Source organism: Segatella copri, from assembly GCF_026015295.1.
GTDB lineage: Bacteria > Bacteroidota > Bacteroidia > Bacteroidales > Bacteroidaceae > Prevotella > Prevotella copri_C.
In genome coordinates, this window is record NZ_JAPDUW010000001.1 from 3,168,186 (window position 1) to 3,225,856 (window position 57,671).

Below are 57,671 nucleotides of genomic sequence, written 5' to 3' on the forward strand. Positions count from 1 at the left end.
AGTACATCCGTGAGTCCGCCTTGAACGGCGAGGTGGTCAGCGGACACAATGCAGAGACGGTAGCCATCGCCAAGAACCTCATTGGCATGGCGAACAACCTCAACCAACTTACCAAGCTGTCGCATCAGAGAGGTTTCCATGAAACCCATGTATATGTGGTGGACTTGTTGAGAAGATTGAAAGCAATCCTTGGCGAGTATCGCCAAGCAAGTTATAAACCGAAGCCAAGCAGTATGGGCAGAAAGGAGGATACCACATGATAGGCAAGCTAAAGAAGGGCAGCTCATTTGGTGGTTGCATCCGCTATGTTACAGGCAAGGACGAGGCGAAAATCATCGTCTCGGATGGTGTGTTACTCGGCACGAATGCCGAGATGACGCAAAGTTTCGAGCTACAGAGGCAGCTAAATCCAAGGATTAAGAAGCCTGTGGGACACATTGCATTGAGCTTCAAACCCGAGGACAAGCCACGTTTGACGGATGAGTTCATGGCTAAGATAGCCCTTGAATACATGCAGATGATGGGCATCACCGATACCCAATTCATCATCGTAAGGCATCACAATACGGACAATCCACATTGTCATATCGTGTATAACCGCATCAATAACGAGGGCAAACTCATATCAGACAGGAATGATTACAGGCGTAATGAGCAAGTTACCAAGGTCCTAAAATCCAAATATGGGCTGACTTACGGAACGGATAAGAGCAAGACTAATACTCGCAAGTTACGCAATGCTGAGCGTGCCAAATACGAGATTCACAATGCCGTCAAGGATGCCTTGAAAGGCGCTGATAGTTGGCAGAAATTCAAGAATGAACTTGCAAAGCGAGGTGTTCTCTTGGAGTTTGTCTATAAGGACAAGGAGCGAACCAAGGTTCAAGGCATCCGTTTCTGCAAGGATGGATATAGCTTCAAGGGTACGCAGATTTGCAGAGAATGCAGCTTTGGCAAGTTGGATGCAAGACTTGGCACAGAGTATAATCGTGTATCGCCAAGAGCCGAATCTATGCAGGGAGGACAACTAAGTTGTCACCAAGTAGAACAGACTCAACCAACGGCAGAACATACCCAAGACCCTTGGAGTGGTATTTCTTCCATCGGCTTGTTCGCTCCGTCTAATGCCCAAACTTATGAGCCATTCCCAGAGGATGAATCCGCCAAGAAGAAAAAGAGAAAACGCAGAAAGGGCTTCAGCCTTTGATGCAAGTTACAAACTTAAAATTAGAATCGAACATGAAAGAAGAACTATTGGAAGCCATCTACGGCACAGTTGAGAGATTGGAGCAGAAAGTCGATGAACTTTCTGTCTCCACAAAGAACGCAGGAGTGGAAACCGTTCCTGCAAGTAATGATATAACCAAGTTGGATAAGTCAATCAATGCGATGTTTATCAAAGAAGAGGAAGTCAGAGGTAAAATATCCAAATTAAGAGATGCCATTATCGTTTTTGCTGACCTTATTAAGGTTGAACTTGGCAAAAATGAGCAGCGAAGCAAGTTCTTGGTTGATGCAGTCAAGCAGATGATACAAGGGAATGATGTTTCCTCAAAGGCATTACAAGATAAACTTGAAGTGATGAACAAATCACCTCAAAAGAAGGTTGTAACCCATCGCTTCGAGCCAACCTCAAAGAATGTTCTTCTTTTCATTGGCGGCTTGGCTCTATCTCTCGTTCTCTCCATTTGGGGCAACCTCACCCAATGGCGAGAGCACCAAGATTGGGAGGAGGCAGACTTGAAGTATAGAGCTTTGAAGATGGTTCTGTCTGCTGATGACCCAAACATCTTATATATAGAGAAGCACTTCTCTGTAAACAGAGACGAAAATGTCATAGACTATGTCAAAAATCGTGTTGCAGCTTACGAAGATTCTGTTCTCAAATACAATGAAATGGTACGGATGGCTGCATACAAAGACAGTGTAGCTAATGAACTTCGCAGAGAGTCTAATAGCATAAAACGTACTATTAAAAATTACCAATAATTTTTATCCAATACCCCAATGAGATGGAATTTACATTCAAATCCATTTCATTGGGACATATAATTAAAACTGTTTATTTGTTTCTAATAACATATTCAAATTCATCAAAATTCTCATATCCTAATTCTATTAAGACTTGGCGACTGTGTTTCCTGTCATCTTCGGTGTTGAACTTGGGGATTATGGGGAGACGAAGGATGATCTTGTCTTTATGTTTGGCATGAGTGTTGAGCCAGACAAGGTTGTCGATAACTTGCCGGTTGGGCTTACCAGTGTAGGCTTGATAGATGGCAGGATTCATGTCCTTGATGTCGATGATAAAGGAGTCAATGTATGGGGTGACTTTCTCCAAGTGATGGCGAGGTACGTTTAGACTCGTCTCCATCGTAAAGTGCCATCCCTCTGGGCATAGTTCACAAAACTCCTTTATGAATGAACTCCACAGAAGCGGTTCTCCTCCGCCAAAACAGATGCCGCCTCCTGTAGCTAAGAAGTAGAGGTTGTCCATCTCCACGTTCGCCATCAGCAGTTCTGTATCCACCTCCTGCCATACGCCGTCAGCATCAAGGCATTGGGGATTGAGACAGTACTTGCAATGAAGAGGACAACCATGAAATGCTACGAGCGTAGTAACCCCCTCACCGTCAATTGTAAGGCGATGACGGTCGATACAGATAAGTGGAGCTGTATTCATCTTATTCAGGTCTGAAATTTACAGAAACAACATATTTCATTTTCACAGCTTTGCCATTTTGTTTTGCAGGATTCCATTTTGGCATACTTTTCACAACCCTAATGGCTTCCTTGTCAAGTTCAGGGCTAATGCTTCTAATTACCTTTATATCACTCAAACTTCCGTCCTCGTTTACAATAAAGACAACATGAACTCTGCCCATAGCAGCACCTTCCCTACAAATTTCTGGATAGCGTAGATTATCCTTGATGTATTTCATCAATGCAGCCATACCACCTGGGAATGAAGGCATCTCCTCTACAACACCAAATATATTGCTGTTTTCTATGGAGTCTGTATCAACAGCTGATTGCATTAAAGCGGTATTGCCTTTTTTTGATTTCTTGGATGTGGTACCTTTCCTATCATTTGAAGTTCGCTCTTTTGTTATTTCCATTCGAGGATTTCTTGGAATCTCTCCTAATTTTCTATTTTCTTCTTCTGCATATTTAGCCTCATCACTAAACAAGGGTAGCTTGTAGGCATTTGCTGTAATGAAGTTGAAAATAATATTTTTGACCTTATATAGAATTTGTTTCCAGTTCATATTTTGAATACTCCCAGAGGCGAGCATTAAATATTTTCTATTTGGCTCAAAATCTATATCACAAGCCCAATCATCATCAGATTCATCATAAAATTTTGAACCTGTCAAATAAATGCAATATCCTTCTTCAGATTCAAAAAGTCCAAAATTGAACGCGACAATATCAGATGGCAATATTGTCTCATCATTGATTTGCTGAATCCAATGTCTTATTTCCTCTTCCATATAATCACTCCCCTCCACAATACACAGGCATAAATTCCAACCCTAAATCAAGCTTATTTTTTCGTATGCTTTTACGAACTTCATCAGATACGATGATATCATTTATAGCTGGCTGTGAATTAAAGACCTTTAAATCTTTTACCTTATTATAGTCAAGCTTCAATTTTATAACAGAATCTGTCCCTTCAACATATAAAGTATTTTTAGTATCTATGACATCAAAAATCTTTTTAAAATGCATAATATAGTACGTTTGTTCGCCATATATTTCACTTATAGCTCTAACCGGTAAAAATTCAACGTCATTACTAATACCTATAAAAGACTGCAATAAGTCTTTCAAATCTTGATTAACCATATTGGCTCCACCTACACATAACTGAAATGGTCTATAAATTCCGTCTTTTAATTCAACAACAAGAGACTCCCAATTTTTGACTTCTTGTCCATCGACCGCTATAGGATATGGCCAACTTTTAGGAGAATATAGCACTCCTCCTTTTTTGTCGTTCCCTTTGACTATAAATCTATAAAATTTTGCATTCATATTCATTCCAATTTAAAATATTACAAATATACGTATTAATAAGTAAGTGATCTAAATTATTTATATATATCAGTACTAATATGGTTAATTTTCTGTTTTATTGAAAAAAGAATTATGAAACCAATAAAAGTACTTGAATTATCAGAGGTTGATCGCCTCAAATTAGAGAAAGGCTATCATAATGGCCCTACTCATAGTTTTCGTATCAGATGCAAATCCATATTGCTGAAGTCAGAAGGTAAATCAGCTCCCCAAATAGCAGAAATGCTTGAGGTAACAGTACCTACTGTCTACGCATGGGTCAAACGTTATGAAGAAAATGGCATCAAAGGCTTGGAGACACGTCCTGGTCAGGGACGAAAGCCTATTATGGATTGTTCTGATGAAGAAGCAGTCCGCATGGCAATTGAGGAAGACCGTCAGAGTGTGTCCAAAGCACGTGAAGCATGGCAGAATGCGACTGGTAAAGAAACCAGTGACATTACTTTCAAACGTTTTTTAGAAACATTTGTGCGAGATATCTCCTTCCAATTGTCTGTCTCCAGGTTTAGGCTCTTCTTTTTTCACTATATTAAGTTCACTTTTAGTAGCATCCGAAGATATTCTTTGTACCTTTCCATCCGAACAAGCTGTCATAGCGACAAGTCCTGCTGCTATGCCTGCTACCTTAATGGCTTTTCCAGCCATTTGTCTGAGGTGCAGCTCATATTCCAAGTCTCTTACATCTTGCTCACATTTAGGGCAAGTTCCCATACATTCACCCTTATAATTACATTCTTCAGGTGAATAGTCTATCCCATTGGCATCCGCTATTTGCTTGCGGATTGCTTTGAGGGTATTGCATATGTTACGTCCTCTTGTTACCATTGCTTATTTTCTTTTATGCTTATGTCCTTTTTTTACAACAACTATTTCTCCAGTGAGTCCTCCACTTTCTGTCAAAGTGATAACATTGAGCTTTTCGAGGTTCATTTCAGAGAGTTTGATAATTCTGTCTTGCATACCAATGAACTTAATGGTGATGGTGTCTCCTTGCTCCACTTCAATGGTGAAGTTTCCGTCAATATCTGCTGCCGTTTTCTTTCCAGAAAGTTTAGCTGTGATGAAAGCTGTACAAATCGGTTCTTTTGTTTTTTCGTCAATGATATGCCCTTGGACAAAAAGTACTCCTTTCTTATTCAATGTTTCTCTTTCTTTTAGCAGGATGGAGTCTTTGGATGTATATTCCTGGAAGTGAATCGGAATAACTTTCTTTGGTAGTGGAGGGGTAGAGTTGTAATATCCTTTTTGTGTAGAGCACGACATAATAGATGTTGCAAGAGCTGTCATTTCCAATGCTACCCCTACGACCTTTATAGTCTTTCCTGCTTTCTTCCTAAGTCGCAATTCATGTTCCAAATTTTTCACATCTTTCTCACATTTTGGGCAAGTACCCTTGCATTCACCATTGAAATGACATTCTTCGGGTGAATAGTCAATCCCATTTGCATCCGCTATCTGCTTGCGGATAGCTTTGAGAGTGTTGCAAATATAACGTCCTCTTGCCATAGTTTATTTTTTTTATGCTTATGTCCTTTTTTGATAACAACAATTTCACCCATGAGTCCTCCACTTTCTGTCAAAGTGATGACATTGAGTTTTTCGAAATTCATTTCAGAGAGTTTGATGATTCTGTCTCGCATACCAATGAACTTTATGGTGATTGTATCTTTTGGCTCCACTTCAATTGTGAAGTTTCCATCAATGTCTGCTGCCGTTTTCTTTCTAGAAAGTTTAGCTGTGATGGAAACTTTAACATAAAGCCCTAAAGCACCCGAAAGCGAATAAGAGAATGAATTTTGAAGCGACCCTTTTAATATGAAGAAAACTTAAAAATGCTGAGCAGCTGCCCAAACTAACTCCACCTTTGTTACCTGCGGATAAGCTTCCTTATATTTATCTGTCAAATCCCAGAAGAAAAGCGAGCCTTCTTTTGGTTTCAAATAGAAATTCTCCAAAGTTCCGCCTTTACCATCTCCAACCTCGAAATAAAGTATACTGTGATCTTCATTATACGTAGTAGTATAATACCCATCCACCAACACCTTTCCACCAGCAAGGAACTGGATTCGGGATACTGTAAATACATCACCACGGCTCTTGAATTTAACAGCTTCATAAGGCTTACTTGCTATCGCATCCGATGCTATCACCAAAGAATCTTCCTTGGAAACACCCTCCACCTTACAATATTTTTGATAACCACTAAATACTTGTGTAGTCTTCCATAACGTCTCAACATCCTTGACTTCCACGGCAAGTTTTGCCTCATTACCATCTTCATCAGTCACTGTAACAATAGCCTTTCCCACAGCGATAGCAGACAAGCTAATACGCTCATCCTTACCATACTGCCCCGTCTCATGGATGCAAGTTACAGTGACTACTTTCTCATCAGAAGACTGTGCCGAAATCTTGCCCTTGGCTCCTTGCACATTCACGCGGGCACCCTGGGTGGTATATATGACAAGGCTATTGCCCTTGATACCCACTTGTTTGCCTGTGTTAATATCACCAATGATTTCATCCTGTGTGAGTTGAATACCATCATCATCGCTACACCCTACCATCAAGAGAGCGACGAAAGCCATTGCCAAAAAGTAAATCTTTGCTTTCATAAACTGTTGTTTTTATGAGTTATACATGATAGGCGCTTTGCCCATCCTCTATTTATAAAACATTATTCTCCCCCCATTATTGCATTCTTCTTCCTATTATCTTTCTTTATTTAACACACTTTTACGCAAAAATATAAGAAACGCCTGTTTTGTTTCTATACTATCGGCAGACTTATTCCGTTGATCTTCTGATAAATATCTAAGGCATAGATATCCGTCATGCCGCTGATGTAATCCAATACTGCCATGATTCGCTCTTCCAGACTTTCCAACCAAATATCGTACTGGCTGCTTACCCGGCGCAGAAGCTGCTTGGAGTAGAAACGGGACGGGTTGACGGCGGCATCGATGAATACCTCCATCAGCGTAGCCATGATCTTGTAACCCGAAAGCTCGATGTCGAGAACGGGCTTGCTGGCATAAATCTTCTTTCTCGAAACCTGGGTGCAGGTGATGTAGGCATTGCGCTCGTGCTCCGAGATGTGGTCGATGAGGGCTCCCTCGAAGGTGCCGGCAAGAATCTCTTCCTCGTGGTCGAGGAATGCCTTTACGCATTCGTTCTCCAGTTTGCCTATTACGCAGGCTCTCTCTTCTATCACCAGCCCTCTGTTCTGGAGCAAGGCAACCTGTTCATCTACGTTTATAGGTTGTTTGTCGTAATCCATATACCCTTTATAAAAAGCGAAGTTCCACCGTGGTACGCATCGTTGAGAGGCGTGGTGGGATTTGTTGCTGCAAACAATACTCTTTTTTATTGGAAACTCCAAATATTTTCTTCAAAATCTGCTTGTCAAATATGGATTTTAACGTAAAAAGTTCTAATTTCCAAGTTTTTCTCCTTGTAAGCTATGCGAGATTTAGAAAAATATCGTATCTTTGTCCCCGAATTAAGGCGTTCTTTGCATATTGCAAAATACAGAAACGAGCAGAAGTCCGCTCGTTTCCATATTGTTACCTATATAATATAGGCAAACGCCCAACTTCTTGATTTTCAATCAAAGTCCAATTTAGAGCGAGTTAGTTTTTTTAACAAAAGGGGCAAAGGGTTAACAGGTTAACAGTTAACAGCTGTTTTTTGCATCCTCCCCTCTCCCATACCTTATAAATATATATACTTATTATTATATGTGAGTGAGGGGAAAGTAGGCATTTTGGGCTGTTAACTGTTAACTCTGTTAACCCCCATCTGGGAAAATAGCCTTTCAGATGCTTCTTGACAATAGGTTAAGTGGCTTATATTGAGCCTAGTAAGTGGCATCAATGATGACCGGAAGGAGGCTTAAATGAAGCCTTGCAGTGGCGATAAATTGAGCCACTTGTGTATCCTTTATCATACGCTTGCGTGCAAAATATATAAAATAAGTAAGGGCTGCCAGTACATCCTGGCAGCCCTATTACGTTAGTATGTTATGAAAAATTTGAGAGAATTGAAACTTCACAGCTTCAGAATTGTTTTACTAAACATGATTTTTTTATAGAGAAAGCATAGAAATAATCTACTTTAATAACGTTGGAGACGTTGTTGGAGTGCTTACCTGATCGATGCCTGTGCGTTGCATAGAATCAACCGAAGCAGAATCTCCCATGGCTACGGACACGCCCTTGCCACTCTTGATGTATCCTACGTTTTCAACAGAATCATTGCCATTGTTCTGGAAAGGAACCTGAACTGCATTGCCCAATGTCAGGATGATAGCTACCACGGCAGCAGCCTTGAAGAGAGGCTTCAAGCGCTCTGTCAATGAAACGACCTTTGCCTTGTTAGGCTTCTTGGTGTATTCATCCTCAATCATCGCCATCATCTTCTGGTCGAAGTCATCACCCAGCGCCTCTTGCTTAGCCTCGCCCATCTCGTAAGAGAAGAGCGCTTGGTATGGCTTCAGCTCGGCAGGCAACTCGTCCTGGCTGAAGAATGCGCGGAGTATCTCCTCTTCTTCGAGAGAAGTCTCGCCCTTCCAGTAGCGATCCAAAAGTTGGTTGATGTACTTATAATCCATATCTGTCGAATTGTTGAAATCTTTGTTTGACTGTTTGACGAGCCCTGAAGATGTTCACTTTGACCTGGTCTTCCGTGATGCTGAGGATGTCTGCTATCTCCTTGTAGGATTTTCCTTCGATATCTCGAAGCTGCAGACAGCTGCGCTGCTTTTCAGGCAACTCGTCGATAATATTCTTTACGATGTTCAGTTTGTCTTTCTGAATCATCCTTTCGGAGGGGGTGGAAGTGTTTTCGTCTAACCTTTCTGTATTCTGCTCTTCCAACGAATCATTCTGATTTTCCATCTTCTTGATGCGGTCGAGCGAGAGGTTGCGGGCGATGGTGAGGCTGTATGCCTCGATGGAGTCAAGCTCCTGCCATCTGTCGCGGGCGTTCCAGACCTTAATCAGCGTATCCTGCACAACGTCTTCCGCTTCCTCCCGGTTGAGAGTAATGCGAAGGGCCAGCCTAAAGAGTTTGTTCTTCAGCGGCAAAACATCGTTCTGGAAACTGATTTCTTTCATCCCTCTATAATTAATGACGACTATGTTATAAGAAAGTTACAACCAATCTTGATTTATTTCTATTTTTAACTCTTGTTAAGAAAAAAGGTGATGAATTCTTCACTCTTCACTCTTCGTTCTTCACTTAATCACCGTTCCGTGCTTTCCGTCGATGGCGGTAGCAAGGGTGATAATCACCTCTTTCACACCAGCATTGATGGCTGCAAGGGCATTCTCCAACTTAGGAATCATGCCGCCTGCCACGGTACCATCTGCTTTATATCTCTCAAAATCGGCATGGGTAATCACAGGAATCACGCTGTCGTCATCCTCAGGATTACTGAGCACGCCTTTCTTTTCAAAACTATATATCAATGTCACATCGTAGTAAGGAGCCAGAGCCTTGGCAGTCTCGCTGGCTATAGTGTCGGCATTGGTGTTGAGGATATTGCCCTTGCCGTCATGGGTCAATGGGGCCATCACTGGAGTAATGCCTTCATTAATAAGGGTCTGGAGCATCTTGCCGTTGGCACGCTCTACATCGCCCACGAATCCGAAGTCGATACCGTCCTTCAACGGACGCTTGTGACTGTGGATTACGTCCATATCAGCACCGGTCAGACCGAGAGCATTCACGCCGTTAGCCTGGAGTTTGGCAACCAGGTTCTTGTTGACCAGACCGCCATAAACCATTGTTACCACTTCCAGCATGTCTGCATCGGTGATACGGCGGCCGTTCACCATCTTGCTCTCGATGCCGAGGGCTGCGGCTACCTTAGTGGCACGGCGGCCACCGCCATGTACCAATACTTTCTTGCCAGGAATGGCTGCGAAATCCTTCAAGAGCTGTGCCAGCTGCTCGCTGTCTTCAACGATGGCACCGCCTACCTTTACTACTGTTACTTTTTCCATCTTTAAGTTTAGTTTATAGTTAATAGTTAATAGTTTATAGGGCAATCTTGCTGTAAACTATTAACTATCAACTGTTAATTCTTACTGAAGATATGTGTATCCGAAGAGACCATTTCTATAGGTGCCCAGGAATTCCTTGCCCTCATCGAGCGAAATCTTGCCTTCCTTCACACTCTTGGTTACCCACTGCTCCAACTGGCGGACGAGCTTCTTCGGATTGTACTGTACGTAATCCAATACCTCCTCTACGGTCTCGCCGTCGAATATCTGGTCGATGCTATATTTGCCGTCCTTTACAGAGATGTGGGCAGCATTGGTGTCGCCGAAGAGATTGTGCATGTCGCCCAGAATCTCCTGGTAGGCACCAACGAGGAATACACCGAGATAATATGGCTCGTTCTTCTTCAATGGATGAAGAGGAAGAACGTTGCCGATATGTCCGTCGGTAACGAAGTTGGCAATCTTTCCGTCGCTGTCGCAGGTGATGTCCTGCAAGGTAGCGTTGCGGGTAGGACGCTCGTTCAGACGCTGGATAGGCATGATAGGGAAGAGCTGGTCGATAGCCCAACTGTCTGGCAGGCTCTGGAACAGAGAGAAGTTGCAGAAATACTTGTCGGCAAGAATCTTATCCAATCCTCTGAGCTCCTCAGGTACATGCTTCATGTGCTTGGCAAGATTGTTGATCTCGTGGCACACGCTCCAGTACATTGCCTCAATCTCTGCACGGGTCTTCAGATCTACGATGCCGTGAGAGAAGAGCTGCAAGGCCTCTTCGCGAATCTGTTCGGCATCATGCCAGTCTTCCAGCATGTTGCGAGGATTCAGGTTGTCCCATATCTCATAAAGATCCTTCACCAGCTGGTGGTCAGTCTCCTTCGCCTCAAACTCCTCTGGCATTTCTGGCAGGGAAGCTGTCTCCAAGACATCGATGACCAGGACAGAATGATGGGCAGAGAGCGAGCGGCCGCTCTCGGTGATGAGGTTAGGGTGCTCGATATTGCTCTTGTTGGCTGCATCTACGAATGTATAGACACAGTCGTTCACATACTCCTGGATAGAGTAGTTTACGGAACTCTCGCTGCTTGAAGAGCGGGTGCCATCGTAATCTACACCGAGTCCGCCACCGCAATCTACGAAATCTACATTGTAGCCCATCTTGTGGAGGCTAATATAGAACTGGGCTGCCTCACGGAGAGCAGTCTGAATGCGGCGAATCTTGGTAATCTGACTTCCGATATGGAAGTGGATAAGGCGCAGACAGTCGTGGAATCCCATCTCGTCTATCTTCTTGAGGGCTGTGAGCAGTTCTGCGCTGGTCAAACCGAACTTAGATGCATCGCCGCCGCTTTCAGCCCATTTGCCTGAACCTGAAGAAGCCAGTTTAATGCGGATACCGATGTTTGGCTTTACGTTGAGCTTTTTGGCTACCTTTTCGATGATATCCAGCTCATTGAGCTTTTCTACTACGATAAAGATGCGCTTGCCCATCTTCTGAGCCAGCAAGGCAAGTTCGATGTAGCTCTCGTCCTTGTAGCCGTTGCAGATGATGAGCGAGTCGCTCTGTGCCTGTACGGCGATGACGGCGTGGAGTTCAGGCTTAGAGCCAGCCTCCAGTCCGAGGTTGAACTTCTTGCCGTGAGAGATAATCTCCTCAACGACCGGCTGCATCTGGTTCACCTTAATAGGATAGATGACAAAGTTTTCTCCCTTGTATCCATACTCTTCCTTTGCCTTTTGAAAACAGCTGGCTGTCTTCTCGATGCGGTTGTCGAGGATGTCTGGGAAACGGAGCAGTACGGGAGCGTTGATGTCGCGTAATGCCAACTCGTCCATGATGTCGCGCAGGTCTATCTGTGTGTTGTCCTTGCATGGAGTTACATAGACATCACCCTTGTCGTTGATGCCAAAGTAAGAAGTACCCCAACCACAGATGTTGTAGAGCTCCTTCGAGTCTTCAATAGTCCATTTCTTCATTTTCTAATCTTGCTTGCTGGAAATCAGTTTTGTTTGTTACCTTTATTATATATTACTTTATTAGATACGGCTATATGTTCAGCAGGTCTCTGATCTGCTGAACAATAGCGTTGATTTTATCATAATTGTCCATCACGTTGATATCAATGATGTGTTTTGCCTTCTCGTAGTAAGGCTCTCGAAGTTTCAGCTGCTCATGGATAAACCTGTCTACCTCTTCCGGTGTTTTGTTGAGCAGCAGAGGGCGTACGCCTTTGCCCATCTTCAGATGAGCGTGAAGGGTTTCTGGAGATGCCTTCAGGTAAAACGTTTCGCCAAGTTGGTTCATGTAGTCCATATTATCGAAGAAACATGGTGTTCCTCCTCCGCAACTTACCACTACATTTTCAAACTCTGCCACTTCGTGTAGCATATTGTGCTCTATCTTGCGAAATCCCTCTTCTCCAACTTCGTCGAAGATCTGTTTAACGGTCTTGCGCATTCGGCTCTCGATATACCAGTCGAGATCGTAGAACATAACGCCAAGGTCTTTGGCGAGGGCTTTGCCGACCGTTGTCTTGCCGGCGCCCATGTATCCTATGATGATGATTGACTTCATTTTCTTCTGTTTCTATGTCAATGAGGCATGTTTATGATTTCTTTCTGCCTCTAGCCTTTGGTTCTGGAGCAGCTTTGATAATTTCCATACACTCCTCGTATGTAAGCTCCTCTGCACTCTCATGTTTTGCCTTTGGAATGCGGTAATTCTTGCCGTCGTAAGCAATGTATGGACCATACTTGCCATTGAGAATTTCCATCTTATCGTCCTCATCGAAGACTTTGAGATGACGCTTCTCTTCGGCTTCGCGCTTTTCCTTGATCAGTTCGATGGCTCTGTCCAGTGTGATGGTCAGCGGATCATCCTCCTTTGGAATAGAAACATACTTGCGGTTATGGAGGATGTAAGGGCCGTAGCGACCAGAGCCAACTGTTACAGTAATTCCTTCATAATCACCGAGTTCTCTTGGCAGCTTGAAGAGTTCCAAAGCCTCTTCCAGGGTGATGGTTTCTATGCTCTTGTCTGATGGCAACTGGGCAAACTGAGGCTTGTCCTTATCCTCAGCAGAACCAATCTGTACCACTGGTCCAAAACGGCCAATCTTGACGAATACTGGCTTTCCTGTCTTTGGATCATTTCCGAGATTGCGCTCGCCGGCTTTGTGCTGGTTGCGGGCTTCCAGGACTTCCTTCACTTCAGGCTCAAAGCCCTTGTCGAAATCCTTCATCCAGTTGGTCCATTCGGTCTTTCCTTCTGCAATATCATCAAACTTCTTCTCTACGTCTGCCGTAAAGTTGTAGTTCATGATGTTCGGGAAGTTCTCCATCAGGAAATCGTTTACTACGATGCCGATATCAGTAGGCAGAAGTTTGCCCTTTTCAGATCCTGCCATCTCTTTCTTCAACTTCTGGGTTATCTTGATGCCCTTCAGAGAATCTATGGTAAATGTGCGCTCTTCACCCGTCTTGTCACCCTTTACCACGTATTGACGCTGCTGGATGGTACTGATGGTTGGAGCATAAGTAGATGGACGGCCGATGCCGAGATCTTCCAGTTTCTTCACCAGACTGGCCTCGGTGTATCTTGCAGGAGCCAGAGAATACTTCTCTGTAGCAAGGATTTCTCTGCGCTGCAATTCATCGCCTTCTTTCAGGGCAGGAAGAATGTGGGAAGAATCCTCAGCATGCTCTTCATCGTCGGTTGACTCAAGATAAACCTTGAGGAAACCATCGAATGAAACAACCTCGCCAGTAGCAACAAACTTTTCGCTTGTGTTGCCGATATTGATGTTGATGGTTGTCTTTTCGAGTTGTGCGTCAGCCATCTGAGATGCGATGGTACGCTTCCAAATGAGTTCGTAAAGGCGCTTCTCCTGAGCGGTTCCTTCGATGGTTGGTTCATTCATATATGTAGGACGGATAGCCTCGTGCGCTTCCTGTGCACCCTTTGAACTGGTGTGGTAGGCACGAGTCTGGCTGTATTCCTTGCCATATTCTCTGATAATCTCATCTTTGCTGGCGTTGGAACAGAGCGTAGAGAGGTTTACGCTATCGGTTCGCATGTAAGTGATGCGTCCGCTTTCGTAAAGTTTCTGGGCTATCATCATGGTCTGTACAACGGTGAAACCAAGCTTGCGTGCTGCCTCCTGTTGCAGAGTAGAAGTAGTGAAAGGTGGTGCAGGAGAACGCTTTAAAGGCTTCTTGGTTACAGATTCAACCATAAACTTAGCGTCTTTACACTTCTCAAGGAAAGCTTCAACCTCTTCGTGGGTATTGAAACGCTGGTCCAGTTCTGCCTTTACCTCTGTTGCATTGCCGCTGTCGCTGATCAGGGCGAAAATAGCGGTAACGCGATAGTATGGAACACTCTGGAACTTCTGGATTTCACGCTCACGTTCTACTATCAGACGGACAGCAACACTCTGTACACGACCTGCAGAAAGGGCTGGCTTAACCTTTCTCCACAAGATAGGAGAAAGCTTGAAACCTACCAGTCGGTCGAGTACACGACGAGCCTGCTGGGCATTCACCAGGTTCATGTCCAGATGGCGTGGGTTCTTGATTGCGTCAAGAATAGCCTGTTTGGTAATCTCGTGGAAGACAATACGGTTTGTCTTCTCCTCATCCAATCCCAGTACTTCGCAAAGGTGCCAGCTGATGGCTTCTCCCTCGCGGTCCTCATCGGATGCTAACCAGATTTTCTTGGCTTTCTTCGCATTCGTTTTCAATTCTGTAACGAGTTTTTTCTTTTCCTCTGGAATCTCATAATCAGGTTCCATGGTTTTCTCGTTTATACTAAGTTCCTTCTTCTTCAGGTCACGGATATGACCGTAAGAAGACATAACCTTATAGTCCTTACCTAAAAACTCTTCGATCTTTTTAGCCTTCGCAGGGCTCTCGACGATTACTAAATTCTCTTGCATAAGCTTATACACAATTTTTTTCGGTTGGCAAAAGTAAGTAAACTTTTTGCTTATACCTTATTATATGGTGTTTTTTTTGGTTTTTTTAATGTTTGGGAGCCATATTTGGCTGTATTGAACCCTTTTTACCCCAATTTTGTTTCCAAATAACGATGGAGCCCCTTGCGTATGGAATCGAATGCAAACTCATCAGGATTGAGTCTGCTCAATGGTATCCAGAATGATTCTTCTGCATCGTCCATTGCTTCTATATGAGTGTCGTCTTTCACCTTCACTTCATAGAACATATCGAGGGTATGAACCATGAAACCTGAGTAAAGGTAGAGATTTGGGTAGCTGAACTGATACTTAACCTCAGTTGCATCCAGTCCGGTTTCCTCTTTTACCTCTCTTGCCATACCTTCTTCACCTGTTTCATCCATGTCAACAAAACCGCCTGGCAAATCGAGTGCCCCCTTGGCTGGGTCTTTCTTGCGCCTTACTGCCAGGAGCTCTTCCTTACTGTTGAGTATGAGAGCTACCGTAGCACTGCTTGGATTGAGGTAATAAGAGAATCCGCAGTCCTTACACTTCTTGCTCTTGATGTTGTTGATTTCGAAATGATTAGAGCCGCAAACCGGGCAAAACTGAAACTTATCTAATACGTGACTCATATTATGATTAATGTATAATGATTGATGTTTAATGGAAAAGAATTTATCTTCATGTTATAATTGAAAAGCGGCCGGTCTTTGACTGCTGAACAAAGATCGGCCGCTGGTTATCTGATATTTACCAATTATCTGTACGGAATGGGAAGAGAGGCAGGTTGCCTGCATTTGCCATATTGCCGAGCTGGAAGTTGCGGAAACAGTAGCGAAGGGCTACTGGTTTCTTTACCTCAGGACTGGTTACGATGACGCACTCATTCCAAGGATCGTTGCCTTCCTGCCAGAAGTGCTTGGCTGTAGCCTTATGGAATACCTTATCCTCGCCTGCAACTTCGAAACCTTCGATACCTTCAAAGCGGTTGTAGGCTCCGTAGGTATTGTCGAAGTGAACTTTCACGGTGTCCCCAACAATCTTCATCTCCTTGAAGGTCATGCTCTCGCTGAAGAGTCCCTTCATGCCATAGGTCTTGCTGAGTGCCTGGAGTGCAAGACGTTCGCCTACAGGCTGTTTCTGACATGGATGAATCTGCTCAACCTCGTATGGGTAAACCAGGTCTTCGGTACAGACGATGCCGCTGTTTGGAATCACCTTGGCTGCATTGAACTGCTGTTCACGGAGCTTAGGTCCCCAATCGCCATTTACGTCGCCATTATGATAAGGTGCAATCTGTACGAAATAGAATGGCAGTTCGCCCTGCTTGAAGTCTCTGCGCCACTGGGCAACGAGGTCGGCAAGACGTTTGGTATACTGGCCGTCCGGGTCGCCCACGTTCGAACATCCCTGATAGAAGAGAATACCCTTTACGCTATAGTTGAGGATAGGGTGGAAAGTTCCGTTACCCCAGAGAAGAGGGTAGAGGAAATCCCACTTAAACTTAGGGCTCTTGGTCATCTTTGCAGAGTCGAGATCTTCCTTGGTGTTCTTCTTCAGGTAGTCGCGGTCGAGCCAGCTTTCTACACGGCTTCCACCCTTGTTTGCCATGACCAGACCTACCGGAATATCAAGAGTCTTGTTTATAACCTGTGCAAAGAAGTATCCTGTAGCAGATGCATCGCCTACGGTTTCCGGGTTAACCTCCTTCCATTCGCAGTTGGCATCATCTAACGGCTTACTGCTCATTACGCTAGGAATCTTTACGTAATGTACGCCTTTGTACTGGTTTGCTTCGAGCACCGCCTTGTTGTAACCTTCTACAGGGCAGTTGCCGAATCCTTTTACAGGCATCTCCATGTTGCTCTGACCTGCACAAACCCATACTTCTCCTGCCAGCACATTGTTGAGAGTGGTCTTTTCGCCATCATCGAAAGTGATGGAGAGTGGGGTGTAGCTCGCCTTCGGGGTTTGTACTTTGATAGCCCATTTGCCATCCTTTCCGGTCTTGGCAGAATATTTCTGCCCAGACCATGAGGTGGTTACCTCTACTGTGGTTCCTGGTTTGTCCCATCCCCAGAGGCTAGCCTCTGTGTTTTGCAGTAAAATCATGTTGTCACCCAAGATGTGTGGCAACTTTACTTTAGCCTGCGCTCCTGTTGTGATAAGTGCCAAGGCTGCCATTGCTAAAAATTTCTTATTCATTTTTTAGGGTTTAAAAGTTTATCGTTTTTTGTTCTTAAGTTCCTTGTATGGTTTGTATTCTGATATTGCCATCTATGTTATCTTGAAAGCAGATACAGAACTGACGTTAAAGAATAAGAGTTAGAAGCTGGAAGATGAAAAGCCGAAACTGTTCTCTCCAAACTTCTAACTCTTGGTTATCTTAAAGAAGGTTCTTGATGGCTGCCTCTATGTCCTTAATCTGTGCATCACGTGCCTGCAGGGTGTTGGTGCGGTCAATCAGGAAGAAGGTAGGAATGCTCTGGACATTGTAGAGAGCCAGACTCTTGCCCTGAATGCCATCTTCATCGCGTACGCAAATCCAAGGGATGGCAGCGGTAGAGGTCTTCCAGAAGTGCTCGTCAGGGTCTACTGATACCTGATAAATCTCCAGTCCGGCAGCATGATACTTGTTGTAGAGTTCACGCAACATCATGATGCGCTTGGTGCTCTCTTTGCTGGCGAAGAGATGGAAGTCGAGCAGTACCACCTTGCCCTTGAGGTCGGAGAGACGGCGTACCTGTCCCTTGTTGTCCTGAAGTGCAAGTTCGATGCATCCGTTTACGCTCACCTTGCTGGCCTCAATCTGCTGCTGTGCCATCTGGTTCTCGATGATGCGGATGTCCTTCATTCCCTCGATGGCGATATTGTGGAGGTTCTTGCCACGCTCAGCGCCAGGATAGTAGGTATCCCAACTGGTTGCTACAGCAGCAAATACCTTCACGTCGTCTTTGTTGTTGCGAGGGTTGAAGATAAGTGTATTCACATTGCCCAACTGTACCGTTTGGAAGAGCGCATAGTAAGCGTATGCCTTCATTGGCTCCTTGAAGATGTAGTTGGTCTTGATGTCCTGTTTGTAAGCCTGGAGCATGCGGCCTACGATGGATTCGATAGAATCGTTGCCGATGTTAGGATCTTTCACGAGCCCGTTGATATTGCTCTGGAGAGTCATCTGCTTAAGAGACAACTCCTTGATCTTGTTGCAGTTTTCAGAACCTTCCACTTCGTATTTGAAGCTCATCTGCGGATAAGCCGCCTTTACCTTGACGGTTTCTGTAGAATCGATGGAAAGATTGATGGTTTGATTGGCGATGCGTAAGCGGTAGAACTCTGGGGTAACAGAGTCCATGGCAGCCTCGTCGAAGGCAAAGGCACCATCCTCGCCCAGTTTCACAGAGTCGATTTTCACAGGACCGTTCAGGCTGATGTTCTCCAGATAGAGCATAGAGTCCTGAGCCTCTGTGATATTGCCGTTGATGTGGAATTTCTTGTTGTTACAAGAAGTCAAAGCCAGTGCAGCTACCATAATCGCTGCCACTGAAAAGAGTCTAGTTATCTTCATGAATTTTATTATTTTGCAAAATTATCGAGTGCAAAGATAGTAATAAAATTGCGAATAATGCACCTTCTATAGATAAATTATTTAAAAAAGTGGAAAATAATTGCTGATTTATTTGTTTATTAATAATTAAAGAGGTATCTTTGCAGCGTTTTAGATATTTTAGATGTTAGACAAAACAATAAGTTTTTTAATTTAGATGAACGTAATTACAAAAAGTGTTCAGTTGCCTGATGGAAGAACCATCACAATTGAGACCGGAAAAGTTGCAAAACAGGCTGGTGGTGCTGCGGTTCTCCGCATGGGTAACACAGTGCTTCTCGCAACTGTTTGTGCAGCAAAGGATGCAGTTCCGGGTACAGATTTTATGCCTTTGCAAGTAGATTATCGTGAGCAGTACAGTGCTGCAGGTCGTTTCCCTGGTGGTTTCACCAAGCGCGAAGGCAAAGCCAGCGATGAGGAAATCCTTACCTCTCGTCTCGTGGACCGTGCTTTGCGTCCACTTTTCCCTTCTAACTACCATGCAGAAGTTTACGTACAGGTAATGTTGCTCTCAGCCGATGGTGTTGACCAGCCAGATGCCCTCGCAGGTTTCGCTGCTTCAGCTGCCATGGCTTGTTCAGATATTCCTTTCGAGTACTATATCTCTGAGGTTCGTGTAGCTCGTATCAATGGTGAGTATGTTGTAAACCCTACATTCCAGCAGATGGAAGAGGCAGACATGGATATCATGGTTGGTGCTACCAAGGACAATATCATGATGGTAGAAGGTGAGATGAAGGAAGTTTCTGAGCAGGATCTCATCGGTGCCCTCAAGGTGGCTGCCGAGGCTATCAAGCCTATGTGCGAACTCCAGTATGAGTTGGCTAAGGAGAAGGGTACTGACGTGAAGCGTGAGTATGACCATGAGATCAACGATGAGGAACTCCGTGAGCAGATTAAGTCTGAGCTTTACAAGCCAGCTTATGATATCAATCATCAGGCTTTGGAGAAGCATGCACGTCAGGATGCTTTCGATAAGGTTTTGGCTGATTTCCTCGAGAAGTATGACGCTGCTCATACCGATCTTTCTGAGGAAGACTTGGAGGAGAAGCACGCTGAGGCTACCCGTTACTATGATGACGTAATGCGCGATGCTATGCGCCGTTGCATCCTCGACGAGGGCTTGCGCCTTGATGGTCGTGCTACTACAGAAATCCGTCCTATCTGGTGCGAGGTTTCTCCACTCCCAATGCCTCACGGAAGCGCTATCTTCCAGCGTGGTGAGACTATGTCTCTCTCTACATGTACTCTCGGTACCAAGATGGATGAGAAGCTTATCGACGGTGTGCTCGAGAAGAGCTACCAGCGCTTCCTCCTTCACTATAACTTCCCTCCATTCTCAACAGGTGAGGCTAAGGCTCAGCGCGGCGTAGGCCGTCGTGAGATTGGTCACGGTCACTTGGCATGGCGTGGTTTGAAGGGCCAGATTCCTGCAGACTTCCCTTACACAGTACGTTTGGTAAGCCAGATCTTGGAGTCTAACGGTTCTTCTTCTATGGCTACTGTTTGTGCCGGTACTCTCGCCCTGATGGATGCAGGTGTTCCTATGAAGAAGCCAGTTTCTGGTATCGCTATGGGTCTTATCAAGAACCCAGGTGAGGACAAGTACGCTATCCTCAGTGATATCCTCGGTGATGAGGACCACTTGGGTGATATGGACTTCAAGACCACTGGTACCCGCGATGGCTTGACCGCTACACAGATGGATATCAAGTGCGATGGTTTGAGCTTCGAGATTCTTGAGGAGGCTTTGATGCAGGCTAAGGCTGGTCGTGAGCATATCCTCAACTGCATGATGGAGACAATCTCTGAGCCACGTGCTGAGATGAAGCCACAGGTTCCACGTATTGTAGCATTCGATATCCCTAAGGAGTTCATCGGTGCTGTTATCGGCCCTGGTGGTAAGATTATCCAGCAGATGCAGGAGGATACTGGTGCGACAATCACTATCGAGGAGACTGATGGTAAGGGTCACGTCCAGGTATCTGCTCCTAACAAGGATTCTATCGATGCAGCTTTGGCTAAGATTAAGGCTATCGTAGCTGTTCCTGAGGTTGGTGAAGTTTACGAGGGTACTGTCCGTTCTATCATGCCTTACGGTTGCTTCGTAGAGATTCTCCCTGGTAAGGATGGTTTGCTCCACATTTCTGAGATTGATTGGAAGCGTCTTGAGACAGTTGAAGAGGCTGGCATCAAGGAAGGCGACAAAATCAAGGTGAAGTTGATGGAGATTGATCCTAAGACTGGCAAGTACAAACTTTCTCATCGTGTATTGATGGAGAAGCCAGAGGGTTATGTAGAGCGTGAGCGTCGTCCACGTCCTGAGCGCGGTGAACGTCGCGGTCGTCGTGATGATCGTCATGAAGGTCGTGGTGAGCGTCCAGCTCGTCAGCCACGTCGTTACGAGCATCGTAATGATGAGCAGGCTCCTAAGGAGTTCAACGACTCTTTGGATCACAACAATGATGTAGAATAATCTGCGTATTAGACACATTATTATATATAAAGGCACATTCCGCATAGGAATGTGCCTTTTTTTAATAGTACTTTCTCTAATTATTGCCGGATATTGTATTTGTATATGGGAATGGAGAATGTAAAGTGTGGATCATGTAGGGATAAACAAAAAGAGTCACAAGTAAAACTTGTGACTCTTTTCTGCGCTTCAAGATGGGCTTGAACCAACGACCCCCTGATTAACAGTCAGGTGCTCTAACCAACTGAGCTATTGAAGCAATTTGCTATGAAAGAAGATGAGTTACGAGGCTAACCTGAAACTCTCTTGCGCTTCAAGATGGGCTTGAACCAACGACCCCCTGATTAACAGTCAGGTGCTCTAACCAACTGAGCTATTGAAGCGTTTTTTCTGTAAAGAACATGACGTTCCTTATTTGCGTGTGCAAAAGTACTAACTTTTCTTCATTCTGCCAAATTTTTTGCTGACTTTTTTCGCTTTTTCCCTAAAAAAGTGTATTTTTTCTTATCTTTGTGCCACTTTTTGCCTATTTTATGGTGTTTTTCGCAAAGAAATGAGTACTTTTGTGGTCGAAATCTTCTCCCGAGGGCGAATGCCGTGAAGAGGGGGAGGAAATAACCAATAAGTTGAATCATATACAATTAAATAAGGTAACAATGAAAAGAATACTGTTCTCCTTGCTTATGGTGCTCCTGGCAGTTCCTACTTTTGCCCAGGTTGACAAAGATCATGACTTCAAAGCCGCAAAGAATATGGAAATATTCAATGCCATCTACAAGAATCTCGATTTGATGTATGTTGATACGCTCGATGCTGAAGTTGTGGTCGGAAATGGTATCAATGCCATGTTGCGTAGTCTCGACCCTTATACTACCTATTATCCTGAGCAGAAGATGAAGGAACTCAAGAACCTGCTCACCGGCAAGTATGCGGGTGTAGGTGCGGTGATACGCTACAATTTCCAGTTGCAGCGCGTCTGTATCAGCGAGCCTTACGAGAATATGCCTGCTGCAGAAGTGGGACTGAAGAAGGGTGACATCATCCTGAGTATTGATGATGAGGATATGACCAATAAGGAGGTGAGCTATGTCAGCGATCATCTTCGTGGTGACCCGGGTTCTTCTTTCATGCTGAAAGTTAAGCGTCCAAGTACAGGCAAGACGATGAAGGTGAAGGTAACACGCCGTACCATCCAGTTGCCGTTCTTGCCTTATTATGGCATGTTGAAGGGTAGCATCGGTTACATCAACTTCAATTCCTTTACCGAGCAGTCTGCCAAGGAAGTGCGTCGTGCTTTCATCGATTTGAGAAAGCAAGGAGCCAAGAGTCTTGTCTTCGATCTGCGTAATAATGGTGGTGGTTCTGTTACCGAAGCGGTCAGCATCATCAATATGTTCTTGCCTAAAGGTAAGACAGTCTTGGAGATGAAGGGAAAGTTGCAGCGTTCTAATCATGTTTATAAGACCACGGTTGAACCGATAGATTCCGTTATGCCGATGGTAGTATTGGTGAACGAGAATTCTGCCAGTGCCAGTGAAATCATGAGCGGCAGTCTGCAGGATTATGACCGTGCTGTAATATTAGGTACGCGCACGTATGGAAAGGGATTGGTGCAGACTACCATGGATTTGCCTTATAACGGACAGGTGAAACTCACTACTGCTAAATATTTCATTCCTAGCGGTCGATGCGTTCAGGCACTCAACTATAAGCACGATAAGGGTGGTTATGTGGAGCATGTTCCCGACTCTCTTACCAAGGTGTTCTATACCGCAGGTGGCAGAGAAGTGAGAGATGGAGGTGGCGTGAAGCCGGATGTAGAAGTAAAGCCTGATTCTTTGCCAAACATCGCCTTCTATCTGGCTGGTGCCCGCGACAGTAATGAGGTGATGCTTAATTATGAGGTTGATTATATCGCCAAGCATCCTGCTATTGCTCCTGCGAAGGAATTCTCGCTGACCGATGCCGATTATGATGAATTCAAGACACGCGTGTTGAAGGCTAACTTCCAGTACGACCGTGAAACAGAAAAGTATCTCAAGGACTTGGAAAAGCTCGCTAAGTTTGAAGGCTACTACGATGATGCCAAGGCAGAGTTTGAGGCTTTGAAGAAAAAACTGAGCCATAATGTGGCAAAGGATCTGGATTATAACAAGGATTACATCAAGCATCTGTTGGAAAATGACATCGTTTCTGCCTATTATTTCCAGCGCGGTGCCATCCAGAATTCCATGCGTTATGACAAGCAGATTAAGGAAGCAGTAAAATTGCTGAATTCTCCATCAGAATACGAAAAAATACTGCATCCTGTGAAGAAATAAGTACAAAAACGTGCACAATCGATTAAAAATGTGCACGTTGCGAATAAAAAGTTGCATTTTTTTTGGCTAATCACAAAAATATTTGTAATTTTGCAACGTTCAGTGGAATGAGGGGCTCACAAGAGTTCCTCATTTTATTTTAATAAGGTATATATGATTGATAAAAACGTCGTAAAAAAATTAGTTGAAGAATGGCTCCAAGATAAGGAATATTTCTTGGTAAGCATTGAAATCAGTCCCGACGATAGAATCGTTGTTGAGATTGACCATGCCGATGGAGTATGGATTGAGGATTGTGTTGCCTTGAGTAAGTATATTGAGGATCATTTGAACCGTGACGAGGAAGACTATGAGCTCGAAGTTGGCTCTGCAGGCTTGGGTCAACCGTTCAAAGTTCCGCAGCAGTATATCAATTTCATTGGCAAGGAGGTAGAGGTGCTTGATGCCGACGGCAAGAAGGTGAAGGGTATCTTGAAAGCTGTTGAAGGAAATGACTTCACAGTTGGCGTTGAAGAAAAGGTAAAGGTTGAAGGTAAAAAACGTCCGGTTAAGCAGGAGGTTGATCACGTTTACCAGATGGATAAAGTAAAATATACAAAATACATAATTAGTTTCAATTAAGTTATGGCTAAAAAAGAGCAAGAATTGACAGCGAGTATGATTGATACATTCCGCGAGTTTAAAGAAACAAAGAATATCGACCGTACTACATTGGTAAGTGTATTGGAGGAGAGCTTCCGTAATGTACTTGCCAAGATTTTTGGTAGTGACGAAAACTTTGATGTCATCGTGAACCCTGACAAGGGTGACTTCGAAATTTATCGCAACCGTATAGTTGTTGCTGATGGCGAAGTTGAAGATGAAAATAAGGAAATTACACTTTCTGAGGCTCGTAAGATTGAGCCGGATTACGAGGTTGGTGAGGATGTAAGTGAGACGGTTGACTTCAATAAGTTTGGTCGTCGTGCCATCTTGACTCTTCGTCAGACTTTGGCTTCCAAGATTCTTGAGTTGGAGCATGATTCACTTTACAACAAATACAAGGATCGCGTAGGTCAGGTTATCTCTGGTGAGGTTTATCAGGTTTGGAAGCGCGAGGTTCTGATTGTAGATGATGAGAACAACGAGCTCATGTTGCCTAAGACTGAGCAGATTCCTGGTGATACTTACCGCAAGGGTGAGACTATTCGTGCGGTCATCCTTCGTGTAGACAACGAGAACAATAATCCAAAGATTATCTTGAGCCGTACAGCTCCAATCTTCCTGCAGCGCCTGTTGGAGGCTGAGGTTCCTGAGATTGCAGACGGTCTGATTGCAATCCGCCGTATCGCCCGTCTTCCGGGAGAGCGTGCTAAGATTGCTGTTGAAACATTCGATGAGCGTATCGACCCGGTTGGCGCATGTGTAGGTGTTAAAGGTAGCCGCGTTCACGGTATCGTTCGCGAACTTTGCAACGAGAATCTCGATGTCATCAACTACTCAAGCAATACCAAACTCTTCATTCAGCGTGCGTTGGCTCCAGCCAAGGTTTCTTCAATCAATGTTGATGATGAGAACAAGAAAGCAGAGGTTTACTTGCAGCCTGAGGAAGTTAGTTTGGCTATCGGCCGTGGCGGTATGAACATCAAACTGGCTTCTATGCTTACAGAATATACCATCGACGTATTCCGTGAGGTAGACGAGAATGAGGCCGATGAGGATATCTACTTGGATGAGTTCTCTGATGAGATTGACCAGTGGGTTATCGATGCTATCAAGGGCATCGGTCTTGATACTGCCAAGCAGGTACTCAATGCACCTCGCAACTTGCTGATTGAGAAGGCCGACCTCGAAGAGGAGACCGTTGATCATGTACTCAGCGTGTTGCGCGCCGAATTCGAACAATAATTCCCTTGCCAGCGAGTGCTTGCAGGGAATCTAACTTTAAAAATAGGAGAATAAATAATTTATGAGCATCAGATTAAATAAAGCACTACGTGAATTAAATATAGGACTTCAGACGGCAGTTGAATTCCTAGAGAAAAGAAAAGACCTGGGAGATGTCAAGGCAGAACCGAGCTTCAAACTCACCGACCAGCAATACAAGGCATTGAATGATGCCTTCAGTCAGGACAGAGAGGTTCGTGATCAGGCTGAGAAACTCTTTACCAAAAAAGCAAAAGATAAGAAGCGTGCGCCAGAGCAGAAGGACAATCGCGCTGAAAGCTTGTTGGAGTCTAATGGACAGCAGCAGTATAAGCCGCTGGGAAAGATTGACTTGGACAATATCGGTAAGAAGCCTGCTGCAGAGTCTGTTGCGGAAAAGCCTGAGACTGCTGCCGTCAGTCCTGAGCAGAAGAAAGACGCTCCTAAGGCTGAGCAAAAGAAGGAACAGAAGCCACAACAGGCTTCTCAGCATAAACAGCAAATGAAACAGGAAAATCATCAGAAATCACAGCAGTCAAACGCTCAGATGAATAAGCAGAATGCTCCTCAGGGAAAGAAAGAGCATCATCATGCTAAGAATGAAACTGCACAGCATTCTGCTGGCGCAGCAGACAACAGCGTGTTTACTCTCAAGAGTGAGAAGAAGTTTACTGCTAATGAGCCTAAGGTGTTGGGCAAGATAGATTTGTCTTCTCTCAACCAGAGCACTCGTCCTAAGAAGAAAACCAAGGAGGAGCGCCGCAAGGAACGTGAGGAGAAAATGGCTCAACAGCACAATGAGCGCAAAAAGCGTGTTCGTATCAACAAAGAACGTGTTGACATCAATGCCGAAGCTAAGAATAATGGCGGAGGTAATGGCAACAACGGCGGTAATAACAAGAAGAACAAAAACCGCAACAGAAATAATAACAATAATAATCGCGGCAATAACAACAACCGTGGCAACCAGCGTCAGATCGAGGTTGATGACGAGGCTGTAGCACGCCAGGTTAAGGAGACTCTTGCACGTTTGACCAGCAAAAGTCAGAACAAGAAGGGTGCTAAGTACCGTAAGGAGAAGCGTGAGGCTGTTCAGGAGAAGTTGCAGGATCAGGCTCGTCAGGAGCAGAAGGAAAGCAAGACCCTGAAACTTACTGAGTTCGTTACCGTTAGCGAGTTGGCTACGATGATGGATATCAGCGTTACTCAGGTTATCTCTACGCTGATGGGTGTAGGTATCATGGTATCTATCAACCAGCGCCTGGATGCAGAGACCATCAACATGGTGGCTGAGGAGTTCGGTTTCAAGACCGAATACGTGAGTGCCGAGGTTCAGGAGGCCGTGAGCGAGGAAGTGGATGATGAGAACGACTTGGTTCCACGTGCTCCAATCGTAACCGTCATGGGTCACGTAGACCACGGTAAGACCTCTTTGCTCGACTATATCCGCAATACCAATGTGATTGCCGGTGAGGCGGGTGGTATTACCCAGCATATCGGTGCCTATAGTGTGACCCTGAAAAGCGGTCGCAAGGTAACCTTCCTTGATACTCCAGGTCACGAGGCGTTTACCGCCATGCGTGCCCGTGGTGCCCAGGCTACCGATATCGCCATCATCATCATCGCAGCCGATGACTCTGTGATGCCTACTACCAAGGAGGCTATCGCTCATGCGCAGGCTGCCGGTGTACCAATGGTATTCGCTATCAACAAGATTGATAAGCCAGGTGCTAACCCAGACCGTATCCGTGAGGACTTGGCTAACATGAACCTGCTCGTTGAGGAGTGGGGTGGTAAGTATCAGTGCCAGGAAATCAGTGCCAAGAAGGGTATCGGTGTTCACGATCTGCTCGACAAGGTGCTCCTCGAGGCTGACATGCTCGACTTGAAGGCTAACCCTAACCGTCGTGCTACAGGTACCATCATCGAGTCTTCTCTCGACAAGGGTCGTGGATATGTTTCTACCGTATTGGTTGCCAACGGTACTTTGAAGGTAGGCGACATCGTACTCGCCGGTACTTCTTGGGGTCGTGTCAAGGCGATGTTCAATGAGCGTAATGCCAACATCAAGTCAGCAGCTCCTGCTGAGCCAGCTATCATCCTCGGTTTGAATGGTGCGCCTACTGCAGGTGACCAGTTCCACGTAATCGAGACAGAGCAGGAGGCTCGCGAAATCGCCAACAAGCGTGAGCAGCTGCAGCGTGAGCAGGGCTTGCGTACTCAGAAGCGCTTGACTCTGGGTGATATCTCTCACCGTATCGCACGTGGTGAGTTCCATGAGTTGAACGTCATCGTGAAGGGTGATACCGATGGTTCTGTTGAGGCTTTGAGCGACTCATTCATCAAGCTTTCTACCGAGAAGGTTCAGGTGAACGTGGTGAACAAGGCTGTGGGTCAGATTTCTGAGAACGACGTGATGCTGGCATCTGCTTCAGATGCAGTCATCGTTGGTTTCCAGGTTCGTCCATCTGCCGATGCTCGTAAGGCTGCCGACCGTGAGGGTGTTGAAATCAACACATACTCTATCATCTACGATGCTATCGATGATATCAAGAGTGCGATGGTTGGTATGCTCGACAAGGTGAAGAAGGAAATCGTTACCGGTCAGGTTGAGGTTAAGCAGACCTTCAAGATTTCTAAGGTGGGTACTATTGCCGGTGGTCTCGTTACCGAGGGTAAGGTACACGCTAAGGATAAGGCTCGCGTCATCCGTGACGGTATCGTGATACGTACTGCTGAAATCGGTGCCTTGAAGCGTTACAAGGACGATGTTAAGGAGGTGGTTACCGGTATGGAATGCGGTTTGAGCCTCGTCAACTACAACGATATCCAGGAGGGCGACGTTATCGAGACCTTCACTGAGATCGAGGTAGAGCAGAAATTGTAATATAGCATATATTATATATAATAAGGTAGGGATGAGTCCTCAGCGGCTTATCCCTATTTAGGGTTAAAATAACGAAAGGTTATTCTAAATAAAATGGCAGAGAAAGAACAAGAAAAGAATCAGTTTGTCAAGCAGGTGGCTGAGCAGAAGTATGAATTCGGCTTTACCACCGATGTACATACTGAAATCATAGAAAAGGGTCTCAACGAGGATGTTGTGCGCCTGATCTCGCAGAAGAAGGGAGAGCCAGACTGGATGCTCGAATTTCGTCTGAAAGCCTACAATTACTGGAAGACGCTCAAGGAGCCAAAGTGGGGACACGTTCACGTGCCACCTATTGACTACCAGGAGATTTCATACTATGCCGATCCTTTGGCAAAGAAGCCGAAGAATAAGGAGATTGATCCTGAGCTGGAGAAGACATTCGATAAACTTGGTATTCCTCTGGAGGAGCGTCTGGCTTTGAGCGGTACCGCCGTAGATGCCATCATGGACTCTGTGTCGGTGAAGACTACCTTCAAGGAGAAACTCCGTGAGAAGGGCGTCATCTTCTGCAGTATTGGTGAGGCTGTGAAGGAGCATCCTGATTTGGTAAGAGAGTATCTGGGAACCGTAGTTCCTTATCGTGATAACTTTTATGCAGCTTTGAACAGTTGTGTTTTCAGTGATGGCTCATTCGTTTATATTCCTAAGGGCGTCCGCTGTCCGATGGAGTTGAGCAGTTACTTCCGCATCAATGCCCGTAACACCGGTCAGTTTGAGCGTACATTGATTATCGCTGATGATGATGCTTACGTTTCTTACCTGGAGGGATGTACAGCGCCAATGCGTGATGAGAACCAGCTCCATGCGGCTATCGTAGAGATTATCGTCAAGGATAATGCTGAGGTGAAATACTCTACCGTTCAGAACTGGTATCCTGGTGATGAGCATGGTAAGGGTGGTGTGCTGAACCTGGTAACCAAGCGAGGCGACTTGCGCGGTGTGAACTCTAAGTTGAGCTGGACTCAGGTAGAGACGGGTTCTGCGATTACCTGGAAGTATCCTTCCTGTATCTTGCGTGGCGACAACTCCGTGGCTGAGTTCTATAGCGTAGCTGTTACCAACAACTATCAGGAGGCTGATACGGGTACCAAGATGATTCACATGGGTAAGAACACCAAGAGTACCATCATCTCTAAAGGTATCTCGGCAGGTCATAGCCAGAACTCCTATCGTGGTCTGGTTCGTGCCACATCCAATGCCGACAATGCACGCAACTACAGTTCCTGCGACTCTTTGTTGCTGGGCAGCGATTGTGGAGCGCATACCTTCCCATATATGGATGCCCATAACGACACAGCCGTGTTCGAACATGAGGCAACCACCTCGAAGATTTCAGAAGACCAGCTCTTCTATTGCAATCAGCGAGGCATTCCTACCGAGGAGGCTGTCGGCTTGATCGTAAACGGTTATGCCAAGGATGTGCTCAACAAGTTGCCTATGGAGTTTGCCGTTGAGGCACAGAAACTCCTGAGTGTTTCACTCGAAGGAACTGTAGGATAAAAAATGAATAGAAAGTGAGGCTTGTGATGAAAAAGTGTATCTTGTTATTGCTGTTGGCAGTGCATTTGAATGCTTTTGGTCAGATTCTTTCCAAGATAAGACCTGTAAATTTGACTGCTCAACAAGATTCGATTGTAAGAGGTTTTGCTTCTCAGTATAGGCCGATATATACTGTTGATGGGCATTTTTATGGCTATTTTAAGTTGGATGCTTCTGCTCCATCTTCAACGGCTTCTATCATGCTGCAAAATAACAGTGTTTCAGCTTTCTCACATGATATTATACTCTCTGGTGAATGTAGCTTCGTGGTGTTAGACCCTCCTCCTTTGTTTGAACAATGGGGGTGGACTAAGCCACCTACATTGTTAGAATCAGTATGTGATTTATTAATTGACACAATTTTATAACAATTATGTTAGAGGTAAAGAATCTGCATGCTACTATTGCAGGCAAAGAAATATTGAAAGGTATCAACCTGACTATCAACGATGGTGAGATACATGCAATCATGGGACCTAACGGTTCCGGTAAGTCAACCTTGAGCGCTGTGCTCACGGGTAACCCTCTCTATACCGTAACCGAGGGTGAGGCTATCTTCAACGGCAAGAACCTCCTGGATATGAAGCCAGAGGACCGTGCCCGTGAAGGCTTGTTCCTCTCTTTCCAGTATCCAGTAGAAATTCCTGGTGTATCCATGACCAACTTCATGCGTGCGGCTATCAATGCCAAGCGTGAGTATCAGGGTTTGGAGCCATTGAACACCAGTGAATTCATGAAGCTGATGCGTGAGAAGCGCGAGTTGGTGGAATTGGACAGCAAGTTGGCTCGCCGTTCTGTAAACGAAGGTTTCTCGGGTGGTGAGAAGAAGCGCAACGAGATTTTCCAGATGGCTATGCTGGAGCCAAAGCTTTCTATTCTCGATGAAACCGACTCTGGTCTCGATGTGGATGCGATGCGTATCGTGGCTGACGGTGTGAACAAGATGCATACCGACAAGACATCTGCCATCGTCATCACTCACTACGAGCGTCTGCTCGATATGATTAAGCCAAGTGTGGTTCACGTACTCTATAAGGGTAGAATCGTGAAGACTGCCGGTCCTGAACTTGCCAAGGAGATTGAGGCTCGTGGCTATGACTGGATCAAGGCAGAAGTAGATGAGAAATAATAGGGAGGATGGCTATGCATTCAGAAAAACAATATTTAGACTTGTATCAGTCTTCTTCGAGAATAATCAAGAAGAACAGTGCTGAGGTGCTCAATGCGGTGCGCGATGCTGCGTTTGAGAACTTCCGTCGCTTGGGCTTCCCTTCCCGAAAGGTAGAAAGATACAAGTACACAGATATGAGCGCCATCTTCGAGCCAGACTATGGCTTGAACTTGAACCGTCTGGAAATTCCGGTAGATCCATACGAAGCTTTCCGCTGCGATGTGCCTAATCTGAGCACTTCGCTCTACTTCGTTGTAAACGATGCTTTTTATAACAAAGCATTGCCTAAAGTAGAGCTTCCGGAGGGCGTAATTGTGGACTCTTTGAACAAGATTGCTGCAGAAAACCCTGAATTCATCGGGAAATACTATGCTAAGATTGCCAAAACCGACGAAGATGGCATCACCGCATTGAATACATTCCTGGCACAGGATGGCTTGCTGATTTATGTTCCAAAGAATGTAAAGGTAGAGCGAACTATTCAGGTCATCAATATTCTCCGTTCGGATGTAGATTTGATGGTAAACCGCCGTGTTCTCATCGTCATGGAACAGGGTGCTGAGGCTAAGTTCCTCTTCTGCGACCATGCAGCCGATGACAAGAACTTCCTCGCAACCCAGGTTATCGAGGCATTCGTAGGCGAGAATGCCAGTCTCGACCTCTATTGTCTGGAGGAGACTCATTACAAGAACCGCCGTGTCAGCAACGTTTATATCGAGCAGCAGGCTAACAGCCGCGTGAACCATAACGTCATCACGCTTCATAACGGTATTACCCGCAACCGCCTCGACCTCGTATTCAAGGGCGAGGGAGCTGAGTGCTTCTGCAATGGTTGTGTGATTGCCGACAAGAACCAGGTGGTTGATAACAATACGCTTATCGATCATCAGGTGGGTCATTGTACCAGTAACGAGCTTTATAAGTATGTGCTCGATGGTGAGGCACGTGGTGCTTTTGCCGGCAGAGTGCTGGTTCGTCATGGTGCCCAGAAGACTATTTCTCAGGAAACTAACCAGAACCTCTGTGCTACGAAGACAGCCCGTATGTTCACCCAGCCGATGCTGGAGATCTATGCTGACGATGTGAAGTGTGCACACGGTAGTACTGTAGGTCAGCTCAACGATGCGGCATTGTTCTATATGCAGCAGCGTGGTGTGAGCCGCGAGGAGGCTAAGTTGCTCCTTCAGTTTGCGTTTATCAACGAAGTCATCGACAAGATGGAGCTGGAGCCATTGCGCGATCGCCTGCATCATCTCGTAGAGAAGCGATTCCGTGGTGAACTCAATAAGTGCGAGGGTTGCAAACTTTGCAAGTAGATAATATCCTTTTAAAGGAGTAAAGTTCTTAAAACTATGTATGATATCAATCAAGTAAGAGCAGATTTCCCGATTTTATCGAGAAAGGTCTATGATAAGCCATTGGTGTATCTGGATAATGCGGCAACCACGCAGAAGCCATTGTGCGTGCTCGATGCCATGCGCGACGAGTATCTCAATGTGAATGCCAATGTGCATCGTGGCGTTCACTATCTCTCTCAGCAGGCTACCGACCTTCATGAGGCTGCCCGCGAAACCGTGCGCAAGTTTATCAATGCGCCGAAGGTTGAGGAAGTCATCTTTACCCGCGGTACTACCGAGAGTCTGAATCTCGTGGTTTCATCGTTCTGCGATGCCTTTATGAGCGAGGGCGACGAGGTGATTATCTCTACCATGGAGCATCACTCCAATATCGTGCCTTGGCAGTTGCAGGCTGCCAAGAAGGGAATTGCCATCCGCGTCATCCCTATCAACGATAAAGGTGAGATTAACCTCGATGAATTCGCCAATTTATTTACCGAACGCACCAAAATCGTGAGCATTGCCCAGGTGAGCAACGTGCTCGGTACGGTGAATCCGGTAAAAGAGATGATTAAGATAGCTCACGAGCACGATGTACCTGTCATGGTGGATGGCGCTCAGAGTACTCCTCACTTCGCTGTGGATGTACAGGATATGGATTGCGATTTCTTCGCTTTCAGCGGACATAAGATTTATGGTCCTACCGGTATCGGTGTGCTTTACGGCAAGGAAGAATGGCTCGACAAGTTGCCTCCTTATCAGGGAGGTGGTGAAATGATTGAGAGCGTAAGTTTCGAGAAGACTACTTTCGAGAAGTTGCCATTCAAGTTCGAGGCTGGTACTCCTGATTATGTAGCTACCCACGGTCTGGCAAAGGCCATCGATTATGTCTCTGCGCTTGGTATGGATAACATCGCCAAGCATGAGCAGGAATTGACCCGTTACTGCATGGAGCAGATGCGAACCATCGATGGAATCAGACTTTTTGGTGAACAGGAGGGCAAAGATGCCGTTGTCAGCTTCTTGGTTGGTGATATTCATCACATGGATATGGGCACCTTGCTCGACCGCCTGGGCATCGCTGTACGTACCGGTCATCATTGCGCTCAGCCTTTGATGGACCGCTATGGTATTCTAGGTACCGTTCGTGCCAGCTTTGCCCTATATAATACAAAGGAAGAAATAGATGCGCTTGTAGCGGGCGTAAAACGCGTGGCTATGATGTTCTAAAGATAAAGACTTTGTAGCCGCATACAGCGCACGTAAAAGCCTTATTTAGCCAACTGGCGAGCGAAAGACAACCCACTGGCAAGCAAAGAACAGCCAACTGGCGCTACTGCGGACAGTTGGCTGTTTGCGTTTGGCAGTTATCAGAAAGTTGAGGTTGGAATGCCCAAATACTCTTCACTCTTCACCCTTTTGCCGTAACGTATTGTTATACTGATACTTACGCGCTGAAGAGACGTTCTGACTCTTCACCCACTCTTCACCCTCTCTTCACCGCCTGGTGCTATGAGGGTGAAGAGTAGGTGAAGAGTGGGTGAAGAGTTGGTGAAGAGTTAAAATGCTCTTATCCTTGTAACTACCTTATAATTAGGTGGTTATAAAATAGAGGTGAAGAGTGAAGAGATAAACGTAAAATTCATCATAATTATGTTAGAAAGTCATTATTATAAGGATATGGTAGAGGCTGGCTGCGATGAGGCTGGCAGAGGATGTCTGGCAGGCAGCGTATATGCAGCAGCCGTTATCCTTCCGCCCGGTTATCAGAATGCCGAATTGAACGACAGTAAGAAGCTCACAGATAAGAAGCGCAAGGCGCTCCGCGAGCAGATAGAGCGAGATGCTGTAGCTTGGGCTGTGGGCATTGTTACTCCCGAAGAAATCGATAAAATCAATATCCTCAACGCCAGTTTTCTGGCTATGCACCGTGCCCTGGACCAGCTCAAGGTTCGTCCGGAGGCAGTTATCGTGGATGGTAACCGCTTCAAACCCTACAAGGATTTGCCTTATACAACCATCGTAAAGGGTGACGGCAAGTATCTGTCTATTGCAGCTGCCAGCATCCTTGCCAAGACCTATCGTGATGATTACATGGATGCACTGGCAGAAGAATATCCGCAGTACGACTGGAAAGCCAACAAGGGTTATCCTACCAAGAAGCATCGTGCTGCCATCAGGGAATTTGGAGTCACTCCATATCATCGCATGAGTTACAATCTTTTGGGCTCCGGTGAACTGTCCATCGATTTTGAGGAATAATATACTGTCGCCATGAAGCATTTGAGGTGGGATATTTTATAGGAGGATATGCGGGCAGTGGCTTTGCTTCTGTTCCTTTATCTATATGTGGTGGTATTGCTGTTGAGTATTTAGGAGGCGGGTTTGGTTCACTTATGGGAGGACTGATTTATGATGCATTGTATTAAAAACGTCAATATAAAAATGAAATTGTTTGAGAATAGAATATTATATTCTTTCTACTGTTTTGAGCATTGGATTGATGGCTCGTTTCATATGTTGTTTCGTGGTGTCAAGGTTTGGTCGATGAAAAAAATGTATAATTTAAATCCATTTGGTTATATAAAAAAACGAAACAAATCTTTGGACGAATATATCAATAATGTTTATTTGGCTGCTAATGAGGCTGCTGGAAATTTAGATTATGGTTTGAGAATATCACATGCTCAGGGCTTCTTGGGCGTACTGTTGGGACCATATATGATGCTAGCAGTTTCTCTTGTTAAATATTTTGGTCCAGTCAATATACCAAATACAAGTTTTAAGGTGTTTGTTTTGGTATGTTTGGGCGTGTCATATCTGATAGCTTATTTGTCAGCTTTCAAGGATGATGTGTATAAAGCATATTTCAAGAAGTTTAAAAAGGAAAAGAATGATTTGAAATGGCACGTCCTAACGTTTTTTGTGTGTCTTGGTTCCTTATACTCGGTTTATTTGTCTATTGTGTATTGGAATAAATAGAATGGTTTTATAGTGTTTGGCTTGGGAAAAGATGATATGACTAAAAAAAGAATTCAAAATAGAATAGGGGATATCTATTACGTGACATTGGAAGATGGTGCAAGAATCTATCTTCAGTATGTAGCAATAGATACGGAACAATTGTATTCGCCAGGCAATACGAATCATCTAACAGTGTCACACAAGTGGTATGTGTGGACTATTAATCAGAAATATATACATATAGGTGATCTAGTGGGAGAATATAAATCGTATAGTATGGGATTTGTTTATCCTCCTTACGCTGTTTATCAGAAGATAATAACAGGGAAGTACCCTTTTCACGAATTGAAATAAAAATGAAAAAGTTATTCATATTTAACGTATTCTTGATGATTCTGTATTTGGTTTCATCTTGCTTACCATTTGGTTATTACAAAAGAAGTGTGGAGTTTAAAAATTGCACAGGTGATACATTAATTATAGGACATTCTTACTTTGATGCCATTGATAGTGTGCATTGTCAGATATTGCCTGCTTATGATATACCTTGTGTGGAGGAATTTGATACCATTAATGTTCCTGTAAACAAAGAATTATCTTTACGAGGTATTATGGCTGTCTTCCCTGATTCAACGTGTTGTGAGGATTCGGTATATTTGTTTTCAAGGAAAGATACGTGCTATTTATTTTTGATTAAATTCGAGGATGTAAAGCGCAATTCTTGGAAAGAAATTTGTGAAAAAAAACTATATCATAAGTGGATGGTTATTCGAGGTAAGAGTGGATTTGTTTATAGAAATATAAGATACGAATATGAGTGACTTAAAAAACATAGCCAAGATATTTGGAATCCTCTTTATTATCTTTGGGTGGTTCTTCTATGAGTTTCGCTTGTATGAAACAGATGATGATGTAAAGAAGCAGATTCTTGACGAGGAAGTACCCAAGGCTTATGAATTTCGTGTTGTTTCGTGCAAGGAATATAGAGGTTTCTCTTTTGTTGGTGTAGATCCTCATGGAGATACAATCCATGAGAATCTATCTGCCTTTTGGGATTTGTATCAAAAATACCAAAAGGACGATCGAATCGTAAAGAGAAAAGGGGAGAAAACGCTCCTCTTGATTCATCATGCAGATACAGCTTGTATTCATTTATCTTATAAACAAAATGACTTATAGGTGATATGGAAGATTTTGTCTGCTCATGAAGACTTTTTCTACCGCTTTGTCGGTATGACGAGGGAAGGGAAGAAGGTGAAGAGTGAAGACATGTACTATAAGCAGAAATGCCGCCCTAACTGCCATTTTTGATGGGGTTAGGGCGGCATTATAAATGTTTTGTCTGATGAATGTCGGTTAGAAATCGAGGGTGATACCCTTTTCGTCAATCTTCTTGTATGTCTTGTCGTTGACAGTCACATTCTTCGAGTTCTTTGCATCGAAGGTGTGGGTCTTGGCACTCACCTTGATATTTTCCAACTTCACACCATCGGTGCGGTTGATAACGATACCCTGCTCGGCATTGTTCACCTCCATATCCTTGATGCTGATGTTCTGCACTGGCATCTCTGGAAGGCCATTGAAGTAGGCGGCACGGCGTGCGCCACGGCAGATGACGTGATTGATATCGATGTTGCGGAAGGCTGGAGTGGTTTCATCTACTTTCTTCATATCTACCACTTGCTGCTTCTTCTGGTCGCCATCGTTTAATACTTCAACAGCTGATTTTCCACCATAATAGAGGTCAAAGGTGATGACATCTGTCTGTATATCAAACATTGACATGTTGTCGATGTAGATATTCTCTACTACACCACCACGACCGCGGGTACTCTTGAAACGGAGACCTACATCGGTGCCGAGGAATTGGCAGTCGCTCACCTTGATATTCTTTACGCCACCGCTCATCTCGCTGCCAACAACGAAACCACCATGACCCTTGAATACGGTACAGCCGTTTACGATGACATTCTCGCAAGGAATGCCGCGCTTTCTTCCGTCAGCATCCTTACCGCTCTTGATGCAGATACCATCATCGCCTACATCGAAAGTAGAGTTGACGATAAGTGCATTCTTGCAGCTCTCCAGGTCAAGACCATCACCATTCTGAGCATATGAAGGGTTGCGGACCAATACATCTTCTATAAGAACGTTCTCGCACATCAGCGGATGGATGTTCCATGCAGGTGAATTCTGGAAGATGACACCATTGAGCCAAACGTTCTTGCAGCTTACGAGACTGATCATTACAGGGCGGAGGAAACGCTTGATCTCGTTCCATTCTTCTTCTGAAGCTGGAGTTTTAGGCACATTCATGTTGGCACTGTTGTCTGCCTTCAATGCACCTTCTGATGGGAACCAGTAGTCAGTTCTCTTGAATGCACCGCCACGTGAAGTAATCTGCTTCCACTGTGCAGCGGTAACCTTCTGCTTCTTCAATGGGCGCCAGTATTCTCCGTTTCCGTCGATGCAGCCCTGACCGGTAATTGCCACGTTGGTAAGATGATGACCAGAGATAGGCGACTGGCAGCGGCGTGTATCCAAACCCTCAAACGATGTTTCTATAAAAGGGTAGAGGGCATCATCTGGTGAGAAAAGGATGACTGCACCTTTTTCGAGATGTAGGTTGATATTGCTCTTCAATACGATAGGACCTGTGAACCATACGCCCTGTGGAACGATGAGTTTGCCGCCGCCTTTCTGAGTCAGCGCATCGATAGCCTTGGCAAAGGCTGTGGTACAGAGAGAAGAGCCATCTCCAATAGCACCAAAGTCCTTGAGGTTTACCTCATTGGCTGGGAATTGCGGACGGGTCACCTTCTCCATCTGGAATGGTAGATTCTCGTAAAGAGCATCATACTTCTTGATGTCGGTTGCCTGGGCACTTAGCGCCAACAAGCAAGCACATACCATGCTAAAAAATTTCTTCATCTATTTTTTTCGGTTTGTTGGGTTATTATATATAAGTTATTATTTATGATTCTGCATATAGATTGCAGTTTATGTTGCAAAAATACGCATTTAATTTCTTATAGCCAAATAAATAGAGTATAATTACATCGCAAACGTTTTCGTTCATAGGGAATCATAGCGAGTGGTTCCGAGAGACGAGAGATAAAATAACTCTATGCATTCAAATCTCTCCTACATTTCATTTGAGATAAGCACAACAAAGAAGAGCGAATTATTCTTTTTAGCAGAATTTTCTTATCGAAAACTTGCGAGTGTAGAAGAAATGTTGTATATTTGTAGCCGATACAACTCAATTAAATTTTTTGATATATTGCTTATGAAATGTATTCGTTTACACCTATTGTTGTCAGCCCTGTTGCTGATCTCTGTATCAGCATTTGCAGGACCACGTAGTTTCCGACAAGCCAAGCAGATAGCAGAGCGCCAGGCTGCTTTGTTGGGTATCGTCATGGATGAGTCTGCTGCATCACAGGCGAAGTCTTTCGGTTTTGGTGACAAAACTCAGAAATCTCAGGCTTCTGATCAGGAAACTGCCAGTTATTATGTTTTTCCTCATGGTGAGGGAAAGGGTTTCACGATTGTGTCGGGCGATGATTGTCTGCCGGAAATCGTGGGTTATACCGATCAGGGAACTTATGATGAGGCATCTCTTCCAGAAAGTTATAAGAACTTCATGAAGGCTTATCAGGAGATGGTAGAGGCTTTGACCAAGGGCGATCAAGCTACTCTGCGCAATTTGGCAGAGGTAAAAGCTTACCGTTCTTCGGTAAATACTACTCATTCCAAGGCAGTTTCTCCTTTATTGGGTAATATTGCATGGAATCAGAGTAAGCCTTTTAATAATATGTGTCCGATTTATGATGGTAAAAATCGGGCTGTTACCGGTTGTGTGGCTACAGCTATGGCGCAGATGATGGCTTATTATAAGCATCCTAAACAATTGTTGCAGGATATTCCTGAATATACTAAGAAATGGTATGGTAGGGATGTGGCTGTTTCTGGTATTAGCAAGAGCGATGGTGTATATGATTGGGACAACATGTTACCTTTCTATAGTAGTGCAGAGGGTAGCTATACCAAAGATCAGGCCAATGCCGTAGCCAAATTGATGTTCCATTGTGGAGCTGCCGTGAAGATGGGGTATGGTGAAATGTCGGGTGCAAATCTTACGCCAGCACCTTTGGCTAAGTATTTCGGATATGATGCCGATATGATGCTGGATTTATCCCGTTCTTTATATTCTCTGGCAGAATGGACTCAGATTCTTGACAATGAATTGGCTGCTGGGCGTCCTGTTTTCTATTCAGGTTCTTCTACCGATGGTGGTCATCAGTTTATCTGTGATGGTTCCGATGGTCAGGGACTTTATCATATCAACTGGGGCTGGGGAGGCTATCAGAATGGTTATTTCGATGTTACGATCTTGAATCCTGAGAAGGGTGGTGTCGGCTCCGGTAATGCACAGGATGGTTACAACCGCAGTTGTAGTATGTTGGTTGGTGTGGCTCCTGATAATGGTAAGGTAGATGAGCCTGTAGCACCTTTCGCTCCTATTGTGCAGAGCTATTGGGATAAAATGTCTGTTTTTGAACTGACTAAGGATACAAGAAATCAGGTTTCAGATAAATTTGCCTTGAAAATACAGAATTATTTCTGTAATCAGAGTCGTCAGGATATGACAGGCTCTATCGCTTATGGTATATTGAAGTCTGATGGTACTTATGTTCCAATTTCTGGGGTTAAGGAATTCTCTTTTAAGGGTATCCAAGATAATGGCAACACTTATGGTAATACTTTCTTGTTTGAATTTGATTATGCTTTCCCAATCGGACAGACCACGATCTATGCGATTTACAGTACCGATCATGTTCATTGGAACAAATGCGCTAATTCTGAAATGCGGCCTTATGTCGTTGAGGCTACAGCTCAAAAACTGACTCAGGTTCGTTCGCAATTGAAAGCAGATATCACTCCAACCGAAGAACTATTGGGTGGATTAACCAATGGCTTTGAAATTACTATCCAGAATCAGGGTGATATCGAATATTTGGGAGCCATCAATATCTTCAGCAATACGACTGCTACTATGCCAGACCAAGCCGCGATGGATGTTTATGTCACGGTTCCAGCACATAGTTCTATTACCAGAAAGGTAGAGTTGTCTCCTTCGGCGGGTGATTTGTATCTCTGGCTGACTGATGCAGGAGCAGAGAATGTCTTTGTTAATGCCAAGAAGTTTACGGTGGGAGCTACACCTGCAACCCCTGTATTCACAGTTGTAAAGGCATGGACCAATGCGGCTCCAAATGAATATGAGACCGAAAAGGCGACTTATGGTAGTAATAAAGTGAAAGCTCCAAAGACGAATGATGCTTTTGCCCAATTCAATTTTGCTATCAAGAACGATGGAGGTACAGCTTTGTTGAAATATGCCTTGATAGCATATAGTACGAATGAAAGAAGCTTTGTTCCTCGTTTTGAGACGGTACGCATTCCTGGTAATGGAGCGACCACTACAATATCCAGGTCTTTTGACCCTAACGAGTTGGGCGGCAATACAATCGTTTCTGATCTGTGGTTCATGAGTTTGACAGATGGTAAATATTATGATATTCCAACCACTTTGTCTAAAAACAGACTTGATATAGTGGGTTCAGACGGCTATTATTTGTTTGATCCATTTAACTTGATAGTCTATGTTACTGATCAGACTTTAGGTATTTCTGACATTTCATTGAACAAAGGAATCTATGGCGGCAATGGTGAAATAATCATATCTTCTGACCGTTCTCAAATCATAAAAATCTTTAATTTGAGTGGACAGAAAGTAACCTCGGTTGCAGTTCGGGCTGGTGAAAGACAGACGATTCCTGTTCCTTCAGGCATCTACATTGTAAATGGAGTCAAAGTGATTGTGAAATAACATAATCATGAAATAGGATGATTGCCTACAACATGATTGTGGAGAAAAAGATATTTTGAATTTAAAAACAGATAAAAAGAGAAAGGAGTGGGTGACTACTCCTTTTTTATATATAGTGAATTCGCTATCTGATATAAGATTTTCTTGTGTTAAAGTTTGGTCTAAAGAAAAAAGAGCCACAAATCTTTCGATTTGCAGCTCTTGGTACCCAGACCCGGGATCGAACCGGGATGGATTGCTCCACTGGTGTTTGAGACCAGCGCGTCTACCGATTCCGCCATCTGGGCAAATACCACCTTGCTTATTTGCGGTTGCAAAGGTACTAATAATTTTTGAACTGACAAACTTTTTGGTGACTTTTTTTTCTAAAAATGCATTTTTAATGCAGAAACATTAAATTTTTGTTGTTTTTATAGTCCACTTTATTAAATTTCAAGAAAATCTTTGGCACTTTCACGGATAATCACTAACTTTACAGATGAATTTTGAAAACCAACAAAATATTAGACTCAAGATATGAAGAGTAACGGAAATAATTATTGTGTGATATTGGCGGGAGGTAAGGGCCGCAGACTCTGGCCTTGCAGCCGCAGCAACTATCCGAAGCAGTTTGTCGACTTCTTTGGAGTGGGGCGCACCCAGCTTCAGCAAACCTTTGACCGTATGGCAAAGATCGTGCCTGCCGACCATATATTTATCAACACAAATGAAGAATATGTTCAACTGGTAAAGGAACAGTTGCCTGAGGTTCCTGCAGAACGGATATTGGCGGAACCTATTCATCGCAATACGGCACCTAGCATGGCATGGGCCAATCATCGCATCTCGATGCTCAATCCTGATGCCTGCATCATCGCCACTCCTTCGGATCAGGCTATCTTCAATGAAGATGCTTTCCGGGAAAACGTATTGGAAGGTCTGGCTTTTGTGGCAGAACATGACCGTTTCCTGACGATGGGTGTGAAGCCAACCCGTCCAGAACCTGGATATGGATATATTCAGATGGGCGAAGCTATCGGCAACGGATTGTACAAGGTGCAGTCGTTTACAGAGAAACCGGAAAGAGAGTTTGCCAAGATTTTTGTAGAGAGTGGAGAGTTCTATTGGAATACGGGTTTATTCCTTTCTAATGTGAAGTATCTGCGTGAGTGTTTCTGCAAGATTCTGCCCCCTGTACTCCGTGATTACGATAAACAGTATCCCGAATTCAGTGTGGAGACAGAGAATGCATACATGAAAGAGAGCTTCTCTTCTTATCCTAATATATCAGTAGATTTCGGAGTGCTTGACAAACCTAGCAATGTCTATATGATGAAGTGTGACTTCGGCTGGGCTGATCTGGGTACCTGGCACAGTATCTACGAGGCGATGCAGAAGAGCAGCGATGACAACGTGGTTGTTGACAGCGATGTGATGATGGAGAATTGTCACAACAATGTAATCAAGTTGCCTAAAGGAAAGCTGGCTGTATTGAACGGACTGGATGGTTTCATAGTAGCCGAGAATGACAATGTATTGTTGATATGCAAGAAAGAAGATTCTTCTGCCCTGGTGCGTAAATATGTAAACGAGGTGCAGATGAAGAAAGGCGATGAGTTCGTCTAAGCAAGGGCTTATGAAATAAAGATATAAAAAGAGCTGCGAAGCATATTCGCAGCTCTTTTTCTGTTTGAAACTTCTTGCATTTAAAGTTTCTTGAATTCTGTATAAATCTTATCAGCAATTTCCTTGAACTCTTCCTCTGTGAGTTTGAGATGCTCCTTGCGGAAGTTTACATCAGCTTCGCTGTTCATTGGGATGAGGTGGATATGGGCATGAGGAACCTCCAGACCCAAAACAACCTGCGCCACTTTCTTGCATGGGAAGGCTGCCTTGATAGCCTTGGCTACCTTCTTGGCGAAAACCTCAAACTCAGCCAGGTCTTCGTCTTCCATATCGAAGATGTAATCAACCTCCTTACGGGGAATTACCAAAGTATGACCTTTGCCGATAGGGCTAATGTCGAGGAAAGCATAGAACTTGTCGCTTTCTGCACACTTGTAGCTAGGAATCTCTCCTGCTGCAATCTTTGAAAAAATGCTTGCCATAATCGCTAATCAATTTATAATTAATAATTTATAATTTACAATACATATTATCTTATTCTTTTTTTGATGTCGTTGCATCGGCTACTTTCATTTTCTGTAGAGTATATCGGGTAGGCTTACATATAACATAAAAGGAACCGTCATACGGGCATTGCTGCCGATATGATAGTTCCTTTTATTCCGTTTTATTCAAATGAAATCTTGTCGATGCGAAGATTGATGGTGCCGCGAGGAATCTTGATTTCTGCAATCTCACCTACCTTCTTGTTGAGCAATCCCTGTGCGATAGGAGTCTTGATGGAAATCTTGCCTTCCTTCAAGTTTGCCTCGCTCTCGCTCACGATGGTATAAGTCATCTTTGCCTTGTTAGCCATGTTGGTCATCTCTACCTTCGACATAATCTGCACGCTGTCGGTGCTGAGTTGCTTGGTATCGATAATCTTGGCCTCGGCAATGGTGAGCTTCAGGCGATTGATCTTATCTTCCAGATGAGCCTGTGCCTCTTTAGCGGCATCATACTCAGAATTCTCACTTAAATCACCCTTGTCGCGGGCTTCAGCAATTGCGGCTGATGCCTTAGGGCGCTCTACAGATACGAGCTGTTTCAGCTCAGCTACGAGTTTGTCGTAGCCTTCTTGTGACATGTAAGCCATAATTTTCTTGTTGTTTTAATGTTATTAATAATCGGTTGGCAAGTAGCATAAAAAATAAAGAATTCCAGTGCCAGTGAAGCACCGGAATCCTATATCTGTATTTATGTCTCTTGTTTATCCTTTTGTGTATAATCTGAATGCAAAGATAGGACTTTATTTCCGTATCACCAAATTTTTTGGGGGAAATTTTAAAAATATCCTCCTTTTTCCTTCACATAGTTCATTAATTCGCTAAAAATCTGATTATTGCGCAATATCTCCGGGTTGCCTGTCATAATCATCTGCTTTCGGGCACGGGTGATGGCTACGTTCAGCTTGCGGTCGATGATGGCGCCGTCTTCTACGAAACTGTTGCCTGCAAGGAAGTCGAGCTGCCAGATGTTCTGGATGGTGAAACTGTAGATGATGACATCTCGCTGGCTGCCCTGGTACCGCTCTACGGTATCGATACTGATTTTCTCCAGTTCCGGAATACCGAGCTTTTCGATGCCTTTGCGCACCATGGCTATCTGGTTGCGGTAAGGAACGATGACGCCTACCGTCTTCTTGGCATCGAAACGCTCTCCATAGAAGCGGTGGATGCGGCGAAGCAGGTCTACAACGATTGCTGCCTCGTTGGCATTGATCTTATCAGATACATTCGGTTCCTTGCAGAATTTGGATGGGAGGAATATCATGCGGTGCTCCTTCAGCAGGTCGTCGAGCGCATCTTCTGATGGGAGAGTATATGACAGCTCCGTCTCCAACTGGTGTGGACATGGCACGGGTTCCAGTTTCTCCCGACGGTAGAACATCCGGTTAGGAAACTCTGCAATCTCGGGATGCATTCTTCCTTGGCGGCGCAGAATGCCGATGAATTCGCTGCGTTCTTCGTGATCTTCCCAATGAATCAGACGTTCGAAGAGGGAGTTGCGGCAGTTGGTAAGACAGATGTTCTGCAGGATGCTCATGTCGATGACGCCACCTTTCTGACTGTCGTTGATGGTAGGAATGCCTGAATCCTGCTCGCTCTGCTGCACCACGGCTGGCAACTGCTTGTAGTCGCCAATGAGGATGAACTTATCCACGGCAGACAGGAGACCGATGAGATTAGGCTCCAGTATCTGGCTCGACTCGTCGATGATGGCAAGCTTGAAGTGCTTCAGCGAGAAGATGAACGGCTTGGAGGTCATCATCGAAGTGGTGCCCACGATTACACGCGTTCCTATTATATATTGTTTGATGGCTTCGAGCTTCGGACAGTCGCTGATGGCTTTCTCTATCAGATAAGGGCGGAACCGCTCATCGCAGGAGTACTCGCTGCCGAGGCGAAGGAATGGAATGCCCGAATCTACCAGCATCTCGCAGATTTCATCTACGGCTCGGTTGGTATAGCTCATCAGGAGAATGGAGGAAGCGGGCTGCTGAGCCGTCTTGCCTCCCGAGGCGATGCTTTCTGCTGTTGGCATTCCCGTTCCGTCGTTCAATGCTTCTTCTACCATAAACTTCAGGGCACGACTGGTCTTTCCTGTTCCCGGAGGTCCCACGAGCAGGAAGTAATCCTGTGCCTGCTTGGCACGGAGAATGATGTCGTCCAGTACATCATCGTAATGTCTGGTCAATGTAAGCGAGGCGTTTCTTTGCGGGGCACGCTGCCCTAACAGCAGGTCGCGTTTCTCCTTGGGTGCACAGATAAACTGGTGCAGGTTACGTATGCTTCCGCCTGTCGATGCATCGCTCGTTCCATGTTCTATGGCGTAAGGCAGATTCATCTCGAAGATATCGGCATTCTGCTGTCCGTCGGTGAGATGCACCACAATCTCATCGCTGTGAATCTCCTGCAGTACACCTTTATATAATATAGCCTTTCTTACGTCGGGTTCTTCCTTCAGCTTGTAGGTATAGAGATACACCATGTCGCCGATACGGAAGTTGGGCAGGAAGTCCTTTCCCTGGTCGGGCACACTCAGGGTGATGGTATCATATCCGCTTCCTGCGCTGCTCTGTTCCTTTCGGATGATGTGCAGGTCGGTATAGATATTGCCGGCATCTTTCTTTTCGGCGAGTGGCATGGTCCAGAGGTCGGAACTGGATGTGTTCGTTCCTTCCTGTGCGCCCACCTTGCTGATCATCTGTTCCCGCAACACGAAGGTCATCATGCGGCAGAAGTAGGCCTCTTCTATTGGGGAGAGGTTGTGGAGCGGACTGGTGATGGCTTCTATCTGCGGCTTCAGATACTTGTTGTAGAAGAAATCCTGCGTGCCTGCTACATTGAGTACATCGGGTGTAAACTCGTTAAGTGCATGCTCGAATCCCTCCTTGGCTATCTCGAAGGAAGCGGCTACCAGCTGGTTGCGGTATTCGATGGCCTCCTTGAAGAGCTTTTGGTAGTAAGCTACCACCATCAGTCCGTCTTGCGGCTGATACTTGGAGTAGAGCAGACGGATATTCACGCGGTCGTTGCTCAGCTTGAAGTTGTGCTGCAATACGCCATAGTAGAGCAGCAGCTGTACATAGTGGGGCTCCAGCTGATAACTGTGATAACCCGGATCTACCTGATGGGTTTCGATATTCATGTTGCGTCCCGATTTCTGCTCCACCAGCAGTTTGCAGTCGGTGGTCATCAGGTCCACACGTCCCTGTATGCCGAGTGCTTCGCAGACGAACGAAGGTTCGAGGATGGCTTTCTTCCTGTTGTAAAGACTTTCGCCACGGAAGGCTGACATCTGTGCCTGCGATGCGGTGCGGGGAAAGAGAATATCCACTACCTGCTGCAGATTGAATGCCTGCTGGTTGGCATCGGTATAGAATTTCTTGGCATCAAACCAGGGACAGGTGCAGAACTCCAGGGCTTTCTCCCTGAAATTCGTCTTTATGGTTTCGTTCATCTGGTATTTGCCGTTTGTATTGATGATGTCATCCAGCGCAGCACCGGCAAAGTTACCGAGCAGGGTAGCCTGGGTGTTGGCGCGGGGTTTCATCTGGTTCAGCAGATAGAGCAGGGGATGATGACCGAAAGCCGTGAAGCAGGTGGCAATACTACTGATATCTACCAGATAATCGGGTTCCACCACGATGAGTCGGGGGGTGATGACGGGCTGCTTTACCTGACAGTCGAGCAGGTTGAGCTGCATACCTTCCTTCAGGATATCCCAGAGGTAGGTATGGTCGATATGGTTTTCTTCGTCTTTCAGTTGAACGAGATATTCCTCTTCGTCAGCATCTTGGTCAATATCCACGCGGATGAAATCGCTGTCCCAGTTCTTCACGATGCAGCGGATGCGGCGGTTGTTGATTTCCAGTCCTTTCTGATAAGGGCGGTTGGTATGGGGAATGAGCACGTTCAGCTCGTGGGGAACATCCACTCCGAATACGGCAGAGATGAAGATGGCTAGGGCACGTGCATCATATTTCAAATCTTCGCTTGAGAGTGGTTCCTGCGAATTACTGTGCCGGCGCATGGTCTGGATGGCAATCTTGTCTGCCACCTTGATGCCGTGAGCCTTACAGAGATAATCCACCTGGGAGAAAAGGTTACCGAAAGCCTGTTTCGTTTCCTTCACTCCTTCGTGGCAGCAGAGGATGAGCGTATCGTGCATCATCTTGTTGCGTGTCTTCGGCTCCAGTTCGGGGAGTATCAAAAGTTCTCTTACCCTAAGGAAGAGTTCTGCGGCGCTGATATTGTTTTGATTCATAGGCTACAAAGTTACGAAAATTATAACTACTCTTATAATAAAGGTATTTATAATTATTGATAATTAACTGTTGAACAGGAATGCGTATTTAAGGAAATTTAGGGCGTTTGTGCAAAAAAGTGTATCTTTGCAGCAAAAGTACTAAAAAATAATGCAAGAAATGCTTACCGTATCATTTCTTTTTTGTATATTTGTAGCCCCCAATTGAAAAGAAGGGGGTATTATTAATCTAAAAATATTAAACAATGACAAAGGAAGAATTGATGCATAGAGCCATTGAACTCTCAAAGAATAGCGTGAAGACGGGTGGCGGACCTTTTGGTGCTGTGATTGCCAAGGACGGTATTATCATCGCTGAGGCTTCCAACAGTGTAACCATCGACCTCGACCCTACGGCTCATGCCGAAGTGAACTGTATCCGACAGGCTACCCGCAAACTGAAGACCTTCAATCTGGAAGGTTGTGAGATCTATACCTCCTGCGAGCCTTGCCCGATGTGCCTGGGTGCCATCTATTGGGCACATCTCGACCGTATCTATTATGCCAACGACCGGAAGGATGCGGCAAAGATAGGTTTCGATGATGAGTTTATCTACGAGGAGATAGACCGCAAGATAGAAGACCGCCACAAGCCGATGATTGCGCTGATGAGAGATGAGGCGCTCGGTGCCTTCCGTATGTGGGAGGAAAATGCGGAAAAGACGGAGTATTAATGAGATAAGATAAAAAGGGAAGGTTGCACGGAATATGAACCGCAGCCTTCCTTTTTTCGTAGATTCTTCTTGTATTCTATCATGCGGGATAGAGAAAAATGGAGAAAAGGAACGATTTCTCAGATTTTCTTTGTAATTTTGCCGCCAAATTCAGAAAAGACACTGAATTGATGGATAATGGAAATTCTCTAATTATTATAACGACAATGGAACAGTCAATAGAAAATCTCTACAAATTAGACGGCAGAGTGCCCGTTGGTAAAGCACTCCCATTTGGCCTTCAGCATGTGCTGGCGATGTTCGTCAGCAATATTGCGCCAATCATGATTCTCGCTGGTGCGATAGGTTTGGACAGTTCGGTGAGCGCCGTGCTTATCCAGAACTGTATGGTCATCGCCGGTATCGGTACCTTGGTGCAGCTTTATCCGGTATGGCGTATCGGTTCACGCCTTCCTATCGTGATGGGTATCTCCTTCACCTTCCTTTCGCTCGCCATCGCCATTGCCGGTGCTCATGGTATGGGTACTTTGATCGGCGCTGTCATCATTGGTGGTCTGGTAGAAGGAACACTCGGACTTTTCGCCAAGTATTGGATCAAGCTCATTCCGCCTGTAGTAGCCGCTACCGTGGTAACAGCCATCGGTTTCTCGCTCCTTCCTGTTGGTGCCAACTCTTTTGCGGGTGGTCAGGGTGCAGCTGATTTCGGTAGCATGAACAACTGGGTTGTGGGTTCTGTCACTTTGCTGGCTTGTCTGCTTTGTCAGATTTTCGCCAAGGGTTTCTTGCGTTCACTCTCTGTATTGGTAGGACTGCTGGTAGGTTACATCCTGGCTCTGTTTATGGGAATGATAGATTTCAGCGGACTTTCTGGTCTCTCTATCGTAGCTTTGCCAAAGCTTCTTCCATTCACTCCTGAATTCAATATCGGTGCTATTCTCTCAGTTGTAGCTGTATATCTGGTTTCTGCCACAGAGACGATTGGTGATACTTCTGCTCTCTGCAACAGTGCGTTGAAGCGTGATCCTAAGACTAAGGAGATGGGTGCGGCAGTCTGCTGCGATGGTTTCGTAAGTTCGGTTTCCGGTCTTTTCGGTTGTACTCCTATCACTTCATTCAGTCAGAACGTAGGTTTGGCAGCGATGTCGGGAGTAGTGAACCGCTTTACTATTGCCATGGGTGCCATCATCATGATTATCGGTGGTATCTTCCCAGCTATCGGTTATGTATTGACTACGATTCCTCAGGCTGTATTGGGCGGCTGTACCATCATGATGTTCGGTAGCATCCTCTTTGCCGGTTTCGGCATGATGGCGCGTACCGGCTTCTCTCAGCGCAACATGGTCATCGTGAGTCTTTCGCTCAGCGTAGGTCTCGGATTCACATCTGCAACAGGTATGTTCAACATCTTCCCAGAGATTGTGCGCACCGTTTTTGCAGATAACTGTGTGGCAGTAGTCTTCCTGCTCGCCGTTATCCTGAACCTCGTGTTGCCGAAGAATCTGGATAAGGCATAAGAATCAAAGATATTTATAGATAAAAAGGTGCAACTCACTTTCTTACTTGTGAGTTGCACCTTTTTTGCTATAAACTGTTAACTATTAACTAAATCACTGTCCTCCCAGTCTTTCGAAGAAGGTGATGATTTCTTCGAAGGTCTTGAATTCATCGCTGCCGTATTCTATCGTCGTACCCATGAAACCATCGCATGGGCTAGGGTCGATGAAGTAATCGCCGTAGAGCAGGTTCTTCTGGTTGCAGAAGATGATGTGGTTGTAGGCTGGGGTAGAGAGATATTCCTCCACCCAGATCTGTACCTTCGCCATGTATTCATGGTCGTTGGTTGGCGCTGGGGCTACGATATATACGTTGTAATGCTCTATCAGCATCTCGTAAGCCTTGTGCATCGAGCTGGTTGCCTTCATGTAACTGTCGTGCAGGGCATCGAAGTCGATGTATACGATAGGGCGTTCCTTGCCGTTCTGCTTGTCGTCAATCCAGCGGATAACCGGACAGAGATAGTGGAATGCTACCTTGTCGATAAGTCGGTGCTCGCCATGGAATGGGATGGCGAGCGGATAGTGCTCGTGGAAGAGGTCGAAGGTATGGACCAGCGGATCAGCATCGCCGAAGAGACCGTAAACACGTTGCTGCTCCTCGGGAGTAATGTCCTGGAAGCAACGCTCGGTAAAGTCACGGTATTCCTTGATGAGGCCTTTGTTAACCATCAGTTCGTTCACTCCGTCCTTTCTCGGGTTCTGGAATTCCTGCTTGCCGGTCATGCTGCTCATCGTATCGCCCATCTTGAAGGCAGGGTTTACGAGGATGCGGTCGAATCCTTTCAGCAGTTCGGTATACATGCCTCCCATCGAGGTACCGATGATGAGGTCGGGCTTCTCAGTCTCCGCCATCTTCTGCAGCATCTCTATGCCCTCTTCAGGATGTACCGGGATGTCTTCAGCCACGAGGGTGGCATTCGGCATCAGTTCCTGCAACATCTTTACGGTGCCGCTCTGTGCAGAAGAGAGGAAACCGTGAACATACATGATTTTCTTGCCCGACATGAGGTCGGGGAATTGTTTGATATATGGATTCATATTCTTATAGTTTTATAGGGGGCATCATATCATGCTCCCTGAACATCTTATTCATTTCTGCTGCAAAATTACGCTAAATTGCAGACAAAACAAAATTATTGGGCGATAAACTTCCTTGTTTGCGAAAAAAGTAGTAATTTTGCACCCAATAACCATATTAAAGTTCAAGTCATAATGGATTTACTGAAAGAAAGAATTATGCAGGAGGGCAGATGCTTTCCTGGTGGAATCTTAAAAGTAGACAGCTTTGTAAACCATCAGATGGACCCTATTCTGATGATGGACTTAGCTAAGGAATTCGTGCGCCTTTTCAAGGACATCAAGTACAACAAGATTATTACTATTGAGGCTTCGGGCATCGCGCCTGCCATCATGGTAGGTTATCTGACCAATCTTCCTGTTGTGTTCGTCAAGAAAAAGCAGCCTAAGACTATGGAGGGTATGATTACCTCTGTGGTTCACTCTTTTACAAAGGACCGCGATTATACGGTTTGTGTGAGCAACAGTTATCTTACTCCTGAGGACCATGTTATCTTTATCGATGACTTCCTTGCCAATGGTAATGCGTCTAAGGGCGTGATGGACCTTTGCGAGAAGGCTGGTGCCAAGATTGAGGCGATGGGTTTCATCATCGAGAAGGCTTTCCAGCATGGTGGTGACTTCCTGCGCAAGGAGGGAATCCGTTATGAGGCGCTCGCTACCGTAGAGAGCCTGGATGATTGCAAGATTGTCTTGAAGTAAAACATCTTATTATATATAGTAAAAGCCGCCTGTAATAGGGCGGCTTTTTTCTTACTTGACGATATCTGCGGCATAGATTCCCATCGCCTTGTAGCCTGCAGGGTTCGGATGGAGCCAGTCGCTGCTGGCATATTCCCGCTTCATCCTTCTGTCATCATTCGGGTCTTGAAGCAGCTTGGCGAAGTCTAGAATGCCATCTGCTTTCTTTGCCTGACTTCGAATCCAATCGTTTACGTAGAGTCGGGCTGCTTCGTGGAAGTGGCTGTAGTAGCCGGCACCCTTGAAAGGCGTGATGGTGCCCAGATAAACTTTCATCTTCCGTGCCTTCGCCTTCCTCATCATTCCCTGTATGCTCTCTATAATCTGGCGGGCTACCGTTTCGCTGTTGCCGCTCTTGGCAGCACCAATGTCGTTGATGCCTTCAAAGATAATTACCTTCTTTACGCCGCTCTGCATCAGAATGTCTCGGTCGAAGCGTTCCTTGGCGAGTGCCCCGAAACCGCCCGGCACGGTTACGCGGTTGTTGCCGATGCCCAGGTTCAGTACACCCTGGTTGGTTATCTTATGCTTCAGCTGCAGCATCTCCGACATAACATCGGGCCACCGGTTCTGGGCATTATCCGTAGAACATTTGCCGTCTGTGATAGAGTTGCCCATGATGGCGATGGCACTCATGTTGGTGCTCATCGTATACACATCGATGCCGCTGATGTTGTACCAGTGGTTCTCGCGGAAAGCCTTTTCGAAGTTGGTGTGGGCATTGGTTACTCCCTTCATGATATAAGAGGTGGTACGTGAGCCCATGTGAACAGTAGGCACATCGGGAGCCGAGGTGTAGTTGATGGTGATGGCTACGCGCTCCAGGTTCTTGAGATTGAACTTCAGGGCATCGCTCACTATCTGTTTGCCGGCAGGGATGGTAGCTTTGTAGCTGTTGCCGAACTTGAAGTATTGGGCCGATTTGGCATCAATCTTGAAGGAGTCTTTGGCGTGGGCGATATAGATGGAGCGTATCACTACGGGTTGCATCGAGTAGATATTGCTCAGTTTCAGTCTTATCACGTCTCCTCCTACGCTTACCTTTACTATCTGGCGAACCGAACGGTTTGTCATGTTGTTATTATAGGGCATAAACGCTTTCACCACAGTCTGCGGTGCCGTAGCCCAAGTTCCAATCCATGTTTGTGCCGCCATCTGTAGTGTGTATGTGCAGATGAAGCATAGTATCATTATAAATCTTTTCACCTTGTTGTTATAATGATTTGATATTTTCTTCCGATAGCCCTGTGAATTGCATGATTTGCTCTATAGGCAGACCAGCTTGACGCATTTTTAGGGCGATGGCATTTTTTTCTTCAGTTTTACCTTCCGCTCTGCCTTCTGCTCTACCTTCCGCTCTACCTTCTGCATGCCCTTCTAATCTAGCGTTTCCAAGAACGTCATTTTGAATCATGATGGCATTGACATGTTCATCGTAGGCGTGTCGTTCGGCATTCGACATAGAGTAGTATTTCAGCTTCTCGCGAGCTTCTTGCAATCCTGGTGCTTTCGTGTCAGGATTGATGACTCCGTTTTTGAGGTAATCAACCCATTCCTCCAATGGAGACTTGGCAACCTTGTTGAATTCATTGACGCGCACCAGCATATAGGTTGGGAATATTTCGGTAGGCGACTTTCTCACGATTGTATCTTTCTCTTTGGTACTGATGATGAGTTGGTCTTGCGTATGCAGGCCGATAAAATTGTTTTGTCCTACATAGATATAGTCCGATCCTTTGCCAAGGTCAAAATAAAGTATACTAATGGAATATACCTTTTTTACTTCTTTGTAGGTGTTGCCGAGATTGATATGCTCGGTAATAGCCTTTGCCACCCCATAGAGCACGCGCTCCAGATAATACAGCTCACTTGTGTTCTGTATCTCCACGATGATGATGTCCCCTTTGCTATTTTTCGCCTTGATGTCAACTCTGTTAAACTTGTCGTCGGCTTCCTGTTGATTACCCTCGCTTTCCAATATGTCGATAATCTTGATAGGCTCACCGATAAACACTGTAAGGAATCCCTCAAGTACTCCAAAGTTAGCCTTCTGACGAAGCAATCGTTTGATTGCCCAATCGAATCGAATGTATTTATCTTTTAGCTCTTCCATATAGATTTCCTCCTACAATTAATATTCGGTTGCAAAGTTACGTTTTTCTTTTGAAAGAAGCAAGGATTTTTGGAAAAATGTTTGAGTTATTGTACTATCAATGAGTTTATACTTGTACAACAGTAGGTTTATGGTTGTACAACAAAAGGGTATATGGTTGTACAACAAAAGGGTATACAGTCGTACGACTAAAGAGTGTGTAGTTGTACGACAATGGGGTGTTGTCACTAGGCTCGGCAGACCTGCTGACTGCAGTCGGCAGAGCTGCTGACTAGGCTCAGCAGAGCTGTCGAGCCTAGTGGGAATCTTCAAGAAGCAGTCTGCTTGAACCTCAGATACAATCTGGTTGAACCTCAGATACTGACTGCTTGAACCTCCTAATCTATATCTTTGCCCCAGCGCAGTCGTATCCTTGTGCCCGATGAGCCGTCTCGTTACGCTTATTCAGCCGCATTGTTATGCTTGCTCAGCCGCCTTTATTCTCCACGATAAAAGCCATTATTGCTCATTTCCGACCATTTCAAGAACATTTCCTGATAATTGTCTTTTACGAACTCACGAATGATTCTCAATTCTTTATTGGTCAAAACGCCCTGCTCTTTTACGATGGTATCGCCATTTCCCATTACAAAAAGCTTGGCAGAGCCAGATTCTGTTAAACGTTTGTCACTAGCATGTACATGCATAGCTTCTACGATACAATGGGAAGTAAAATAGAGGTAATACCCACATATCATAAAATCGTAATATTTAGGCATAAGCTTGCTCCATTAATTTTTTGTTTCGTTTCCAATACTTTTGAACGATGCTGATTTCTATATCATCCATATTGGTTTCTGTTACTTCACCCTCGCTTGTCATTACAAGAGCATGATATGGCGGATGTAGATACACTACACGTATAAAACCTTCTTCGGTTTGCGAAAATGCATATCCGCAAACTATCATCATGGCTTTTTCTGCTACGGCTTTAATTTCTTCTTCCTTCATGATAATCTATTTTTACTGTCTTGATTGGTTTGAGAAAAGTCTCAGGATTGATATACAGATTCTTCAATATGGGCAAAAGATCAATGTACTCTTCGGTTTCTCCCATACCTTCGTAGTCGGCCATGACAACAATATATCCATTATCCCATTCCTTAACCTCTGTGTATCGTTTGAGGCATTTTGGAGTACGAAATCGGATATTACTATTGCCATATCTAAATGAAGTCATATCTCCCTGATTGGAGAGTAATGCTTCTGATGAAAGATTCACGTTGTCCATATTCTGCCTCCTTATTTTAATGATTTACCTTTCATGCTGCAAAGATAATAATTAAAATGGAATATACCAAAGATCTTTTCGAAAAATTACGTCGGGACGTATCTGTTGCTACGTCCCGACGCGTCTGTTGCTACATCGGGACGTAGGAAATGCTACGTCGGGACGTAATTTTTGCTGCATCGTAGGAGCTTTTTCGATAAAAAGCATAGAAAAGCACTAAAAATTGAATAGAAAATAAGCGTTTTTGCTCAATGTTTTCAACCTATTAGCTCCCAAAACGCCTCTAGAACGCCCGAAAATCGCTGTTTTTTGCAAAACGTGGCAATAGGTGGCAATAAGGTGATAATAAAAAAGCCCATTATTGCCATCCGTTATTCTCTTATTATCAGCTACTTATAATAAGTGTGGCAAATGTGGCAATTAATTTGAGAAAACATGTTACTATGTGTAGAGGATCTTTGTTTCTCAAACATTCCATCAAAATCCGATTTGTATAAATACTATTGCCATCGTTTCTCCTTGGGAAAATGTTCTAGCTGTAATGGTAGAAGTTTTTCGGGAAAAGTTTTGGAGATTAGGAGATAAAGTATTATCTTTGCCATCAGATTCAAAAACGAATAATCAAACTGAGTTATGATAGTAAGACCAAAGCGCATTTATCGCAAGCGCATACCATACGGCATGCAGAATTTTGAGGATGTCATAAAAGAGGATTGTTACTATGTGGACAAGACTCCTTTCATAGAGCAAATAGAAGAATCCAACAAGTATTTCTTCTTCATTCGCCCTCGCCGTTTCGGCAAGACACTTACCCTCTCCATGCTTGAGAATTACTATGACATCAACAAGAAAGACAAGTTTGAGGAAATCTTTGGCAAGCTATACATCGGGCAGAATCCTACACCAGAGCATAATACATATCTCATCATCCACCTCAATTTTGCCGAGGTGGCAGCAGGATTGGATGATTATAAGAATGGACTGGACAACCATTGTCGCCTTGTATTCAATTTCTTCTGTGACATCTATGCACATATTCTTCCTGCCAATACCAAGGAAGGAATGGAAAAGTTAACAGATGCAGTGTCTCAACTGAGGTTTCTTTGCCAGAAATGCCAGGAGGTGGGAAAGAAGATTTATCTCTTCATCGATGAGTACGACAACTTCACCAACATGATTCTCGCCCATGAGGAGCATCTTATGAGGTATCGCAACCAGACCCACGGAGAGGGATACTTGCGCCAGTTCTTCAACACCATCAAGGGTGCTGCTGGCAATACCCTGGGCAGAGTGTTCGTCACGGGAGTAAGCCCTGTGACCATGGATGACCTGACCAGCGGATTCAACATCGGAACCAACTACTCCCTAAGCCCAAAATTCAATGAGATGACGGGCTTCACGGAAGAAGAAGTCAGAGAGATGCTGGATTATTACCGCAGCGTCCTGCCGTTCAATCACACCACCGATGAGCTGATCAAGGTGATGAAGCCTTGGTACGACAACTATTGCTTTGCCGTCAAGAGCTATGGCAAGACCACGATGTACAACTCCGTGATGGTGCTCAATTTCATTAGCAACTATATAGATAATGAGTACGACATCCCCGACTCCATGGTGGAGACCAACATCCGTATCGACTATGACAAGTTGCGAATGCTCATCCGCCACGACAAGGAGTTCGCCCACGACGCCAGCATCATCCAGCAGTTGGTAACCCAGGGATTCGTGATAGGCACGCTCAACGAGAACTTCCCTGCCGAGCGAATCAACGACCCAGACAACTTCCTCAGCCTGCTGTTCTATTTTGGCATGGTGACGATAGATGGAACATACAAGGGTGAGACCAAGTTCATCATCCCGAATGAGGTGGTGCGAGACCAGATGTACACCTACCTGCTCGACACCTACAAGGAGAACGACTTGGTATATGATAGATATAGCAAGGGTAAACTGGAGAGCAAACTGGCATACGATGGGCAATTCAAGCCATACTTTGAGTATATCGCCGACTGCCTGATGAAGTACTCCTCCCAGCGAGACAAGCAGAAGGGAGAGGCTTTCGTGCATGGCTTCACCTTGGCGATGACAAGCCAGAACAAGTTCTATCGCCCTATCTCTGAGCTGGACAATGACGGCGGCTATGCCGACATCTTTCTCTCTCCGCTCTGTGACATCTACAAGGACATGGTAGATTCATATATCATCGAGTTGAAATATTGCAAGAGCCAAACCACAGATGAGCAAGTGAAAAAGCTCTTCGAGGAGGCTTCAGCTCAAATCTCTCGCTATGCGGACAGTGATATGGTCAGAGAGGCAGTAAAGACTACAAAGCTCCACAAGCTGGTTGTTATCTACCGCGGAGCGGAAATGGTGGCTTGCGAGGAGATATAAAACTATTTCAACCATACAGGTCGAAAATGTTTGAGAGAGATAAAAAGAAAATTTTCGACGACATCTATTGTTTGGCCTTTCGATCTACATGCAGTGATTACAAAGTCACAATTCATTTGTAGTATTTCGGTTCAGGGGAGATTGTCCGTGTATAGACAATCTCTCCTGAGCCCATTTATGTCATTTTTGGGGAACGAGAAAATGG

The 57,671-nt window shown here is 44.9% G+C and carries 48 protein-coding genes, 3 tRNA genes and 1 pseudogene (1 of these 52 only partly in view); 24 read left to right on the forward strand and 28 right to left on the reverse strand.

Going from position 1 to position 57,671, the window contains the following annotated elements; all coding sequences use genetic code 11:
• The 3 genes in view from ONT18_RS13340 to ONT18_RS13350 are tightly spaced (at most 32 nt apart) and all read left to right on the forward strand, a layout consistent with a single transcriptional unit that may run on beyond the window.
• Positions 1–260, forward strand: partial view of a MobC family plasmid mobilization relaxosome protein gene (locus ONT18_RS13340; RefSeq protein WP_264906055.1) — the 3' portion only. Its footprint begins 154 nt before the window's first position; 260 of the gene's 414 nt are visible here — the last part of the coding sequence; its start codon lies off the left edge, out of view; the stop codon is at positions 258–260.
• Positions 257–1,207 carry a relaxase/mobilization nuclease domain-containing protein gene (locus tag ONT18_RS13345; RefSeq protein ID WP_264906059.1) on the forward strand — a complete coding sequence of 317 codons (951 nt, stop codon included), beginning with the start codon at positions 257–259 and terminating at the stop codon, positions 1,205–1,207. Before ONT18_RS13340 ends, ONT18_RS13345 begins: the two co-directional genes overlap by 4 nt.
• A 32-nt stretch (positions 1,208–1,239) precedes the next feature.
• Positions 1,240–1,989, forward strand: coding sequence for a hypothetical protein (locus tag ONT18_RS13350; RefSeq protein WP_264906062.1), 750 nt, complete (start codon positions 1,240–1,242; stop codon positions 1,987–1,989).
• A 73-nt stretch (positions 1,990–2,062) separates the two neighbouring features.
• On the opposite strand, the gene ONT18_RS13355 is transcribed toward ONT18_RS13350, so the two are convergent.
• The 3 genes from ONT18_RS13355 to ONT18_RS13365 are packed head-to-tail and all read right to left on the reverse strand — an operon-like array spanning position 2,063 to position 4,041.
• Positions 2,063–2,683: a radical SAM protein gene (locus ONT18_RS13355; RefSeq protein ID WP_089545399.1), complete on the reverse strand. Its 621-nt coding sequence runs from the start codon at positions 2,681–2,683 to the stop codon at positions 2,063–2,065.
• A gap of 1 nt (position 2,684) precedes the next feature.
• Positions 2,685–3,494, reverse strand: coding sequence for an energy transducer TonB (locus ONT18_RS13360; protein ID WP_203051445.1), 810 nt, complete (start codon positions 3,492–3,494; stop codon positions 2,685–2,687).
• Positions 3,495–3,498: 4 nt separating this feature from the next.
• The gene (locus tag ONT18_RS13365) at positions 3,499–4,041 is read right to left on the reverse strand and encodes a hypothetical protein (protein ID WP_117663760.1); all 543 of its coding nucleotides are present in this window, start codon (positions 4,039–4,041) and stop codon (positions 3,499–3,501) included.
• Positions 4,042–4,155: 114 nt separating this feature from the next.
• Here ONT18_RS13365 and ONT18_RS13370 point away from each other — a divergent pair, with 114 nt between their 5' ends.
• A complete protein-coding gene (locus ONT18_RS13370) occupies positions 4,156–4,827 on the forward strand; it encodes a helix-turn-helix domain-containing protein (RefSeq protein ID WP_238405851.1) in 672 nt (223 codons plus the stop codon).
• An 84-nt stretch (positions 4,828–4,911) separates the two neighbouring features.
• Here the strand turns inward: ONT18_RS13370 and ONT18_RS13375 are convergent, their stop codons facing one another.
• From ONT18_RS13375 to ONT18_RS13430, 12 genes and pseudogenes are all read right to left on the reverse strand, one after another.
• The gene (locus tag ONT18_RS13375; protein WP_089545430.1) at positions 4,912–5,589 is read right to left on the reverse strand and encodes a carboxypeptidase-like regulatory domain-containing protein; all 678 of its coding nucleotides are present in this window, start codon (positions 5,587–5,589) and stop codon (positions 4,912–4,914) included.
• 320 nt (positions 5,590–5,909) lie between these two features.
• Positions 5,910–6,698 (reverse strand): hypothetical protein, encoded by a 789-nt coding sequence (locus ONT18_RS13380; RefSeq protein ID WP_142990668.1) that lies wholly within the window; start codon positions 6,696–6,698, stop codon positions 5,910–5,912.
• Between the two features lie 155 nt (positions 6,699–6,853).
• Positions 6,854–7,297: pseudogene (locus ONT18_RS13385) on the reverse strand (dehydrogenase); the annotation flags it as partial.
• Between the two features lie 897 nt (positions 7,298–8,194).
• Complete coding sequence (locus ONT18_RS13390) at positions 8,195–8,695, reverse strand: pyruvate ferredoxin oxidoreductase (protein ID WP_117695302.1); 501 nt, start codon at positions 8,693–8,695, stop codon at positions 8,195–8,197.
• The gene (locus tag ONT18_RS13395) at positions 8,685–9,200 is read right to left on the reverse strand and encodes an RNA polymerase sigma factor (protein ID WP_006849202.1); all 516 of its coding nucleotides are present in this window, start codon (positions 9,198–9,200) and stop codon (positions 8,685–8,687) included. Before ONT18_RS13395 ends, ONT18_RS13390 begins: the two co-directional genes overlap by 11 nt.
• Positions 9,201–9,320: 120 nt before the next feature.
• Positions 9,321–10,091, reverse strand: a complete 771-nt coding sequence (gene argB / locus ONT18_RS13400) for an acetylglutamate kinase (RefSeq protein WP_264906079.1) — start codon at positions 10,089–10,091, stop codon at positions 9,321–9,323.
• A gap of 81 nt (positions 10,092–10,172) precedes the next feature.
• Positions 10,173–12,065, reverse strand: coding sequence for a biosynthetic arginine decarboxylase (speA, locus tag ONT18_RS13405; protein WP_118153557.1), 1,893 nt, complete (start codon positions 12,063–12,065; stop codon positions 10,173–10,175).
• A 70-nt stretch (positions 12,066–12,135) separates the two neighbouring features.
• Positions 12,136–12,663 (reverse strand): shikimate kinase, encoded by a 528-nt coding sequence (locus tag ONT18_RS13410; RefSeq protein WP_264906081.1) that lies wholly within the window; start codon positions 12,661–12,663, stop codon positions 12,136–12,138.
• Positions 12,664–12,694: 31 nt separating this feature from the next.
• Positions 12,695–15,025, reverse strand: coding sequence for a type I DNA topoisomerase (topA, locus tag ONT18_RS13415; RefSeq protein WP_117695295.1), 2,331 nt, complete (start codon positions 15,023–15,025; stop codon positions 12,695–12,697).
• A gap of 125 nt (positions 15,026–15,150) precedes the next feature.
• On the reverse strand, positions 15,151–15,678 hold the full coding sequence (locus tag ONT18_RS13420; RefSeq protein WP_006849196.1) for an NUDIX hydrolase: 528 nt from the start codon (positions 15,676–15,678) through the stop codon (positions 15,151–15,153).
• Between the two features lie 118 nt (positions 15,679–15,796).
• Positions 15,797–17,251: a sialate O-acetylesterase gene (locus ONT18_RS13425; protein ID WP_264906085.1), complete on the reverse strand. Its 1,455-nt coding sequence runs from the start codon at positions 17,249–17,251 to the stop codon at positions 15,797–15,799.
• A 181-nt stretch (positions 17,252–17,432) separates the two neighbouring features.
• Positions 17,433–18,611 carry a TlpA disulfide reductase family protein gene (locus tag ONT18_RS13430; protein ID WP_022120778.1) on the reverse strand — a complete coding sequence of 393 codons (1,179 nt, stop codon included), beginning with the start codon at positions 18,609–18,611 and terminating at the stop codon, positions 17,433–17,435.
• A gap of 196 nt (positions 18,612–18,807) precedes the next feature.
• Between ONT18_RS13430 and pnp the strand changes: the two genes are divergently transcribed.
• The gene (pnp, locus tag ONT18_RS13435; protein ID WP_264906107.1) at positions 18,808–21,126 is read left to right on the forward strand and encodes a polyribonucleotide nucleotidyltransferase; all 2,319 of its coding nucleotides are present in this window, start codon (positions 18,808–18,810) and stop codon (positions 21,124–21,126) included.
• Positions 21,127–21,311: 185 nt separating this feature from the next.
• Here pnp and ONT18_RS13440 read toward each other — a convergent pair.
• Positions 21,312–21,385, reverse strand: a tRNA-Asn gene (locus tag ONT18_RS13440).
• Positions 21,386–21,435: 50 nt separating this feature from the next.
• Positions 21,436–21,509, reverse strand: a tRNA-Asn gene (locus ONT18_RS13445).
• A 273-nt stretch (positions 21,510–21,782) separates the two neighbouring features.
• On the opposite strand from ONT18_RS13445, the gene ONT18_RS13450 reads away from it, so the two are divergent.
• The 13 genes from ONT18_RS13450 to ONT18_RS13510 all read left to right on the forward strand — a co-directional run bounded on the left by ONT18_RS13450 (position 21,783) and on the right by ONT18_RS13510 (position 36,474).
• Positions 21,783–23,447: a S41 family peptidase gene (locus ONT18_RS13450; RefSeq protein ID WP_264906111.1), complete on the forward strand. Its 1,665-nt coding sequence runs from the start codon at positions 21,783–21,785 to the stop codon at positions 23,445–23,447.
• Between the two features lie 153 nt (positions 23,448–23,600).
• A complete protein-coding gene (rimP, locus tag ONT18_RS13455) occupies positions 23,601–24,068 on the forward strand; it encodes a ribosome assembly cofactor RimP (RefSeq protein ID WP_006849190.1) in 468 nt (155 codons plus the stop codon).
• A gap of 3 nt (positions 24,069–24,071) precedes the next feature.
• Positions 24,072–25,334, forward strand: coding sequence for a transcription termination factor NusA (nusA, locus tag ONT18_RS13460; RefSeq protein WP_264906115.1), 1,263 nt, complete (start codon positions 24,072–24,074; stop codon positions 25,332–25,334).
• 61 nt (positions 25,335–25,395) lie between these two features.
• Entirely contained in the window at positions 25,396–28,239 is a 2,844-nt protein-coding gene (gene infB / locus ONT18_RS13465) for a translation initiation factor IF-2 (RefSeq protein ID WP_022120774.1), read from the forward strand.
• Positions 28,240–28,332: 93 nt separating this feature from the next.
• The gene (gene sufB, locus ONT18_RS13470; RefSeq protein WP_118139249.1) at positions 28,333–29,784 is read left to right on the forward strand and encodes a Fe-S cluster assembly protein SufB; all 1,452 of its coding nucleotides are present in this window, start codon (positions 28,333–28,335) and stop codon (positions 29,782–29,784) included.
• 26 nt (positions 29,785–29,810) lie between these two features.
• Positions 29,811–30,191, forward strand: coding sequence for a hypothetical protein (locus ONT18_RS13475; RefSeq protein WP_118081077.1), 381 nt, complete (start codon positions 29,811–29,813; stop codon positions 30,189–30,191).
• A 5-nt stretch (positions 30,192–30,196) separates the two neighbouring features.
• Positions 30,197–30,952 (forward strand): Fe-S cluster assembly ATPase SufC, encoded by a 756-nt coding sequence (sufC, locus tag ONT18_RS13480; protein ID WP_022120772.1) that lies wholly within the window; start codon positions 30,197–30,199, stop codon positions 30,950–30,952.
• 14 nt (positions 30,953–30,966) lie between these two features.
• Positions 30,967–32,310, forward strand: a complete 1,344-nt coding sequence (gene sufD, locus ONT18_RS13485) for a Fe-S cluster assembly protein SufD (protein ID WP_264906125.1) — start codon at positions 30,967–30,969, stop codon at positions 32,308–32,310.
• A 36-nt stretch (positions 32,311–32,346) separates the two neighbouring features.
• Positions 32,347–33,561 carry an aminotransferase class V-fold PLP-dependent enzyme gene (locus ONT18_RS13490; protein WP_117695266.1) on the forward strand — a complete coding sequence of 405 codons (1,215 nt, stop codon included), beginning with the start codon at positions 32,347–32,349 and terminating at the stop codon, positions 33,559–33,561.
• A gap of 423 nt (positions 33,562–33,984) precedes the next feature.
• Complete coding sequence (locus ONT18_RS13495) at positions 33,985–34,593, forward strand: ribonuclease HII (protein WP_264906127.1); 609 nt, start codon at positions 33,985–33,987, stop codon at positions 34,591–34,593.
• Positions 34,594–34,776: 183 nt separating this feature from the next.
• On the forward strand, positions 34,777–35,313 hold the full coding sequence (locus ONT18_RS13500; protein ID WP_264906128.1) for a hypothetical protein: 537 nt from the start codon (positions 34,777–34,779) through the stop codon (positions 35,311–35,313).
• Between the two features lie 338 nt (positions 35,314–35,651).
• Entirely contained in the window at positions 35,652–36,116 is a 465-nt protein-coding gene (locus tag ONT18_RS13505) for a hypothetical protein (RefSeq protein ID WP_254970191.1), read from the forward strand.
• Entirely contained in the window at positions 36,109–36,474 is a 366-nt protein-coding gene (locus ONT18_RS13510; protein ID WP_264906129.1) for a hypothetical protein, read from the forward strand. Before ONT18_RS13505 ends, ONT18_RS13510 begins: the two co-directional genes overlap by 8 nt.
• 177 nt (positions 36,475–36,651) lie before the next feature.
• Here the strand turns inward: ONT18_RS13510 and ONT18_RS13515 are convergent, their stop codons facing one another.
• Positions 36,652–38,226 (reverse strand): glycoside hydrolase family 28 protein, encoded by a 1,575-nt coding sequence (locus tag ONT18_RS13515; RefSeq protein WP_264906130.1) that lies wholly within the window; start codon positions 38,224–38,226, stop codon positions 36,652–36,654.
• A gap of 358 nt (positions 38,227–38,584) precedes the next feature.
• Between ONT18_RS13515 and ONT18_RS13520 the strand changes: the two genes are divergently transcribed.
• A complete protein-coding gene (locus ONT18_RS13520; RefSeq protein ID WP_264906131.1) occupies positions 38,585–41,191 on the forward strand; it encodes a thiol protease/hemagglutinin PrtT in 2,607 nt (868 codons plus the stop codon).
• Positions 41,192–41,393: 202 nt separating this feature from the next.
• Here the strand turns inward: ONT18_RS13520 and ONT18_RS13525 are convergent.
• Positions 41,394–41,478 (reverse strand) — tRNA-Leu (locus tag ONT18_RS13525).
• A 229-nt stretch (positions 41,479–41,707) separates the two neighbouring features.
• On the opposite strand from ONT18_RS13525, the gene ONT18_RS13530 reads away from it, so the two are divergent.
• A complete protein-coding gene (locus ONT18_RS13530; protein ID WP_118151110.1) occupies positions 41,708–42,796 on the forward strand; it encodes a mannose-1-phosphate guanylyltransferase in 1,089 nt (362 codons plus the stop codon).
• Between the two features lie 80 nt (positions 42,797–42,876).
• Here the strand turns inward: ONT18_RS13530 and ONT18_RS13535 are convergent, their stop codons facing one another.
• From ONT18_RS13535 to ONT18_RS13545, 3 genes are all read right to left on the reverse strand, one after another.
• Positions 42,877–43,278: an HIT family protein gene (locus ONT18_RS13535; RefSeq protein ID WP_022120766.1), complete on the reverse strand. Its 402-nt coding sequence runs from the start codon at positions 43,276–43,278 to the stop codon at positions 42,877–42,879.
• Positions 43,279–43,463: 185 nt separating this feature from the next.
• A complete protein-coding gene (greA, locus tag ONT18_RS13540) occupies positions 43,464–43,931 on the reverse strand; it encodes a transcription elongation factor GreA (protein WP_022120765.1) in 468 nt (155 codons plus the stop codon).
• Between the two features lie 188 nt (positions 43,932–44,119).
• The gene (locus ONT18_RS13545; RefSeq protein WP_264906132.1) at positions 44,120–47,605 is read right to left on the reverse strand and encodes a DEAD/DEAH box helicase; all 3,486 of its coding nucleotides are present in this window, start codon (positions 47,603–47,605) and stop codon (positions 44,120–44,122) included.
• A 245-nt stretch (positions 47,606–47,850) separates the two neighbouring features.
• On the opposite strand from ONT18_RS13545, the gene ONT18_RS13550 reads away from it, so the two are divergent.
• Both ONT18_RS13550 and ONT18_RS13555 read left to right on the forward strand, forming a co-directional pair.
• Positions 47,851–48,318 (forward strand): nucleoside deaminase, encoded by a 468-nt coding sequence (locus ONT18_RS13550; protein ID WP_006847694.1) that lies wholly within the window; start codon positions 47,851–47,853, stop codon positions 48,316–48,318.
• Between the two features lie 206 nt (positions 48,319–48,524).
• Positions 48,525–49,832, forward strand: coding sequence for a nucleobase:cation symporter-2 family protein (locus ONT18_RS13555; RefSeq protein ID WP_040553121.1), 1,308 nt, complete (start codon positions 48,525–48,527; stop codon positions 49,830–49,832).
• 93 nt (positions 49,833–49,925) lie between these two features.
• On the opposite strand, the gene ONT18_RS13560 is transcribed toward ONT18_RS13555, so the two are convergent.
• Entirely contained in the window at positions 49,926–50,912 is a 987-nt protein-coding gene (locus ONT18_RS13560) for a YqiA/YcfP family alpha/beta fold hydrolase (protein WP_264906133.1), read from the reverse strand.
• 174 nt (positions 50,913–51,086) lie between these two features.
• Here ONT18_RS13560 and xpt point away from each other — a divergent pair, with 174 nt between their 5' ends.
• Entirely contained in the window at positions 51,087–51,653 is a 567-nt protein-coding gene (gene xpt / locus ONT18_RS13565; RefSeq protein WP_022120760.1) for a xanthine phosphoribosyltransferase, read from the forward strand.
• A gap of 51 nt (positions 51,654–51,704) precedes the next feature.
• On the opposite strand, the gene ONT18_RS13570 is transcribed toward xpt, so the two are convergent.
• The 5 genes from ONT18_RS13570 to ONT18_RS13590 form a co-directional block, all read right to left on the reverse strand.
• Entirely contained in the window at positions 51,705–52,898 is a 1,194-nt protein-coding gene (locus tag ONT18_RS13570) for an SGNH/GDSL hydrolase family protein (protein ID WP_437183729.1), read from the reverse strand.
• A gap of 7 nt (positions 52,899–52,905) precedes the next feature.
• The gene (locus ONT18_RS13575; protein WP_264906134.1) at positions 52,906–53,805 is read right to left on the reverse strand and encodes an Rpn family recombination-promoting nuclease/putative transposase; all 900 of its coding nucleotides are present in this window, start codon (positions 53,803–53,805) and stop codon (positions 52,906–52,908) included.
• 476 nt (positions 53,806–54,281) lie between these two features.
• Positions 54,282–54,563: a DUF4160 domain-containing protein gene (locus ONT18_RS13580; protein WP_119237194.1), complete on the reverse strand. Its 282-nt coding sequence runs from the start codon at positions 54,561–54,563 to the stop codon at positions 54,282–54,284.
• The gene (locus tag ONT18_RS13585) at positions 54,556–54,795 is read right to left on the reverse strand and encodes a DUF7723 family protein (RefSeq protein WP_119237195.1); all 240 of its coding nucleotides are present in this window, start codon (positions 54,793–54,795) and stop codon (positions 54,556–54,558) included. The genes ONT18_RS13580 and ONT18_RS13585 overlap by 8 nt, the downstream gene beginning before the upstream one ends.
• Entirely contained in the window at positions 54,776–55,075 is a 300-nt protein-coding gene (locus tag ONT18_RS13590) for a DUF7724 family protein (RefSeq protein ID WP_006847682.1), read from the reverse strand. The genes ONT18_RS13585 and ONT18_RS13590 overlap by 20 nt, the downstream gene beginning before the upstream one ends.
• A gap of 633 nt (positions 55,076–55,708) precedes the next feature.
• Here ONT18_RS13590 and ONT18_RS13595 point away from each other — a divergent pair.
• Entirely contained in the window at positions 55,709–57,466 is a 1,758-nt protein-coding gene (locus tag ONT18_RS13595) for an ATP-binding protein (RefSeq protein ID WP_264906143.1), read from the forward strand.
• Positions 57,467–57,671 lie beyond the last annotated feature (205 nt).

Bases quoted from the DNA above. Each gene is read 5' to 3' on its own strand.
- ONT18_RS13375 (WP_089545430.1), bottom strand. From the start codon at position 5,589: ATGGCAAGAGGACGTTATATTTGCAACACTCTCAAAGCTATCCGCAAG.
- rimP (WP_006849190.1), top strand. From the start codon at position 23,601: ATGATTGATAAAAACGTCGTAAAAAAATTAGTTGAAGAATGGCTCCAA.
- ONT18_RS13420 (WP_006849196.1), bottom strand. From the start codon at position 15,678: ATGAGTCACGTATTAGATAAGTTTCAGTTTTGCCCGGTTTGCGGCTCT.
- greA (WP_022120765.1), bottom strand. From the start codon at position 43,931: ATGGCTTACATGTCACAAGAAGGCTACGACAAACTCGTAGCTGAGCTG.
- ONT18_RS13390 (WP_117695302.1), bottom strand. From the start codon at position 8,695: ATGGATTATAAGTACATCAACCAACTTTTGGATCGCTACTGGAAGGGC.
- xpt (WP_022120760.1), top strand. From the start codon at position 51,087: ATGGATTTACTGAAAGAAAGAATTATGCAGGAGGGCAGATGCTTTCCT.
- ONT18_RS13430 (WP_022120778.1), bottom strand. From the start codon at position 18,611: ATGAAGATAACTAGACTCTTTTCAGTGGCAGCGATTATGGTAGCTGCA.
- ONT18_RS13360 (WP_203051445.1), bottom strand. From the start codon at position 3,494: ATGGAAGAGGAAATAAGACATTGGATTCAGCAAATCAATGATGAGACA.
- ONT18_RS13495 (WP_264906127.1), top strand. From the start codon at position 33,985: ATGTTAGAAAGTCATTATTATAAGGATATGGTAGAGGCTGGCTGCGAT.
- ONT18_RS13410 (WP_264906081.1), bottom strand. From the start codon at position 12,663: ATGAAGTCAATCATCATCATAGGATACATGGGCGCCGGCAAGACAACG.
- ONT18_RS13500 (WP_264906128.1), top strand. From the start codon at position 34,777: ATGAAATTGTTTGAGAATAGAATATTATATTCTTTCTACTGTTTTGAG.
- ONT18_RS13520 (WP_264906131.1), top strand. From the start codon at position 38,585: ATGAAATGTATTCGTTTACACCTATTGTTGTCAGCCCTGTTGCTGATC.
- ONT18_RS13590 (WP_006847682.1), bottom strand. From the start codon at position 55,075: ATGGACAACGTGAATCTTTCATCAGAAGCATTACTCTCCAATCAGGGA.
- ONT18_RS13585 (WP_119237195.1), bottom strand. From the start codon at position 54,795: ATGAAGGAAGAAGAAATTAAAGCCGTAGCAGAAAAAGCCATGATGATA.
- ONT18_RS13555 (WP_040553121.1), top strand. From the start codon at position 48,525: ATGGAACAGTCAATAGAAAATCTCTACAAATTAGACGGCAGAGTGCCC.
- ONT18_RS13350 (WP_264906062.1), top strand. From the start codon at position 1,240: ATGAAAGAAGAACTATTGGAAGCCATCTACGGCACAGTTGAGAGATTG.
- sufB (WP_118139249.1), top strand. From the start codon at position 28,333: ATGGCAGAGAAAGAACAAGAAAAGAATCAGTTTGTCAAGCAGGTGGCT.
- ONT18_RS13560 (WP_264906133.1), bottom strand. From the start codon at position 50,912: ATGAATCCATATATCAAACAATTCCCCGACCTCATGTCGGGCAAGAAA.
- ONT18_RS13580 (WP_119237194.1), bottom strand. From the start codon at position 54,563: ATGCCTAAATATTACGATTTTATGATATGTGGGTATTACCTCTATTTT.
- ONT18_RS13515 (WP_264906130.1), bottom strand. From the start codon at position 38,226: ATGAAGAAATTTTTTAGCATGGTATGTGCTTGCTTGTTGGCGCTAAGT.
- ONT18_RS13370 (WP_238405851.1), top strand. From the start codon at position 4,156: ATGAAACCAATAAAAGTACTTGAATTATCAGAGGTTGATCGCCTCAAA.
- pnp (WP_264906107.1), top strand. From the start codon at position 18,808: ATGAACGTAATTACAAAAAGTGTTCAGTTGCCTGATGGAAGAACCATC.
- ONT18_RS13545 (WP_264906132.1), bottom strand. From the start codon at position 47,605: ATGAATCAAAACAATATCAGCGCCGCAGAACTCTTCCTTAGGGTAAGA.
- sufD (WP_264906125.1), top strand. From the start codon at position 30,967: ATGCATTCAGAAAAACAATATTTAGACTTGTATCAGTCTTCTTCGAGA.
- ONT18_RS13345 (WP_264906059.1), top strand. From the start codon at position 257: ATGATAGGCAAGCTAAAGAAGGGCAGCTCATTTGGTGGTTGCATCCGC.
- ONT18_RS13505 (WP_254970191.1), top strand. From the start codon at position 35,652: ATGAAAAAGTTATTCATATTTAACGTATTCTTGATGATTCTGTATTTG.
- ONT18_RS13475 (WP_118081077.1), top strand. From the start codon at position 29,811: ATGAAAAAGTGTATCTTGTTATTGCTGTTGGCAGTGCATTTGAATGCT.
- ONT18_RS13575 (WP_264906134.1), bottom strand. From the start codon at position 53,805: ATGGAAGAGCTAAAAGATAAATACATTCGATTCGATTGGGCAATCAAA.
- argB (WP_264906079.1), bottom strand. From the start codon at position 10,091: ATGGAAAAAGTAACAGTAGTAAAGGTAGGCGGTGCCATCGTTGAAGAC.
- ONT18_RS13550 (WP_006847694.1), top strand. From the start codon at position 47,851: ATGACAAAGGAAGAATTGATGCATAGAGCCATTGAACTCTCAAAGAAT.
- ONT18_RS13355 (WP_089545399.1), bottom strand. From the start codon at position 2,683: ATGAATACAGCTCCACTTATCTGTATCGACCGTCATCGCCTTACAATT.
- speA (WP_118153557.1), bottom strand. From the start codon at position 12,065: ATGAAGAAATGGACTATTGAAGACTCGAAGGAGCTCTACAACATCTGT.
- ONT18_RS13530 (WP_118151110.1), top strand. From the start codon at position 41,708: ATGAAGAGTAACGGAAATAATTATTGTGTGATATTGGCGGGAGGTAAG.
- ONT18_RS13490 (WP_117695266.1), top strand. From the start codon at position 32,347: ATGTATGATATCAATCAAGTAAGAGCAGATTTCCCGATTTTATCGAGA.
- ONT18_RS13365 (WP_117663760.1), bottom strand. From the start codon at position 4,041: ATGAATGCAAAATTTTATAGATTTATAGTCAAAGGGAACGACAAAAAA.
- ONT18_RS13595 (WP_264906143.1), top strand. From the start codon at position 55,709: ATGATAGTAAGACCAAAGCGCATTTATCGCAAGCGCATACCATACGGC.
- sufC (WP_022120772.1), top strand. From the start codon at position 30,197: ATGTTAGAGGTAAAGAATCTGCATGCTACTATTGCAGGCAAAGAAATA.
- ONT18_RS13510 (WP_264906129.1), top strand. From the start codon at position 36,109: ATGAGTGACTTAAAAAACATAGCCAAGATATTTGGAATCCTCTTTATT.
- infB (WP_022120774.1), top strand. From the start codon at position 25,396: ATGAGCATCAGATTAAATAAAGCACTACGTGAATTAAATATAGGACTT.
- ONT18_RS13450 (WP_264906111.1), top strand. From the start codon at position 21,783: ATGAAAAGAATACTGTTCTCCTTGCTTATGGTGCTCCTGGCAGTTCCT.
- topA (WP_117695295.1), bottom strand. From the start codon at position 15,025: ATGCAAGAGAATTTAGTAATCGTCGAGAGCCCTGCGAAGGCTAAAAAG.
- ONT18_RS13425 (WP_264906085.1), bottom strand. From the start codon at position 17,251: ATGAATAAGAAATTTTTAGCAATGGCAGCCTTGGCACTTATCACAACA.
- ONT18_RS13380 (WP_142990668.1), bottom strand. From the start codon at position 6,698: ATGAAAGCAAAGATTTACTTTTTGGCAATGGCTTTCGTCGCTCTCTTG.
- ONT18_RS13535 (WP_022120766.1), bottom strand. From the start codon at position 43,278: ATGGCAAGCATTTTTTCAAAGATTGCAGCAGGAGAGATTCCTAGCTAC.
- ONT18_RS13395 (WP_006849202.1), bottom strand. From the start codon at position 9,200: ATGAAAGAAATCAGTTTCCAGAACGATGTTTTGCCGCTGAAGAACAAA.
- nusA (WP_264906115.1), top strand. From the start codon at position 24,072: ATGGCTAAAAAAGAGCAAGAATTGACAGCGAGTATGATTGATACATTC.